Below are 57,671 nucleotides of genomic sequence, written 5' to 3'. Positions count from 1 at the left end.
CGGCCATTTGCGCACCGGAAAGATCCGGGGCGGCCGGGGTGCGCCAATCCTTGGCCTGCAATTCGAAGACCGTGCGCTGCATCGCCCCAGGCCGGGCCTTGACCGTGGCCACGAGTTTTTCCAGCCACGCGTTGGAATTTTTCAACGACTGGCCTTCCATCAATGGCATCGCCATCGGCGCGGTCCAGTCGTAGTGCTGGAGGAAGTCGTCGAGGTTCTGCGCAAACCAGGCTTCGCTGGCCGGGTTGAGCATCGGTTCGGCGAAGATGTTGCGCGCGGTGAGCACTTCCGGGCCGCGCAGGGTGCGGACCTTGGCGGTCAGTTCATGGGTGAAGTCGATCAGGTAGCGGCTCTTGAAACGGGTCCAGCGCTGCATCACCTCCGGGTCGGCGCGCAGTGCCTGGATGCTGCCCGGCAGGCCGTTGGCTGCGTAGGTTTTCAGGGCCTGGGGGCTGGCGTCTTCAAAGTCCGAAAGCACGGCGTCGTCGTGGAACAACACGCCATGGATAGCGCTGGTACGGGCGAGGTCTTCGTAGATCTCACCGATGATTTTGCGCACCTTGGGATCGAACGGCGACAGCCGCTGGTACTGCTTCGGATCGACGTCCACCTTGCCGGTGGCCGGGTCCCAACGGCTGACGCGGGGCAGCTTGGGGTCCAGGGCAAAGCTGAGCACCGGCATCCAGGCGTAGACCTTTACCAGGCCGCCACGGGTGTGCAACTGCCAGCTGACGCGGTTGAACAGGTCGGCGCGCATCGGCAGATGGCGGTTGGGGAAGTACAGCGAACGCGCCAGGCCATCGCCCTTGGGATCCGCGAACGCCTGCAGGAACACGGTGTCGACGCCCATGTCCAGCACGCGCTGGACCAATGCGTCGAGGTTGCGCACTTCTTGCGCCTTGTCCGGGTCGTAGACCTGGTCCAGGTCCACATGCAGTACGCGCATCGGCGCTTTGACCTGCGCCGAAACCATGCTGTTGGCGAAGTCTTCGCCGTACGGGTCGTTGTCCACCAGAAAGCGCGGGCTGCTCATCAAGTTGCCGAGGTTGTCGAGGCCGTCTTCCAGGGTCAGCGCCATCTGGTAACCCTGCTCGCCCACTACCGCCAGAGAGGTGCCGTCCGCCGCCCCGTATGGCCAGACCCACACACGCGGAGCCTTGCCGGTAACGGCGCGGATCTTATTGGAAATCGCCGCGACGTCGGCGCGCATCCGCGCCTGGAACTGCGCTTCGGGCTCATAACTGCGGGTGACCGGGTCATAGCGCCGAGTGGCCGCAGCCGGCTCCATGTTGCCCTGGGGGTTGGCCAGCACACCTTTGTGAAGGGCGTCGGTATGCGCGGCGATTTCCACCAGGCCCGATTGCGCCACTTCGCGCACTTGTTGCCAGGTCAAAAACTCCCCGCGGTCACGGGGCACGCCGGCAAAATCCACCGGTTGGTTCAACGGCGTGTCGACCCAACTGCCCACCGGCGCCAGCACGGCCGGCCACTGGTAGGCACGCAGGATCGGCATCACGCGGGTGTAGAAGCTCGAATAGCCGTCGTCGAAGCTGAGCATGACGGCTTTGGGCGGCAGCTGTGGCCCACCGGCGCGGGCGGCGAGGACCTGGTCGACGCTGACCGCCTGGTAGCCGTTCTCGCGCAGCCAGGACAACTGTTCGATCAGGCGTTCGGTACGCACCGCCACCACTCTCTGGTCGGGGTCACGGTCGTTGACATCGTGGTAGGCAATGCCCAGGAAATGGTTTTTCGGCCACGGCGCTTCGTTGACCGGTTTGAGTCGTTCGGCAGGTGGCGTAAAAGGCGCGGGGGACTGGGCACAGGCACTGCTCAGCAAAAACCCCAGGGCCAGCAGGCAACGGGAAACAAGGGTCATGATCGGACTCTTCTAGAAACGGTAAGTGAGGTCGACGAGCAGGCGCACATCGCTTTCGCGCTGACCGTCATAAGGTCGGTTGATCCAGCTCAGGTTGGCGCCGGTTTCCAGTACGTCGTTCCAGCGATAACGCTGGCCGTAACTGAGCAAACCAATGGCGCCGGTGGCGTAATCGCGCTGGCTGTAAGTGCCCGCACCGGCCTGGAACTGCTGACTCCACTGGGTTTCGTAGCGGTGATAGAGCACATGGTTGACGCTCACCGTGGGGAGCACGCTGAAGTCTGAACGCGGGTTGAAATACGCGGCTTCTTCCTTGCTGTTGCGGCTGGCGGCGACTTCCAGGCCAAGGTCCACTTGCACGCCCGGCGAGCGGTAGACGCCCTCACGGCCGCTGAGCAGCGCCTCGACACGGTCGTTGCCGTCGCTGAAGTGGGACGGGCTCAGCGCCAGTCTCCACTCACGGCTCTCGTTGGCGCGCCAGCGGATAAACCCGCTGCCGCCATTGGCCGTGACGTTGGCATTGAGCGCACGCAACGGTGTGCTGGCGGCCAGGTAGTCAAGACTGCCCCCGTACTGCCAGTGGTCGTTGATGTCTCGCGCAATCGCCAGGCGTGCGCCTTGCTTGGTGCCTTTGCCGTAGGAATGATTGGAGACTTCGGCCTCCAGGGTCATATCGCGGGTGCGCCGTTCCACGCCCAGGCGCTGCCAGCGGTGGTGGCCAGTGCCTTCTTCAAAGTCGGCGGTGGCGTAGCCGATACCGCCGAATATCCGCCAGTCTTCATCGATGGGCGGGCTGTAGAGCAGGGTTTCGATGCCCCAGTCGCGGCTACCCGACACCGCCCCGCCGCCATGACTTTTACCGGTCTCGGCTTCGATGCGCAGCTCGGCCATTTCATGCACCTTGCGCAGGCGCTGGAGGCGTTGGACCTGGCGGTTTTCCGGGGCGCGGTCGACCACGTCATCGGCGAGCACATCAAGCTGGCGCCACTCCTGCAGCTCCAGCGCGTTGTAGCCTTGGGAGACTTCCAGGTCGATATGGCGCGGGTTCTGGTTTTCTGCGTCCTTGAGGGCAATCTCCGCACGCCGCGGCCAGGCGCGGGCGCGGAACATGTCCGCCTGGGCCACGCGCATGCCGACATTGCCGGGCGAGGTGCGCACCAGGTTCTCCAGGCTTTTTTCACTGGTTGGCAGATCGGCGCCGTAGGTCGCGGCCTGGGCCGCCAGTTGCTGGGCGGCCAGCCACGCGTCGTTGGGGTTGCCGAGGGGCAGCCCCTTGAGTTCGACCCGAGGCTTTTGCGTGCTCGCCAGGTCGTTTGCGACAGCGCGGGCCTCGCCGGTCTGGTCGTTTTCCAGCAGGGAGTAGTACAGCGCGGTGCTGTCTACCACTTGGTTGCTGGGGTCGGCGTCCGGCGCGGCCACCGCTTGGCGAAACAGCGGCGCAGCCTTTTCCGGCAGGCGTTGATCGAGGTAGGCGGCGGCCACCCAGCGCAGGGCGTAGCCGGGCAGTTGCACGCCTTGAACTTGCAAGGCTTCGTAGTCGTGGATCACCTCGGCGGTACGTGCACGGGCCTTGAGCGCGCCCATCCGGTCTATACGCCAGCGCACCACATCGTCATGGGCACTGGCATCCGGGGTCCAGGTGGCGAGCAGTTGGTCGTAATCCTTGAGGGCGCGGTCGGCGATCACAAAGCGTTCGCTTTCACTGCGCGTCGGGAATTCAGCCAGGCGCACACGTTCGGCAGCCAAGTCACCTTCCAGGCGGCGCTGGGTCACCGGGTCCAGCAGGCCGGGGTGCAGCGCGCTCAGGCGCAAGGCCGGTTCCGGCATACGTGCACGTTGCAGGGCGATCAGGTATTCGCGCACCACCTCGGGCTGGTTGCCGGCGCGGATAAACGCCTGGTCGAACTCGAACAGTGAATCAAACGGCTGCCCGGCACGGGACAACGCGTAGCCCAGGGCCATGCGCCGCTCGACATCCTCGGGCTTGGCCACCACCAGGGTGCGGGCACGCTGTACGGCTTCGGCGGCTTTGCCGCCATCGGCCAGGGTCAGGGCCAGGCCCAGTTGCAGCTGCGGGTTGTTCGGTTCGCGCAGCAACGCCTGGCGATACACGGCCTCGGCGGGCGCCCAGCGTTGTTGATTGCGGTAGGTGCGAGCCACGGTGGTCAGCGCTTGAGTCGTCAGTTGGCGCTGGCGCCCCTGGCGCTCATAGACCTTGAGTACTTCATCATCCTGGCGTGCCCAGCTGGCAATCAGCAGGTGGTCGCTGACCTGGCCAGCGGTCTGGCGTTCGACAGGCAATTGGCGCAACAGGTTGAGCGCCGGCGTGTAGTTGCCGGTGCGGGCCTGGCGAATCAGGGAGTCGTAGGCGGGGTCGGCCACGGCCAGGGTTGGCAGCAGCAGGACGGCACCGATCAGTAGACGCAATCGATCAGGACCGTAGGCAGAGGGGTTACGCAACATGTCGTCAGCTTCCTTACTTGGAAAGCTGTAGCGATATCGCCTGTACAACACGCATCAGGCCGCCGGTATCTGGGGACCCGGACTAGCTTTCCTGGGGCGCAATATCCCCGAGCGGGGTAAGGATTTGGGCAAACCAGGACAATTGTTCAGAATTGTCCTACAAGCTAGTGGAGATCAAATGTGGGAGCGGGCTTGCTCGCGAATGCGGTGGGTCAGTCATGGATATGTTGACTGATACACCGCATTCGCGAGCAAACCCGCTCCCACATTTTTGCTTCGGTGTTGGCCTACAGGGGCTTATTGCGCGCCGCTGACCGCACCCAGCTTGCCCAGTACGCCGCCGATAAACTGCTCGACGGTCATTTTCTGGCCATTGAAGGTCACTTCATTGTTGGCGTAGTGCAGCTTGGCCAGGATGTCGTTGCCTTCCAGGGTTGCCAGTTGCGTGCCCACGGCCATCCCGCTGACCATCTCGCTGGCCATCTGGGATTGCTGCTCGATGGCTTTGGGGTCGGTCACGCCACCGATCTGCGCTTGCAGTGCAGCAATGTCAGAGATCATCGGCTTGGACAGGGTCAGGTTGGCATCCAGCAGCGTGATCATCTGCTTGGCCAGTTCAACCGGTGGCAGCTCCATGGTGGACGGTTTGGTCAGGTCTACCACCAGGTTGAAGCGGCTTTCGCCATTGGCGGTCTTGAGGGCCAGGTTTTCCAGGGCCACTTGCGGTTTGGCGGCCAGCAGCAGGTCGACATTGGCCTGGGCCAGCACTTGCTCGGCTTCGCTCAGTTGCAGTTCTGGAATCGGTTGCCCGGCAGCTTGGGCAGCCTGCACCGGTTGCATCTTGTCCTGATACAGCTTGGTCAGCACCATGGCCGCCGGCACGTCGATGTTCTTCATGCTCACGGCCATGGCCGCCGAGCCGACTGGTTTGCCCTGGTAACCGATCTCGGCGACTTTGTAATCAACACGGCCGCTAAGGTTGTTGTCCTTGGTCTCGCTGCTGTCTTTCTGCTCGAAGCCTTTGACGGTCAGCACCGCTTGTTGTGGACCAAAGGTGAACTGGGTGTTGCTCAGCTCGACGGTGTTCTGGCCGACATAAAAGCCGAAACTGCTCTTGGACAGGTTGCTGGCCACGGTCAGGCCGTTGAGTTGCGCCTGGAACGGTGCGCCATCAGGGCCGACCAGGTCCACCTTGAGGGCGTCCATGTAGCCATTGACCTTGATCTCTTCACCCTTGGCGGTGTTGAAGTAGTCCATCTTCAGGCCAGAGAAGTTGACGCTGGTGGTGGCGTCCTTGTACTCCAGGGGCAGCAGTTCCATGTTGCCGTTCACCGAACGGTTGAAGCTGATGTTGGCCACGCCGTTGATTGGCGAAACGTCCTTGGTGGCGGCGAACCATTTTTCGGTGGTCGGGTTCTTCTCAAGGGCCAGATGGCTGGTAGCCAGCACTGGCCACCACTTCAGGGTAATCAGGCGCGAGACAGGCAGCGGGCCGTGCTCGATACGGTCGACAAACAGCAGCTCGCTGTCTTTGAACTGTTCACCGAACGCCGCGCCTTCGGCCTTGAGGCGGAAGTGGCCGGTGCTGCTGAACCAGCCGCGATCCAGGGAGACCATCTCCAGGGTCATGCGGCCATCGACACCGGCCAGGGAGCGTTCCATCTCCTTGTTGGCGTCTTCGATCGTGGTTTTCAACACCCCTTCCAACTGGCTGCCGGTGTACCAGGCACCGCCGGCACTGACCACGCCGACGGCGGCAACAAAACCCAAGAGTACAACGGCTGATTTATTCATGAAGTGTCCTGATCCAATCCTGTGCGAAGTGGGCTGTCTTCCCTGACTCCCGAAGTGGGCGTCGGCTCAAGCCCGCCGAAAACGGGGCAAGGTTAGCACTGGCGGGGGGGCTCGTTGCAATCTCTTGTGGCTAACGGCGAGGCCAGAGGGCGGACAGGTAGCATTGTGGAGAGGGGGCTTGTCCCCCGCTGGGCTGCGAAGCAGCCCCCCTCGGTCTTCCTGATACACCAAGGGGGCAGGTTTTGGGGCTGCTTTGCAGCCCAGCGCGGGGCAAGCCCGCTCGCCACAGCAGGCCCGATTGCCACGGGGACGTGTTGCGCTTGGTCAGGAGTATTCCATCTCGATTTCGTCGAGTTGGTGGTCGAAGCTCTTCAGCCGGGCGGTCCAGGTGTACACCAGCACTTCAAATTCGCGGTGGATCACCGCATTGCCCGGGGTGTCAGCCTTGGGGTCGTAGAAGTCCAACTGGTAACGCTCGCGGGCCATGGCGGTGGCGACGTCGGACAGCTCCCGGGCGTTGTTCAGCCAGTGCCGCCCTTCGGCCACTTGCCGGTCGAGTAGCACGCATTGTTTTTTCAGGGCCTCGAGGCTTTTTTCGAGGGGGGTGCCGGTCAGTTCGCCCATGACTTCCTGGAACGTCCGCCCAGGCTGCCAGTAGCTGCCCCAGAAGTAGCGGTCGAACACGGTCTCGACCCGGCGCAAGGCGACCTTGGTGTCCCAGATCGCGACCCGCGTCTTGCCTTGTTCAAGGATTTTTTTCTGGGTGCGCTGGCCCTGGTACGACGCCCAGGCCACCACGCCAACGGACAATGCGGCGATCAGCGCGCAGGCGCTGTCGAGGAACACCATGGCCTTATCCAGTTGATGGGCCAGCATGACACCATAGAAGTAAGTCGCCGATAACAACACCAGTGCGAAGAGCACGCACCAGAAAGCGGGAGCATAAGGGTTTTTCATTATTGGAATCCCCATGAGCAACGCAGGCAGTGATCAGCGGGCCATCACGCAAGCCCGTCTGATCAAAGCATAGCAATCGCCTCAGGGTTTGCCGGGTTCTGCACCGTGCGTTCGTCCGCTTTCCCAGCCGCCGCCCAAGGCCAGGAACAGGTCGATCTGGCTCATTGCCACCTGCGTGTTGGCCTGCGCCAGTTGCGCACGCATGTCGGTGTAAGTGCGGGTGGCTTGCAGGTCGGCGAGGAACGACTCGCGGCCGGCCTGGAAGAAGCGGTGCGTCTGGTCGGCGGCCTGTTGCGCCGACTGCTCGGCCTCGGCCAGCGCATCGCGGCGCTGCAGTTGCGCGGTGTATTGCGCCAGCCCGGTCTGGGTCTCGCGGATGGCATTGAGTACCACCCCGTCAAAGTGCGCCAAAGCGCCCTGGGTCGCGGCTTCGGCTTCATGGATGCGCGCACGCGAGCCGTTGGACGGCACCGTCCAGCTCAACAGCGGGCCGAAGCCCCAGCGGTTGGTGGCCGGTTTGCCAAGGTTGTCGATAATACCCACGGTGCCGATGGAGGCGCCGATGCTGATATCCGGGTACAACTCGCCGGTGGCCACGCCAATTCCCGCCGTCGCCGCCGCCAGCCGGCGTTCGGCCTGGCGCACGTCGGGGCGGCGTTTGAGCAGGGTTGCACCGTCGCCCACCGGCAGCAACTGGGCGATATGCGGCAACTCGGCGCAATCGCGGGTGCCGGCCGGCAGTTGGTCCAGGGGCTTGGCCAGGAGCATCGACAGGCGGAACAAACCGGCCTGGCGCGCCGCCTCAAAGCGCGGCAGTTCGGCACGCAGCGACTTGAATTGGGTTTGCGAACGGGTGACCTGGGTTTCATCACCGCGCCCGGCGTCGCGCAGGCGTTGGGTCAGGCGTGTGCTTTGGGCTTGCAAATCCAGGGACTGGCGGGCGATGTGCAGCTCTTCGTTGGCCGCGCACACCTGGGTGTAGGAGCGCACCACGTCCGCCACCAGGGTGATGCGCGCGGTATCCACCGCGGCCTGGGTCGCGTCGGCGTTGGCCTGGGCGCCTTCGATACCGCGCTGCAGGGTGCCGAACAGGTCGAACTGATAAGAGGTGGTGATGCCGATATCGCCGACATTGGCCACCGGTACCTTGTCCGCCAGCAAAAAGGCTTCGCCGGACTCCTGCAAACGCTGGGCGCCGAGCTTGACCCCGCCGCTCCAACCGCCCGCCGATTGCGCTTCCTGCACCTGGAAACGCGCCCGTTGCAGGTTGGCCGCGGCCACGCGCAAGTCGGTATTGGAGGCCATGGCCTGGCGCACCAGTTCATCCAGGCGCGGGTCCTGGTACAGCTTCCACCAGTCGGCGGGTACCGGGGCCGAGACCACATTGTTGCCCTGCCCGGCCAGTTGGCCCTGCAGGTCGCCACGGTTGACGGCGGCTGCGTCGGGCAACTGGTAATCCGGGCCCACCACCTGGCAGGCCGACAGCAGCAGCCCCAGCCCGACGGTCGCCAGCAGTTGCTTCATGGCTGGTCTCCGGGTTTTGCCTGGTCATCGATGATCGACACGGTGGCCGTGCGCCCGGCAATCATGCGGAAATCCGCCGGCACATCGTCAAACGCAATGCGCACCGGGATCCGCTGGGCCAGGCGCACCCAACTGAAGGCCGGGTTGACGTTGGGCAGCAGGTTGGAGCCGCTGGTGCGGTCACGGTCTTCGATCCCGGCGACGATGCTCTGCACATGGCCGCGCAAGCGCGCGCTATCGCCGACCACGCGGATATCCACGCTCTGGCCGACATGAATGCCGTCCAGCTTGGTCTCTTCAAAATAGCCGTCGATGTGGAAGGAATTGCTGTCCACCACCGACAACACCGGGCGCCCGGCGGTCACGAACTCCTGGGCCCGAGGCGCACGGTCGTTGACGTAGCCATCCACCGGGCTGCGGATCACCGAGCGGTCGAGGTTGAGCTGAGCGCTGTCCACTGTCACCTGCGCTTGGGCCAGGGCCGACTGGGCGCGGGCCACGCGGGACTGGCTTTCTTCCAGTTGCTCGCTGGCCACCAGGTTGCCCAGGCCCCGGTTGCGCTTGGCTTCACGCTGGGCCTGGGCCAGGGTTTCCTGGCGGTCGGCCACGGCCGCCTGGGCTTGGCGCAGGGCCAGCTTGAAGCGGTCCTGGTCCACCGAAAACAGCACCTGGCCACGGCTCACCAACTGGTTGTCGCGCACGTCCACTCGCTGGATCAGCCCGGACACGTCCGGGGCGATCTGCACGATGTCGGCACGGATATGCCCGTCGCGGGTCCAGGGGGCGAACATGTAATACATGACCATGCGCCAGACCACGACGCAGGCGAAGGTCACTACGAGCAACGTCAGGACCACGCGGCCAATCGTCAAAAAAGGTTTTTTCATGTCATCAGGTATCGACTGAGTGAGTCCACAGCGCCCAGCAACAGCGCGTAGAGAGCCACATTGAATAATGCCCGGTGCCAGACCAGGCGATAGAAGTGGACGCGGTTCAACAGCCCGTGCACCACCAGGTAAAAGCCATACGTAATGCCCATCAGCACCAGCAGCGTGGGCAGGAACACCCCGCTGATATCCAGGTCACCGATCATAGAGGCGCTCCATCGGGCAGCGGCGCTTGCATCTCGGCACCGCCAATGAATTCAACCCCAGGCAACAGCGCCAGGCGCAGGCCGGCCAGGGCGTGCAACAGGTGCAGGCGGGTATCGCCCTCGCCTTGCAGGCCCTGGCCGTTGAGCGCGCGGCGCGTGCGATCGAGGGTCATCAACAGGCCGCTGGGCGCGGGCAAGCGCTCACCGGCTTTAAGGCAGGCCTTGAAGTAAGCGCCGACACCTTCGACCACCTGGTTGAGCAACACCCGTGGCACGCCGAGGATGCGCGGCGAGTAGGCCAGCAGGTCGAGCAGGTTCAGTGCCACCCGCAAATCACGCAGGGCAATGCCGGTGTCCTGGCCAGTGAGGGCCAGGCGCGGCAGGTGCTGCATCAGGCGGTCGAGCATTTGCACGGCCATGTGCCGGTGCTCGGCCAGGGTCGCAGGTTCGGTGAGGCCGACAATGTCGCGCCAGCTGAAGCGGGTCAGGCGCTTGGCCGCCAGTTCGGCGCCAAAGGGCCGGGCGATCAGCGTCCACACAAAAGCAAACAGCAGGCCCACGGGACCGGCCAGGTTGACGTTGGCGAAGTTGAGGAAGTCCGCATCATAGGCCCCCTGAATACTGATGAATGACGAAGTGTTCACCAGCGTCAGCAACATGCCCAGGTAAAAGCGCGGCTGCACGGTGAGGGTGCCGATGCAGATGAACGGCACGGCGAACGCCAGCACCAGCATCGGGAAATCGTGCAGGTTGGGCAGCACCAGAAACAGGTAGAGGCTGGCGAACAGCACCGACATTGCCGTCCAGAAAAAGAACCGATAAATCTGTGGCGCCGGGTCGTCCATCGAGGCGAAGAAGCTGCACGCCACCGCCGCCAGAATCACCGCACTGCCGCCGTCGGTCCAGCCCAGCAGAATCCACAGCACCGAGGCGACGATGATCGCGGTGACGGTGGAGAACGCCGAGTAAAACATCAGGCCACGGTCAAGAAATGGCGTGAGCCGGCCCAGCCGCCAGTGACGGTAGACGGCGCGCCAGGTGTCCTGGCTTTCGCACTCGATGGCGGCTTGCAGGCTGCGGCAGTCTTGCCACAGGTCGATCCACTCGCCAAGGCGGTAGAGCGCGTTGGAAAACAGCAGGGTGTGGCGATCGTCCAGCGCTTCGCCTTGGGGTTGCAGGGCGTCTAGCTGGTCACGCAAGGCGCGCCAGCTTTCCAGCGGTGCGCCTTGTTGGGTGTCTTGCAGCCATTGCTGGGTGGCTTGGAGTATCGGCGTGAGGCGATCGAGAAACGCCGGAGCGCGGTGTTCGATGGCGTACAGCGCATCATCCAGGGCATCCACCACCGGCAGCAGGTGGATCATGCGCCCGCGCAGTTCCTTGGTGTTACGCACGGTCTGCGGCCGTGCGCCTTCGTGGGGCAACTGGCCGATCATCAATTCGAGAGTGTTGAAGGTGGCGACCATACCGCCGCGCAGGTTGCTGACTTCTTCAGGCTGCACATTGCGCGTCAGAAAGCGCTGGCTGTAGACCTGGGCATCGGCAAACCACTTGACCACCGAGCCATCGAACACCGGCATCAGGCGGCGCGGCCAGAACATCGCGCCCACCACAGCGGCCACTGCGATGCCGAGGAAGATTTCTTCGGTCCGCGCCTCGGCCACATCCCACACCGCCAGGGGGTTATCCACTACCGGCAGGGCGATCAGCGGCAGGGTGTAGCCGGCCAGCATCAAGGCGTAGTTATTGGCAGTGCGCAGGTGCATGGAGAGGAACAGCAAAGTGCCCGTCCACAACGCAATCACCACCACCAGAATGTAGGGCGACTGTACAAACATCGGCACAAAAAACACCGCCGCCGCCGCGCCCATCAAGGTGCCGATGGCGCGGTACAACGCCTTGGAACTGGTGGGGCCGACAAACGGGCTGGAGACGATATACACCGTGGCCATCGCCCAATACGGACGCGGCATTTGCATGAGCATGGCGATGTACAACGCGATCATCGAGGCGGCGAAGGTACGCACGCCGTAGAACCAGTCGCGAGCGGGCGGAAAGCCGCTGAAAAATCCGTTCAAAGCGTCGCCGCCTCAAAGGCGCGCAACACACGCAGCGCGGCCTGCATATCGGTGGGCGCAATGTCGGCCAGCACTTCACGACGCAGGCGCACCAGTTGCGCCTCCACGGCTTGCACCAGCTCCCGACCGCGCTCGGTGAGGCTCAAGGCCTTGGCGCGGCGATCGTGGATATCTTCGGTGCGGCACACATAACCACTGCTGCACAGTTGGTCGAGCAGGCGCACCAGGGACGGGCTTTCCATCCCCGAGGCCTGGGCCACCTTGACTTGATGCACGCCGTCGCCGAGACGGCCGATCATCAGTAAAGGCACTGCGCAGGCTTCGGAAATACCGTAGCTCACCAGGGTGCTCTGGCAGATTTTGCGCCAGTGACGGGCGCCAGCCACCATGCTGCTGCTGAGGCTCATGTGAAGGTGTTCGAGGGAGTGGGACACGGGATAGTTCGCATACAGTTAGTTTGCTAACTATCAATATGATCGAGGAATGGAATCTCGTCAACTTTTGATACAAATTCCCTGATAGGCGGCGGGCTGTGGCCTGTAGGAGCGAGCTTGCTCGCGAAAAACACCAAGACACCGCGTTGATCCAGGGTACCCACGTCATCGTTGACGACCTTCGCGAGCAAGCTCGCTCCTACAGGCGACTGCGGCGCAACCGCACATTCAGTTCATCCACCACGTGCGCCCAATCCGCATCCTCGAGGATTTCCTCGCGCAAAAAAGCCTTCTGGCTGTCCGTCCAGAAAAACGCATCTTCCAATTTCAACTCCGCCTTGAGCGGTGAATGCACGGCGACAAAACGCTCAATGCTGAGGGCGTCATCGGGCAACCCAAGCTGTTTGAACAATGACGGCAGACTGTGAACAGGCGATTCCATGACAACTCCCAAACCAGGTAATTGCCCACAGTCTAGACCGATAAAACTCAGCGAATGGCTGCCACCGGTGCAACATCTTGCAATGTTCACGCTATCATCTTCACCTTTGCCCAGCGGCATTCGCGGACACTCGGAATAAGGACAATTCATGCGCATCGGTCTTCTGTCATCCCTGGCCCTGGCACTGTGTGCCGGCGTTTCCCTGCAGGCCCAGGCCAGTGGCGACGACTCCTGCTACCCCGACTGGCGCGTCTCCCAGGATTCGCTGACCGCCTGTAGCAACATGCCTTTTCTGAGCCCCGGCAATGACAGCCGGACCAACCTGCGCCTATTGCTCGCGGCGAAAAAGAACGCGCCCCTGACCCCCAATGCTCTGGGCGAAGATGACCTGGCCCAGGGCTTTGGCCCGGTCCCGTTCCCGGTGTATCGCCTGGTGCCCCGCCCTCCCGAGGGGCAGGCGCCTGAGGAACAAGGCGCGGAGCTTGCGCAACTGCTGGCCTCGCTGGGCATCCAGCGCGAGGCCACGGCAGCGGCAGGCGATCAGTTTTTGTGGGGCGAAGGCAGCCGCTGTCGCAGCAACAATGTGCAGAGCGCCACCGAATTTGTACGCCAAGTGATCAAGGCCGATGTGCCGGCGAATGAGCGGGTGCTGCTGGCCAATGCACGCTTGAAATTACTTGGCACCTGCGACTGGCAGGGCGAAGTGCTGCTCGAACCCCAGTTGATTGCATCCACCCAGGGCCGTGAACTGACCACCTACCTGCTCGCCGCTGCCGACTTTTACAGCGGGCGCTTTGTGTATGCCGAGCGTGGGTTTGCCGCCGTCACCGTGACCACGTTGCCGTGGCTGAAGGAAACGGCGGTGTACATGATCGCCCGCGCGTCGCTCAACCATGCCCAGGAAAACGCCTTCGATGAATACGGCCTGCCCCAGCGCCAGGCTGTGGATAAGTCGGCCCTGGATGAAGCCGAGCACAGTTTTCTCAGCTACCTGAAGACTTATCCACAGGGCGACTACGCGGCCTCCGCTCGCGGCCTGCTGCGTCGGGTCCATTGGCTGGCCGGCGATGCGGCCAAGCTGGCCGACGACTACGCCTGGCAACTGACCGAGGCCAGCGATGCCGAGCGCAATGGGTCTATCGATGAACTGGTGGAAGAAACCGACAACAAGCTGCTGACCAGCTACGCCGAGACCATCCGCAACCCGCTGTTGCTGGCGATCAACGACCTGATGTGGATGCGCGCCAACAACCCGCCCAAGCTGACCCGCGCCACCCTCGACGCCCAGAAGGCTGAATTTGCCAACGAGCCGGCGCTGTACGACTACCTGCAGGCGGCGTTTGCCCTGTATGTCGAGCACCAGCCGGACACGGCGCTGAAACATCTGCCGCCAACGCTGCCAGCGAGCCTGGATTACTTGGCATTCAGCCAGCAAACCCTGCGCGGCCTGGCCCTGGAAGCCAAGAACGACTGGAAAGGCGCAGAAACGCTGTGGCTGCAACTGCTGCCACTGGCCAAGCAACCGTTGCAGCGCGAGCAACTGGAATTGGCCCTGGCGATGAACTACGAACGCAGCGGCCAATTGGCCAAGGTGTTCGCCGCCGACTCGCCGATCCAGACTGCGCAAGTGCGCTATATCCTGCTACGCAGCGTCGCCGGCCCCGAGTTGCTGCGCCAGCAGATCAGCCAGGCCAGCGACCCGCTGGAGCGCAGTACCGCGCAATTTGTATTGCTTTACAAAGACCTGTTGCGCGGCCAGTTCGCGACGTTTGCCGAGGATTTGCAGCAACTGCCGGCCTCGCCTGCCGCAGATAAAATCGGCACTAGCCTGGGCTATGTGTACGACGGTGGCCAGGCGCTGACCTTGTTCCGCTGGAGCGGCGACAAGGCGCCGTCCGGCTACACCTGCCCGACCATCGCGCAAACCGCCAGCACCTTGCAAAACGACGCGAAAAACCCACACGCCCTCAACTGCCTGGGTGAGTTCATCCTGCGCAACGGCCTGGACGGCATGCCCCTGGAAGAGGCGCGCTCGGCCGGCAGCCTGGGCAGTACCGCATCGGGTTTCAGCGGTGAAACCTTCTCGCGGCTCGATGGCTATAAGCAGGTGATCGCCAACCCCAAGGCGCCTCGAGACGACAAGGCTTATGCGCTGTTCCGGGCGATCAACTGCTATGCACCTTCGGGCTATAACAGCTGCGGTGGCGAAGACGTCGACAAAGCGGTGCGCAAAGGCTGGTTCCGCCAGTTGAAAACCGGGTTTGCCGACACGCAGTGGGGCAAGTCGCTGCAGTACTACTGGTGAAACACCTGTGGCTAGGCTTGCTGCTGTTGGCGAGCCCGGCCTTCGCCACCGTCGACGCCCACGACTATGACGCTTTCTGGTTGTGGAGCGGCGTCGCCCCACAGCCGGTGCTCAAGCAGGCCAAGACCCTGTACATCCTCCAGGGCCAGATCAATTCGACCCGCCGCCAACCCAGCCTTGGCGTGCAGTTCATCGCCCAGGGCATAAGCGTGCCGCGCATCCGCCAGGGTGAGGTGTGGGTGGTCTACCGCGCCCACACCCTGCGTTGGCCAGAGCCGGTCTACACAAAATTGCTGGCACAAGTGCAGCGCTGGAAAGCCGCAGGCAATCCGGTGGTGGGCATCCAGATCGACTTCGATGCCCGCACCCAATACCTGCACGAATACGCCGACTTCCTCAAGGACCTGCGCCAGCGCCTGCCAAGGGATTTGCGCCTGAGCATCACCGGCCTGATGGACTGGAGCAGCAACGCCGACCCGGCCGCCATCGCCCAGCTCAACGGCGTAGTGGATGAAGTGGTGGTGCAGACCTACCAGGGGCGCCACAGCATCCCGGACTACGCGGCGTACCTGCCACGGATGAACCGGCTGGGGCTACCGTTCAAGATCGGCTTGATCCAGGGCGGGGATTGGCAGGAGCCGGCGTATTTGCAGGAGAGTGAGTGGTTTCGCGGGTATGTGGTGTTTTTGCAGAATCCCCACTGATCAACCTGTAGGAGCCGGCTTGCCGGCTCCTACAGGGTTGTGCCTTACCAGTCGTAGGTCAGGCTCGACACCACCGTGCGCCCTTCGCCGTAGTAGCAGTCCAGGTCGCTGGTGCACTGCGACACATAGGTTTTATTGGCGAGGTTCTGCACATTCATCGCCAGCTTCACGCCTTTGAGCTTGAGGGGCGAGGCGCCCAGGTCGTAGCTCAGGCTGGCATCGTAGACGGTGTAGGACGGCACCGTGAAGGCGCCGACAAAATAGTCACCCATGCTGCTGCGCGAGTAGCGGGCACCCAGGCCTGCGCCGAGGCCGGCCAGGGGGCTGTCGCCGATCACCGTGTAGTTGACCCACAACGCCGCCGTCAGGGGTGAGATGCCCGCCGGGTGGCGGCCTTCGCGACCTTCGTTGTCCTTGGTGTACTTGATGTCGTTGCGCGCCGCCGAAGCGACCACATCCCAAGCGTCACTCAACACCGCCTTGGCTTCGAACTCGACGCCGCGCGAACGCATGGCGCCGCTCTGGCTGCTGAAGTTGGTGAGCGGAATGGCCGTCAGGATGTTTTCCTGGTCCAGTTGGTAGACCGAGACCTGCACAAAACTTTCCTGGCCCGGCGGCTGGTACTTCACGCCGACTTCATACTGGTTGCCGGTGGACGGGTCGAAGGGCTTCTGGTTGGCATCGGTGCCGGACAGCGGCAGGAAGGATTCCGAGTAGCTGATAAACGGCGCCAGGCCGTTATCGAACAGGTATACCAGGCCCGCGCGCCCCGTGAATGCCTGGTCCTTGCTGCTGGTGCGGTCGCCGCTCAGCGGCACCTTGTTGACCACGTTGGCCCAGTCATAACGCCCGCCCAGCACCAGCGCCCACTTGTCCCACTTGATCTGGTCCTGCACATACAGGCCGGTCTGGGTGATGGTGTTGTCCCAGCGGTACGGCTGGCCAAAATTCAGCGGCTGGCCGTAGACCGGCGTGAACAGGTCGATGATCGGCGGATTGCGGTCGTAGAGGCCGAGGAACTTGGAATTGAAATGGTAGTAGTCCAGGCCCACGATCAGGGTGTGGGAAAACTCGCCAGTGTTGAACTCGGCCTGGGCGATGTTATCCACGCCGATGACTTTGTTGTTCTGCCGCCAATCCACACCGAAGCGCTGCAGGTAGCGTTGATCCATGGCGCCGGTGGCCGGGTTGGCGACAAACCGATAGCCGTGCAACGGCGCCACGTAGCGGTCGTCCACTTCGGCATAGCGCGCGTTTTGCTTGAGGGTCCAGGTGTCGTTCAAGCGATGGGACAACTCGTAGCCGAAGGCGACCTGTTCGCGGTTGTATTTGTTGACGCCTGGCTCACCGATAAACAGATCACGGTCGATCTTGCCGTTCGGGTTTTTCCAGATCGTCCCGGAGGCCGGCAGCCCCTGGGCTTCGGGCACGCCCTTGTCTTTCTGATATTGGGCGAAGAGGGTCAGGCTGGTGTCGTCATTGGGTCGCCAGGTCAGGCTGGGCGCGATGAATTGGCGCTTGTTTTCGAAGTAGTCGATCTCGCCCTGTTCGTCCTTGAGTCGTCCAGTAAGGCGATAGAAGAATTGGCCTTGGTCATCCAACGGGCCACTGAGGTCGAGGGCCGCGCTCTTGTGCTCGTAGGTGCCGGCTTCGAGCACCACCTGGCGCACCGGCGTCTCGCTGGGGCGCTTGCTGACCATATTGACGATGCCGCCCGGCTGGTTGTGCCCGTACAGCACCGATGCCGGGCCCTTGAGCACTTCGATGCGCTCCAGGGAATAGGGCTCGATCTGCAACGCACCGCCGGTACTGCCACCGCCGTACGGCAAGTGCAGGCCGTCGAGGTACAGGGGCGTTGGCGAGAAACCACGGGAGGTCGGCTCATCGAACAGCTTCACCCGGTCGGAAAAACCGCCGGCGCTCATGCCTGGGGTGTAGAGCAACGCCTGGGTCACGCTTTGCGCACCGCGCGCCTTGATTTCGGCGGCGGTGATGACGTTGATGGTCTGGGGGATTTCCACCAGTGCCGCATCGGTCTTGCTGCCCGTGGCGCTACGCGTGGCGACGATGCCGTCGACCGGGCCCCAGGCGTTCTCCTGGGCCTGCTGGGCGCTGATCCGCGTCGCGCCCAATTGCACCGAGCCGTCCCCCGAAATCGCCTGCACCGACCAGCCACCCGCGGATTGCATCGCCACCAGGCCGCTGCCCGCCAACAACTGCTCCAATCCAGGCCCGGTGGCATAGCGACCTTGCAAGCCAGGGCTGCGTTTGCCAGAAGTCAGTGCCGCATCCACCGAGAGCAAAATCCCCGAGGCGCTGGCGAAACGGTTCAACGCCTGGTCCAGGCTGCCGGCGGGGATGTTGTATTGGCGCAAGGCTTCGCCGGCGCTCTCCTGGGCCTGAACCATGGTCGGGACGACCGGAACAGTCGCCAGCACACTGATAAACAGGCCACGGCGCAGGGCGCGGGCCAGAGGTTGGATTGGGTGGTGCGGCATTGCAGGACTCCCCCGTGAGAACGCTTCTTGATTGGCTTTCAAGAGGTATCCCGCACGGGATTGGAAAACCGACAAAAGAAAATCAGATTTTTTTCAAAGACCCTGTAGGAGCCGGCTTGCCGGCGATGGCGGTGTGTCAGGCCCTGGGTTTGATGGTGACCCAGTAACGGGTCACCGCCTGTGCCTGCACCGGTAGCGAGCGCTCCAGCGCTGCGAGGATCGCGTCGGTGTCATTCAGGGGAAATACGCCCGTCAGCAACAGGCCCGACACCGATTCATCGCAACGCAAAACCCCTGGCCGATAGCGGCTCAGTTCAGCGACAAAGCGCCCTAGCGGCTGGCGCTCGGCGATCAGGCGATTCTGGGTCCAACTGCTGGCGTTGGCATCCAGCGCGGTCACCGCCGAGGTCTGGGTTGCGCTGAACCACAGGCTGTCCCCCGCGTTCATCAGCACTGGCACACCCTGCACCGGGCGCACCTGCAAGCGCCCTTCATACAGATCAACGCGGCTACCGTCGTCCAGTTCGCGCACGGCAAACCGGGTGCCCAGGGCCTGGATATCGCCGGCGGCGGTCTCGACGATCAACGGGCGGGATGGGTCGTGGCCGCTGGTCAAAAGGATCTCGCCACGAATCAGGCGGATGCGCCGCTCAGTGGCACTGAAGCGCAGGTCGATGGCGCTGTCGCTGTTGAGGTCCAGGTGGGTGCCGTCGCTCAAGGTCAGGTGACGAATCTCGCCGGTGGCGGTGCGATGCTCGGCAAAGGCCGCCTGCCAGGGCTGGCTGCCCTGGACCCAATAACCGCTGCCACCGGCCACCAGCAGCAACCCGAGCAGTTTCAACGCGGCCCGACGCTGGGGGTCTGGCGCGTCGCGCAACACCGCACGGGCGCTGTCGGCGGGCACGCCGCCCAAGGTCTGCTGTAACTGCTGCAAACGCTGCCAGGCGCGGCGATGCTCCGGGTCGGCAGCCTGCCAATGGGCAAAGGCCTGGCGCTGGGCCCCGTCGAATTCGCCGCCCCACTGCAGCATCAACCACTCGCTGGCCTGCTCGACCACAGCCGGGGCAATCGGCGCGTCATGGCGGGCTCTCATTCTTCGTAGGCCACCTGGTAGCAGGCGATGATCGCGCGGGTCATGTACTTCTGCACCGAGCTGATCGTCACCCCCAGGCGTTCGGCGATCTGCGCGTAGGTCAGGCCTTCGAACTGCGACAACAGGAACGCGCGGCGCACGTTCTCGGGCATGCGGTCGAGCATGGCGTCGATCTGCATCAGGGTTTCGAGGATCAGGGCGCGGGTCTCCAGTGACGGCGACTGCGGCTCGGGCAAGTGCGCGATGCTTTCCAGATAGGCGCGCTCGATGCGCAGGCGCCGCCATTGGTCGATCACCAGGTTGCGCGCGATCTGCGTCAGGTAGCTGCGGCTTTCCTTGGCCCCGGGAAAACGCCCGGACACCAACAGGCGCAGGAACGTGTCCTGGGCCACATCGGCGGCGTGCTCACGGTCGCCCAGGCGCTTGCGCAGCCAGCCTTGCAGCCAGCCATGATGGTCGCGGTACAGGAGATGAAGCTGTTGCTGGCCGTCAGTCGCGGTGTCCATGAATCGCTCGGATACATTATTGAGAGCAATTATCATTACAGCTTGTGTCGCGACTGGCAAAATCTTTGTTTTCAGAGCCCCCAGATTGTGCCCCGCAGGCTTATTGTGGTGAGCCGGTTTGGTGTGGCGAGCGGGCTTGCCCCGCGCTGGGCTGCGCAGCAGCCCTAAAACCTATCTGCGCGGTGTGTCTGGAAAACAGCGGTGTGTTGTTGGGGCTGCTGCGCAGCCCAGCGCGGGGCAAGCCCGCTCGCCACACCAAGCCCGCTCACCACCACAAGCCAGTTCAACACAACAAGCCCATTACCAAACCAACAGGATCTAGCTGGACAACGGGTACACCGACTCCCAGCCTCCGCCCAGTGCCTTGTACAGGCCGACCATGGCCAGGGACACGCCGGTGGAGCTTTCCACCCATTGTTCCTGGGTCGCCAGCAAGGCGCTCTGCACCGTGAGCACGTTGACGAAATCCACCACCCCTTCGACGTACTGGTGCTGCGCGGTGTCCAGGGCGATCTGGTTCTGGCGCACCGCTTCGGCGAGGCTGTCGCGGCGCAGTTGGCTGGCGTTGTAGCGGGTCAACTGGTCGTCGATCTCATGCCAGGCGCGCAGCACGGTCTGCTGGTAAGCCAGAGCCGCTTCCTGCTGCTGGGCCTCGCGCAGGTCGAGCATGCCTTGCAGGCGGCCACCGTTGAACAGCGGCAGGCTCAGCGACGGGCCGAAGGCAAAGGTGCGTGAACCCCAGGAGCCCAGATCCGACAATTGCATGGCCTGGGAACCGAGGCTGCCCGACAGGGTGATACGCGGGTAGAAGTCACCCTTGGCCACGCCAATGCTGGCGGTCGCCGCATGCAGGCGTGCTTCGGCCTGGCGGATGTCCGGGCGGCGCTGTGCCAGTTGCGACGGCAGGCCAATCGCAACCTGGCGCTGGGTCTGGGGCACTGCGCCGTCCTGCGACAGTTGCGCATGCAAGGCTTGCGGCGCCTGGCCCATCAACAGGCTCAGGGCGTTGATCAACTGGTCCTGGCGCTGCTGCAAATCCGGCAGTCGCGCTTCGATGGCGGCCACTTGCGCAGCGGCTTCAGCGACATCCAGGTGGGTCGCCACGCCATCGGCCAAACGCAGTTGCGAGAGTTTCAGGCTACGGCGCGCCACGTCGAGGTTTTGCTCGGTGACCGCACGGGTGCTTTGCACGCCGCGCAGTTGGATGTAGTCCTGGGCGGTCTCGGCCAGCACCGACAGGAGTACGCTGCGGCGGTCGTTTTCGGCCACTTGCAGGGTGGCGTCGGCAGCTTCGGTTTCGCGCCTTACCCGGCCCCAGAAATCCAGCTCCCAGGAAGCGGCAAAACCGGCGTCCCACAGGTTGAAGGCCGAACGGCCGTTGTTGCCGGACGGGTCGCTCAGGCCATTGGCGCTGTTGCGTTTGCGGCCGTAGTTGCCATCGGCGCTGACCTCTGGATAGCGCCCGGCGGTCGTCACCTGGCGCACCGCACGGCTCTGTTGCAGGCGGCTGCTGGCCAGTTTCAAGTCGAGGTTGTCGCTCAGTGCCCGGCGCACCAGGGCCGACAATTGCCGGTCGTGGAACACGTCCCACCACTGTTCCTCCAACGGGTCGCTGACCGCGCGGCTGGCGGCCTGGCGGCCCTGGGGCTCGGCCCATTGCGTCGCCGACTGGGTGTCGGGCCGTTTAAAGTCCGGGCCGACGGTGCAAGCGCACAGGCTGATCATGCTCAGAGTAAGCAGCGCGAGTTTTCTCATTGCTGCGCCACCTCACGTTGCTGCGCACTGGGCTGGGTGTTGACGCTGGCCTCCACCGACATACCGACCCGCAGGCGATGAATATGCGCCTGCCCTGGCTCCAGGAGGATTTTCACCGGAATACGCTGCACCACCTTGGTGAAGTTGCCGGTGGCGTTGTCTGGCTTGACCGAGGCGAAGGTCACGCCCGTGGCCGGCGCCAGGCTTTCCAGGTGGCCCTGGAGCACTTCACCGTCGAGGCTGTCGACCCGCACTTCAACCGTTTGGCCGGCATGCATGTGGGACAGTTGGTTTTCCTGGAAATTGGCCACCACATACGCGTCGGCCAGCGGCACCACGGCGAGGATCTTGCTGCCGGGTGTGACAAAGGCCCCGACCCGCACCGCACGCTCGCCGACCATGCCGTCCACCGGCGCGACGATGCGTGTGTACGACAGCTGATAACTGGCCATTTCCAGCGCGGCCTGGGCCCGCTTCAAACCGCCTTCAGCTGCATCGCGCTGGGCGCTGAGGATTTCCACCTGCTTGCGTTCGGCGGCCAGTACCGCTGTGGCGTTGGCTAGGCGCGCATTGGCCTGGTCGATGCGGGTCTTGGCTTGCTGGGCGTTCTGCACAGTGCCGGCGCCGACACCGGCAAGGTGGTTGTAGCGGCTCAATTCGTGTTCGGCAAAGGCCACTTCGGCGCGATCGGCGGCCACGGTGGCCTGGGCCTGGGCGATCACCGAGCTTTGCCGCTCAAGGGTGGCTACTGCGTTTTTCAGTTGGGCCTGGGCCATCAGGGTCTCGGCATCGGCGGCCTGGGCGGCGGCGCGCAAGTCGCGGTCATCGATCAGCGCCAGCAACTGCCCGGCCTTGACCTGTTGGTTGTCCTCTACCAGCACCTCTTTGATAAACCCGGCCACCCGTGGCGCCACCAGGGTGTAGTCGGCAGCGACGAAGGCGTCGTTGGTGGTCTGGCGCTTGCTGCCAAACACGCCCGGCGCCAGCAGGTACACCAGCACGCCCACGGCGCACACGGCGATAACAGTCACGGCAATCTGGTCTTTACGTTTCATGGGAATCCTTTGTTTCAGTCAACAATCAGGCGGGTGCGCGCGGCGGGAAAATCCGCGTCGGCATCCAGAAAATCAGCAGGATCAACGCCACCGCGACACCGGCCATGACGTAATAGAGATCCGAAGACGTCAGCACCACGGCCTGCTGGTGCAGCCGATGGGCCAGGCCCGTGGCATCGCCGTCGGCCAGGGGCGAGTTACCCAGGGCGTCCACCAGCATGGTCGAGTGGAAATGCAGGCGGTGGGTGGTCAGTACCTCGATCACGCCGGTGGCGACCACGGCGGCCAGGCCCTTGACCGTGTTGAACCAGGCCGAGGCGAACGGCCCGTCGGTGGGCACGATGCTGCCGGTAGACAGCATCAACAGCGGCAACACCGCCATCGGCTGCCCGAAAATCTGCAGCAGTTGCAGCACGTAGAACTCATCCCGGATCCACGCCGAGGTCAGTTGCGCGCCACCGATACACGAGAGGGTCAGCATGCCCAGGCCAATCCCCAGCACCCAGCGGCAATCCACCCAGCGCAGGTTGCACAGGGCCGCTACCAGCGGCAGGGCGATCAACTGCGGCAGGGCCATGACCAGCATTACCGGCGCGGTCTGCAGCGGCCGATAGCCCTGCACCTGCGCCAGGTAGCTGGACGGCAGGATGATCACCGCCTGCAGCACCACCAGCACCCCGGCCAGCACGATCAAGGCAAACGACAGGTTGCGCAGGCCGAGCATCTGCAACTTGAAGAACGGCATCGGGTGTGACCATTCATTGATCATGAACAGCACCAGCAACAGCACCCCGCCCACCAGCAGCGTGGTGATCAGCGGCGACTCGAACCAGTCCAGACGATTGCCCTGCAAGATGCCGATCACCAGCATGCAGATCGCCGGGAACCCCAGCAGCAGGCCGCGCCAGTTGAATTGCTTGAGGCGCTCCAGGCGTAACGGATCCTGGGGCAGGCCGTAGGCCACGGCGGCCATCGCCAGCAGGCACGGTGCGACGATCTGCCAGAACGCCCACTGCCAACCGACATACTCGGTCCACAGCGCCGCCAGCGGTGTGCCAAGGCTGGGGCCGAAGGTGGCGGTCAGGGCGTAGCCGGCCAGGCCGTAGAGTTTGACGTTGGCCGGCAAAAAGCGCAGGGCCACGGTCATCAGCATCGGCGGTAGAGCGCCACCGGCCAGGCCTTGCACGGTACGCAGCAGCAGCAGGCTTTCGTAGTTCGGTGCCAGAGGGCACAGCACCCCCAGCAGGGTGAACAGGCCGATGGCCCACAGGGTGAAGCGGCGCAGCGAAAACGTCACCGAACACCACGGCGCAAAGGCCATGGCCGAGACGGAGGTGGCCGTGTAGGCAGCAACCAGCCAGGTGCCTTCGTCAAACCCGATGTACAGCGCACCGCGGATATCGGCGAGGGCGACCTTGGTCACCATTTCGTTCAGGCCCGAAACCAGAACCGCCAGCAGCACGCCGACCAGGCCGATGATGATCCGCGGGCCAAACACAGGGGGGCTGACGGCGGCGGGTTTGGCTGCAGCCAAGGGAGCGGGGGCAGCGAGGGAAGTCATGAAGGTACAACTCGAAAATAGAATACCCGAGCAGTTTAATAAGGCTTAGACATGACGAAAACTGACTTATGGGAAGGTTATAACTGCATCAGACGCAATGATTGAATGTGGGAGCAGGCTTGCCTGCGATAGCGGTGTACCAGTGACAGATGCCTTAGCTGACACACCCCTATCGCAGGCAAGCCAGCTCCCACACAAGCTAGGCTAGCTCCACATATTTGGATCGAAGTTGTCAGGTGGGCTGGGCTTCACGCCAAGTCGCCGCACAGCTTTCGCGCATGGTTTCACGCAGCCATTTGTGCGCCGGGTCTTTGTCGAAACGCGGGTGCCAGGCCTGGGTCAGCACCAGGGTCGGCAGGGAGATCGGCAAGGTGAATGCGCGCAGCGGCAGTTTCAGGCGATTGGCGCTGTACAGCGCTTCCTTGGGCACCGGCAGGATCAGGTCGGAGTCGGGCAGCATGAACATCGCGCCGTGAAACCCTGGCGCGATCATCGCCACCCGGCGTTCCAGGCCCTGGGCATTGAGGGCGGTGTCGATCGGCCCACGGGCAATACCGCGCCGGGAAATGCTGATATGGGAGTAGCTGGCAAAGCGTGCGGCGGTGATTTCTTCGTCGAACAGCGGGTGGCCTTCGCGGGCCAGGCCGACGAAGGTGGTGGAGAACAGGTTCTGCACCTTCACTTCCGGGGTGATCGGCATGGTGTTGCCGACGCGCAAGTCCAGGCGCCCTTCGCGCAGGGCTTCGTCGTCGCTGTCGCCTTCGGGGACGAACCGCAGCTCGCAATGGGGTGCCATCCGCTCCATGGTGTCGAACAACCGCCCGCCATACACGCCGACAAAAAAGTCATTGGCGCGCACGCTGAAGCGCCGGCGCAGGGTGCTCAGGTCGACTTCATCCGCCGAACGAAACAACAACGCCGCCTGCTCCACCACATTGCGTACCTGGCCTTGCAACTCCAGGGCCTTGGGCGTAGGCACCAGGCCGCGCCCGGCGCGCACCAGGATCGGATCGCCCACCGCTTCGCGGATGCGCGTCAGGGTTCGGCTCATGGCGGCCGGGCTGAGGTTCATCCGCCGCGCGGCGCCCACCACGCTGCCCTCGTCGAGCAAAGCGTCGAGGGCCACCAACAGGTTCATATCCGGTAATTGCATGCCAAGCACTCATGATGGGTTTGGAGTACAGCGCACGCAATCGTAGCAGGCTTTACCGGTACTGCCCGGTGGCGAGGGGCTCCAGGCCCGCGCAAGGGTTTATCGCTGCATGCCCCAGCGCTTCACGGTGACGCGCTCCAGGGTGTCGAACACCAGGTTCTCTACGAGCAGGCCGATAAGGATCACCACCGCCAGCCCCGCGAAGACCTTGTCGGTGTACAGCTCGTTGCGGTTCTGGAAGATGTACCAGCCCAGGCCACCCTTGCCGCTGGTCGCGCCGAACACCAGTTCGGCGGCGATCAGCGTGCGCCAGGCAAAGGCCCAGCCAATCTTCAGCCCGGCGAGGATCGACGGCAACGCCGCCGGAATCAGGATAAACAGCACAAAGCGGATGCCCTTGAGGCCGTAGTTGCGGCCGGCCATGCGCAGGGTTTCCGACACGCCCATAAACCCCGAGTAAGTGTTGAGTGCCAGGGCCCACAGCACCGAGTGCACCAACACAAAAATCAGGCTGTTCTGCCCCAGGCCAAACCACAGCAACGCCAATGGCAGCAGGGCAATCGCCGGCAGCGGGTTGAACATCGAAGTCAGGGTGCTCAGCAGGTCACGGCCCATCTGGGTCGAAACCGCCAACGTGGTCAGGGCGAATGCCAGGACAATCCCGATCAGGTAGCCCTTGAGCAGCACCACCAGCGAGATACTGACCTTACCCAACAGCTCGCCACTGGCAATGCCGTCGTAGAAGGCGTGGAAGGTCTGCAGGAAACTGGGCAGCAGCAGGTCGTTGTTCTGATAGCGCGCCGCTGCTTCCCAGAGGAGCGCCAGCACGATCAGGATCAAGCCTTTGCGCAACCAGCCTTGTTGCCACAGGCGCTGGCGCAGGGGTAAGGCACGCTCCACGGGCACGCCGGGCAGCGGTTGCAGGGTGATTTCATATTCCTGGCGCATGGGCACAGTCCTTCAATAAGCGATGCGGATATCGGCAAAATCCAATTCGGTTTCTGCCTCGGGCGTTTCATCGAACAACAGGCGATGAATACGCCGCGCCGACGCCTGGAACTCCACACCGCCAAGGCTGTGCAGGTCATATTGATGGCTGTGGATTTCGGCGCGCACACGCCCTGGATGGGGCGACAGCAGCAGGATGCGGTTACCCACCACCAAGGCCTCTTCGATGGAGTGGGTGACGAACAGCAAGGTAAAACGCACCTCCTCCCACAGCAGCAGCAACTCCTCTTGCATCTTGCGCCGGGTCAGGGCGTCGAGGGCGGCGAACGGTTCGTCCATCAACAGGATTTTCGGCTGCATGGCCAATGCCCGGGCAATCGCCACGCGGGCCTTCATGCCACCGGACAGGGTGTGGGGATAGGCGTCGGCAAAGGCGCTCAAGCCGACCTTGTCGAGGTAGTACAACGCCCGTTCTTCGGCCTCGCGACGCTTGAGGGTCTTGGACGCCAGCAGCGGGAACATCACGTTCTGCTTGACGGTTTTCCACGGCGGCAACTGGTCGAACTCCTGGAACACCACGATGCGATCCGGGCCCGGCTGCTCGACCTTCTGCCCTACCAGGCGAATTTCGCCTTCGCAGGGTTTGATAAAACCGGCTACCGCCTTGAGCAGCGTGGACTTGCCGCAGCCCGAAGGCCCCAGCAGTACAAAACGGTCGGCCGGATCGATCTCGAAACTGACCTGGTGGGTGGCCCGCACTACCCGTTCGGGCGTGCGGTATTCAAGGCTGACGTGATCCACCGAGAGCAGCGCCTCAGTGGTGTTCAGGTTGCTGGCCGTGTGGCCTTGCAAGGGTGCGTTCATCTCAGCTCCCTTGCAGCGGCTTGGCATCCTGGAAGAAGTAATCCTTCCACGACTCGGGTTTGTTCTTGATCGCGCCCACGCGGTAGAGGAACTCGGCCAGCGGGTAGGTGTTTTTCGGGGTGACGCTGAATTCGAATTGCGGGTTGTCGATGATTTTCAGCAGCGCGGCACGGTCGATCTTGGCCTTGGTCACGCGGATGTAGGTGTCGGCAGCGGCGCCCTTGTCGTTCTGCGCAAACTGCGCGGCCTCGGTCAGTGCATCGATAAAGGCTTTGTAGGTTTTCGGGTTGTCGTTGCGAAACTTCTCGGTGGCGAACAGCACGGTCGGCGAGTTCGGCCCCAACAGGTCATAGGTGTTGAGCACCACATGCACGTTCGGGTTGGCCAGGGCCTGGTCCTGGAACGGCGGGTTGGAGAAGTGCCCGGTCAGCTCGGTACCGCCGGCGATCAGCGCAGCCGTGGCGTCCGGGTGCGGGACGGCGATGGTGTATTTATCCAGGCGATTGAATTCCTTGTCGCCCCATTGCTTGGCCGCCGCGTATTGCAGGAACCGCGACTGCACGGAAACCCCCACGGCCGGTACCGCGATGCGGTCTTTTTCGGTGAAGTCGGCGATGGTCTTGACCTTGGGATTGTTGCTGACCAGGTAGTAAGGGAAGTTGCCCAGGGAAGCCACGGCCTTGACGTTCTGCTTGCCATGGGTGCGGTCCCAGATGGTCAGCAGCGGGCCGACACCGGCGCCGGCAATGTCGATGGAGCCAGACAGCAGTGCGTCATTGACCGCCGCGCCACCGGACAATTGGGTCCAGTCGACCTTGATGTCGATACCTTCCTGCTTGCCGTATTTTTCGATCAGGTTCTGGTCGCGCACCACATTGAGCAGCAAGTAAACGATGCCGAACTGCTCGGCAATGCGAATCTCGCCTTCGGCCTGGGCGACAGTGGGAGCAACCAGACTGCCGGCCAACAGGCTGACGCCAAGGCCAACGGTGGCGGCCAATCGTGCAAAGGGGGTTTTCCTGGACATGGTCATGCTCCGAATCAGAAGGGGGCGTCGCCCTGGATGGTGGTGCGAAACAGTTTGCGACGCAGGTGGCTGGGGCAACCGGCGGCCAGGTGGATCAGCGAGCGGTTGTCCCAGAACACCAGGTCGTGGGGCTGCCAGCTGTGGCGGTAGATGTTGTGCGGGTGGATGCTGTGGGCGAAGAGTTGGGCCAGCAGATCGCGGCTTTCGTCCTCGGGCAGGCCGACGATACGGGTGGTGAAGCCTTCGCTGACGAACAGCGCCTGGCGCCCGTTTTCCGGGTGGGTACGCACCACCGGGTGCACCACTTCGGCGACCTGGGCCAGTTGTTCGGGGGTCAGGGTCGGGCGCCAGTTGCCTTCGAATTTGGTTTCGCTGTAGCGCGCGGTGTACGAATGCGCAGCGCTGCGACCTTCCACGGCCTTGCGCAGATGCTCGGGCAACTGGTCCCAGGCTTTGTGCATGTCGGCAAACAGCGTGTCGCCGCCTTCGGACGGCAGTTCCTGAGCGTGGAGCATCGAGCCCAGGCTCGGCAGTTCCTTGTATGACAGGTCCGAGTGCCAGAATTTGCCCGCGTCGCCCAGGCCGATGGACTGGCCGTTTTCAATGATGTTGGAAACGATGAGGATTTCCGGGTGGTTGGCCAGCAGGAACTGTTTGAGCACATGGATCTGCAACACGCCGAAGCGGCGACTGAAGGCGATCTGTTGCTCGGGGGTAATGCGCTGGTCGCGGAACACCACCACATGGTGGTCCAGGTGCGCGCGGTGGATGCGGGCGAAGTCCTGGTCGTTGACCGGGCGCGACAGATCCAGGCCAATGATCTCGGCGCCTACGCTGCCGGGGAATGGGCGGATGTCGAAGGTTTGGGCGATGGGTAAGGCGGCTGTGGCGGTGGACATGTGATCACTCCCTGGCAGTCAGGAGAGTGACTTTATAGATATAAGAATTTAAATTTAAATACCGTTAGAGAATAACGATATGGCCTTTTGAGGATAAAGGCCGGAAGCTGTGGGGAGGTTGAGGGCCCCTTCGCGAGCAAGCCCGCTCCCACATTCGACCGATTTCCAACATGGGAATGCAGTCGAATGTGGGAGCGGGCTTGCTCGCGAAAGGGCCCGCCCAGACACCGAAAATCAACGCTCCTGCAGCGACTCGGCCCGGGCCTTGATGATGGGCTTGAGCAGGTAGCTGAGGATGGTCTTCTTGCCGGTGATGATGTCGACCGAGGCGACCATGCCGGGGATGATGATCAGTGGCTTCTCATCGGTGCCCAGGTGGCTGCGGTCGGTGCGCAAGGTGATCATGTAGTAGGTGGTTTTCTTGTCTTCATCGGTGATGGTGTCGGCACCGATGCGCTCCAGCTTGGCCTTGAGGCCGCCGTAGATGGTGTAGTCATAGGCGGTGAACTTGACCACGGCTTCTTGCCCCGGGTGCAGGAAGGCGATGTCTTGCGGGCGGATCTTGGCTTCTACCAGCAAGGTGTCATCCAGCGGCACGATTTCAACCATGTCGCTGCCGGGCTGGATCACGCCGCCAATGGTATTGACCAACAGTTGCTTGACGATCCCGCGCACCGGCGAGGTGACCAGGGTCCGGCTCACGCGGTCTTCGAGAGCTTTGCCGGTGGCCTGGGCCTTGTTCAGGTCAGTGCGTGCCTCGTTGAGCTCGGTCAGCGCTTCACTGCGGTATTTACCACGCGTTTCGTCGATCTTGCGTTGTACTTCCTTGATCGCCGAGTCGGCACGGGGGATGGCCAAGGTGGTAGCGTCCAGTTGCCCACGGGTTTCCATTTCTGCGCGCTTGAGGCGCAGCACTTCCACCGGCGACACCGCGCCCTGGGCGACCAGGGGTTCGGACATGTTGATTTCCTGGCGCTGCAACGACAGTTGGTTACGGTACTGGCCTTGCTTGGAGGTGTATTCGCGCATCTCCTGCTGGCGCTGGGTCAGTTGTTCCTGCAAACCGCCGATTTCATCCTTGAACTGCTGGCGCCGGCTTTCATACAGCGACTGCTCGTTGATGGCCTGGGTGGGCGCAGCGGCACGCACGTCTTCAGGGATGTTCAATGGCCGGTCTTCGACCTGGGCGTTCAAGCGTTCGATGCGCAGCAACAGCGACAGGCGCTGGGCCTCGGTTTCACCGGCGTTGGAGACAAAGCGTGTGTCGTCCAGGCGGATCAGTGGCGCGCCAGCCTCGACGATCTGCCCTTCCTTGACGTACAGCTCGGCGACGATGCCGCCCTCAAGGTTCTGGATCTTCTGCAACTTGGAGGATGGAATAGCCTTGCCATCACCGCGTGTCACTTCGTCGACCTTGGCAAAACCGGCCCACAGCAGCATGCACAGGAAAAACCCGATGATCCCCCAGATGGTCAACCGCACCACACGCGGGGCATCTTCGATCAGGGCCTTCTTGACCTCTGGCAGTGGCTGGCCATCCAGCGAATCGGAACCAATGAAATAGCGACGGACCGCGTCCTTGAATTTACGCAACACTGATCTGCCCCTTCTTCAACGCTTCCATCACTACGGCTTTCGGGCCATCGGCAAGGATTTGCCCACGGTCGATGACCAACAAACGGTCCACCAGGGACAACAGCGACGCACGGTGCGTCACCAGCACCACGGTCTTGTTTTCCACAACGGCTTGCAGGCGCTGTTTCAAGCGTTCTTCACCGGTGTTGTCCATGGCGCTGGTTGGTTCGTCCAGCAGCAGGATAGGCGGGTTGAGCAACAGGGCGCGGGCCAGGGCGACGTTTTGTCGCTGGCCGCCAGAGAGGTTCTGGCCGCGCTCGCCCACTTGCAGCTCGTAGCCTTGTGGATGCAAGCGGGCAAATTCGTGGACGCCCGCCAGCTCAGCGGCTTGCAGTACCACTTCGTCTTCAACGTAACGGGCGCCGGAGACCAGGTTGTCGCGCAGGGTGCCGGCCAGCAGTTGGATGTCCTGGGGCACATAACCGACGTTGTGGCGCAGTTCGCTGACGTCGATCTGGCGAATGTCCACGCCGTCCACCAGCAAGGCGCCGGAGTCGGGTTGGTAGAGGCCCACGATCAGTTTGGCCAGGGAGCTTTTACCCGAGCCGCTGCGCCCGATGATGCCGATCTTCTCGCCGGGCTTGATCACCAGGTTGATGTTCTTGAGTGCCATGTTCTGCTGGTTGGGGTACGTGAAATTCAGGCCCCGGCACTCGATGGCGCCCTGCAGGGTACGGCGGCTCAAAGGGCGTTCTTCGAAGTTGCGCTCTTGGGGCAGCTCCATCATCTGGTCGGTGGAGACCATGGTGACCTTGGCTTGCTGGTAGCGGGTCATCAGGCCCGACAGCGACGCCAGCGGGCTGAGGGCGCGGCCACTGAGCATGTAGCAGGCAATCAGGCCGCCCATGCTGAGGTGGCCGTCGATGATCTGGTAGACCCCGAAGACAATCATGATCACACCCGCCAATTGCTGGATCAGCAGGGTGATGTTCATCGACAGCCCAGAGAGCATTTTCACCCGCAATTCAAGGCGGCTGAGGGTGCCAATGGTTTGCTCCCACTGGTATTGGCGCTCGCTTTCAGCGTTGTTGACCTTGACCGCATCCAGCCCAGCCAGGGTTTCGATCAGGCTCGACTGGCGCTCGGAGGCCAGGGCCATGGTGCGTTCCATGGTGGCGACCAGCGGCTTTTGCAGCAGGTAGCCGATGCCCAGGGCAATCGGGAAGGCCAGCATGGGGATCCACACCAGATGCCCGCCGAGGATCGCGATCACCATGAATATCAGCAGGGTAAACGGCAAGTCGATCAGGCTGGTGAGCGTCAGGGAGGCGAGGAAATCACGCAGGCTCTGAAACTCGTGGATGTTCTGGGCGAAGCTGCCGACCCGTGCCGGGCGGTACTTCATCGACATACCGACGATCCGCTCGAACAACGTGGCCGAGATGATCAGGTCGGTTTTCTTGCCGGCCAGGTCCAGGCACAGGCTGCGCAGGCTCTTGAGGACCAGGTCGAAGACGTAGGCGATGAAAATACCGGTCGCCAGCACCCACAGGGTGGCGGTGGCCTGGTTGGGCACGACGCGGTCGTAGACGTTCATCACGAACAGCGGCGCTGCCATGGCAATCAGGTTGATCAGGAAACTGGCGGCGATGGCATCGGCGTAGAGCCAGCGCGAACGCTTGAGGGTGTCACGAAACCAGGAGCGGGCCCGGGGGATCAGGGTGCCGTGGCTGACATCGAATTTGTGTTGGGGCTGGGCAAAGAACACTTTACCGGTGTAGTCATCGGCCAACGCCTGGCGCTTGACGATGGTTTCACCGCCATCGCTTTCGCTGAGCAGCACCTGCGCCTCGTCCTCACCCTGCCAGCCGAGCAGCACGGCGCTACGGCCATCCTTGAGCAACAGCAGCGCCGGCATGGCAATCGGGGGGATCGAATCGAGCTTGCGTTGCAGCAGCCGCCCTTGCAAACCGGCGCGGGCTGCAGCCCGGGCCAGCAAGTCGGCGGTCAGTTGCTGTGCCGGCAATGGCAGACCGGTGGTCAGCATCGCCGCACTGGCGGGCTTCTGGTGCAGGGCGCAGAGAGCCAACAACCCGTCGAGTAACGGGTCGTCGTGCAATGTGCGTGGATCATGACTGAGATGGACTCGACTGACTTCTGATTCCACGCGGGCTCTCTCAACTAACAGATGGGACTATAAGGAATAGCTCAATTCATCCCAGGCAGTTGGACTTTCGGCTTCACGTCGTTCTGGACGACGGAGGCCATCGGTGCGACCACTCCTTGGCTCTTGAGCAACTCGCCCATGGTCGCCTTGATTCGGTACTGAGTAAATAACTGAACGTTTTTTATCTCTTCCAAACGACGCGAAGCCGTGAACAGCTCGTTTTCACTGTCGAGCAAGTCAAGCAGAGTTCGTTCGCCCAGGCTGAATTGTTTCTGGTAGGCGCCGCGCACCTTGCTGCTGTGGTCGACGTATTGCTGGGCAATCGGCACCTGGGCATTGGCGTTGTTCATGGCGTTCCAGGCCAGGCCCAGTTCTTCGTTCAACTGGCGCAAGGCGTTGTTGCGGATATCCAGGGCCTGGTTGGACTGGTAGGACTTGGACTCCAGCTCAGCCTTGTTGCTGCCACCGGCGTACAGGTTGAAGCGCATGCGCAGCATGGCTTCCCAGCCGTTGTTGTGGCTGGCGTCGCCGTCGATGTTGTTGTCGGCGTTACGGCCCAACTCGGCGTCGAAACGTGGGTAGAAGGAAGACTTGGCGGCTTCGTATTGTTTTTCGGCAGCGGCGATGTCGGATTCGGCCGAACGCAGGATCGGGCTGTTATCGAGCATCTGGCGACGCGCTTCATTCAGGTCTGCAGGCAGCAGCGCCATGAAGCTGGGCGGACGCTCCAACTGATCGGCTTCTTGACCGACGGCACTGAGGTAGTTGGTCTGGGCGTCGGCCAGGTTGGTCTGCTCGGTGATCACGTTGTTACGAGCTTGGGCCAAACGGGCTTCAGCCTGGTCCAGGTCAGCCCCGCTGCCGACACCGCGCTGGGTGCGCAGTTTGATCTGGTCGTAGATGCGCTCGTGGTTACGCAGGTTGTCCTCGGCCAGACGCACGAACTCACGACGGGTCAGGACGTCCAGGTAAACCTGGGCTACCGTCAATGCAGTGCGCTCGGAAGTGCCAAGCAACGAAAAAGCGCGGGAGTTAACGGTGGCTTGTTGACGCCCAACTTCACTGGAGGTGGCAAAACCGTCAAAAACCATTTGCTGCAGGCGCAGGCTCGATTCACCGCGATTGAGGGTGTCCCAATGGCCGCCACGGGCGCGGGTAGATGAACTGTCGGTGCCTTCACGGCCATAACCCGCGTTCAGGTCGACACGGGGCAGGTAACCACCCTTGGCCGCACGCAACTGATAGTCAGCCGCGATACGAGCGTTGACACCTGCCTGAATCTCAGGGTGCACATCCAGCGCTTGCTGCATGGCCTGGGGCAGGGTTTGGGCTTGTACGAAACTGGCGGCGAGAACGAACGGTATTGCCTTAAGCAGGTGCAAACGCATTTTAAGAATCCCCAGGACTTCTTGTCTCAAGTCACAGCACTTGGTTGTGCTGCGTTAGAAAATGGCTACCGTAATGACCGTACGTCGGAAAGTTCAAAAGCGGAACTGGTTCACACATGTAGGACGGTTCGCCGCATGAATATCAATGTGACATTAGCGAGGCGATTGTTTAGGATGGCGCCAAGAAGGTCAATAGTTTGGCATAAAGTAAATCGCCAAAAAATATAGCCAATTATTTGACGTCACTCGTTTTATAAACTACGCACCTCCCAGGCTGATGAATCCCATCGGATCTCAGCCTTAGGAACACCCACAGAATGGATCGCCGGAGAAATCTTCAATGAGCAGTGTTGTTGCAATCGTCAAAAGCATTGTTGGCCAAGTTTTCGTCATTTCTCCGGAAGGCGCCCGTCGGGTGCTGGTTGAAGGTGATCGCCTGTTTGCCGGCGATCAGATAGACACCGGCATGTCGGGCTCCGTGAGCCTGGAGCTGGCCGATGGCCGTACGCTGGACCTGGGGCGTGATACCCAGTGGAGCGCCAACGCTCCCGACTCCAGCACCGACCTGGCCCAAGCCACTGCACAGGCCGCACCTTCGGTTGCCGAACTGCAGCAGGCCATTGCCGCCGGCGCTGACCCGACCACCGACCTGGAAGCCACCGCCGCAGGCGCGACAGCTTCCGGCACGGGCGCTGCCGGTGGCGGCCACAGCTTTGTGATGCTTGATGAGACCGCAGGCTCGGTCGATCCGACCATTGGGTTTCCGACTGCTGGCCTGGGTTTCGCAACCAATGCGTTGACCAACGAACTCGGCGGGCAGCCGACTGACCCACTCACGGCCGCACCGTTGCCGTCGACCCTGACCCTGGGCGCCACACCGACCATCACCGAAGCCGGCGGCGTGCTGACCTACACCGCCACAGTGACCCAGCCGTCCACCAGCAACCTGACGATCACCCTGTCCAACGGCGCGGTGATCACCATCCCGGCCGGCCAAGTGACCGGCTCCGTCAATGTGCCTTTGGCGCCCAACGACAGCCCGTACATCGATCCAGGCCAGATCAGCGTCACCGTCACCGGCACCACCGGCGGTAACAACCTGATCTTGACCGTCGACCCGACGCCGGCAGTCACCCAGATCACCGACACCATCGACACCACCACTGTGACCCTGACAGCAGGCGAAACAGTGACCGAAGGCGGCCAGATCACTTACACCGCGACCCTGACCAACCCGGCACAGACCCCTGTCACCATAACCTTGAGCAACGGCTCGGTGATCACCATTGAGGCAGGCAAGTCCACCGGTACGGTGGTGGTCGATACACCGGCCAACGACGTCTACAACAATGGCAGCACGGTCAGCACCACCATTACCGGGGCAACCGGTGGCAACTTCGAAAAGCTGGAGCCAGACACCACCCCAGCTGTCACCACGATCACCGACTCGGTGGATGACACTGGCCTGACCCTCACCGCCACCAATACTGTGACCGAAGGCGGCCAGATCACCTACACCGCGACGCTGACCAACCCGGCGCAAACCCCGGTTACCGTGACGTTGTCCAACGGTTCGGTGATCACCATCAAGGCCGGCGAATCCGTCGGCACCGTGGTGGTCGATACCCCGGCGAACGACGTCTACGTCAACGGCAGCACCGTCACTACGACTATCACCGGGACCACCGGTGGCAACTTTGAAAACCTGGTGCCCAACACGACGCCAGCCGTCACGACCATCACCGATTCGGTCGACACCACCACCGTGACACTGACAGCGCCAGGCGATGTCAACGAAGGCGGCCAGATCACCTACACCGCCACGCTTTCCAATAAAGCAGACACCGACGTTACGCTGAAGCTGGATAACGGTTCGACCATCATCATCAAGGCGGGTGAAACCGTTGGCTCCGTCACCGTCGATGCTCCGGGCGATGATGTGTTTGTCGACAAAAGCACGCAAACTGTGAAGATCGTCGAGACTGATGGCGGTAACTTCGAAAAACTGGAAGTGGCCGGTGACGGCGCTACCACCACCGTGAACGACACCATCGACAAGGTCGATGTGGTCCTGACGGCGACCACCACCGTGGGCGAAGGCGGCCAGATCGTTTACACCGCGTCGCTGGTGGACAAGGCGGGTAATCCGGTCACCAACACCACCAATCCGTTGACCGTGACCCTGGACAATGGCCAGACCATTACCATTGGCGTCGGCCAATCCGCGGGCACTGCCAGCACTGTTGCGCCTAATGACGTGTATGAGGGCAACCAGACCGTCACCACCGCGATCACCAATGTGACCGGCGGCGCGCATTTCGAGAACCTGGTACCTGGCACCACGCCAGTCAACACCACCGTGACCGACACACCCGGCACCACCGACACCACCACCGTCACCCTGACCGCACCGGGCGAGGCCGACGAGGGTGGCAACATCACCTACACCGCGACCCTGAGCAACAAGGCCGGCAGCGACCTGACCCTTACCTTGAGCAATGGTGACGTCATCACTATCGCCAAGGGCGAGACCACGGGCCAAGTGACCTCCAAGGCACCGACCGACGACGTATTCAAAGATGCGGGTCCGATCAACGTCACGATCAATCCGGACTTTGTGGGTGGTGGTTTCGAGAAGCTTGATATCGCTCCGGGTGGGGCGACGACGCAGATCAACGACACCATCGACAAGGTTGATGTGGTGCTGACTGCGACCAAAACCGTGGGTGAAGGTGGTGAGATCGTTTACACCGCTACCTTGGTGGATAAGAACGGCGCACCGGTGACTAATATCACCAGCCCAGTGACTGTGACTCTGGATAACAACCAGGTCATCACCATTGGCGTGAACCAGTCGAGCGGGACTGTCTCGGTTGTGGCTCCGGATGATGTTTACAAAGGTGATCAGACCGTTACTACCGGCATCAAGGAAGTAACGGGTGGTGAGCACTTTGAAAATCTGGTTCCGGGCACTGACAAGGTCACCACGACTGTCACCGACACACCGGGCACCGATAACACCACTACCGTGACGTTGACGGCTCCGACTGAAGTAAGTGAAGGCGGCAAGATTACTTACACCGCTACGCTTTCTAATAAAGCGGATACCGACGTCACCCTGACGCTCGATAACAAACAAACCATCACCATCAAGGCTGGCGAAACTGTTGGTACCGTGATTGTTGATGCTCCAGGCGATGACGTGTTCATCGACAAGAGCACCCAAACCGTCCAGATCACCGGCACCACGGGTGGCAACTTCGAGAAGCTCGTAGTCGCAGGCGACGGCGCTACCACCACGATCAACGACACCATCGATAAAGTCGATGTGGTCCTGACTGCCACCAAAACTGTCGGCGAAGGCGGCGAGATCGTTTACACCGCAACCCTGGTCGACAAGGACGGTAAGCCAGTTACCAACACCACCGGCCCGCTGACCATCACCCTCGATAACAAACAGGTCATCACCATTGGTGTGAACGAGTCGAGCGGTACTGTTTCGGCTGTAGCGCCGGACGATGTGTACAAAGGCGACCAGACTGTTACGACCGGCATCGAAAAAGTCACCGGTGGCGAGCACTTTGAAAATCTGGTCCCAGGTACCGATAAAGTCACGACCGTCGTAACTGACACACCGGGCACCGACAACACCACCACCGTCACCTTGACCGCGCCAGACGCCGTCAACGAAGGCGGGAAAATCACTTACACCGCCACCTTGAGCAACAAGGCTGACACCGACGTCACCCTGACGCTCGATAACAAACAAACCATCACCATCAAAGCCGGCGAAACCGTTGGTACTGTGATTGTTGATGCCCCTGGCGATGACGTGTTCATCGATAAGAGCACCCAGACCGTCCAGATCACCGGCACTGAAGGCGGTAACTTCGAGAAGCTGGTGGTTGCAGGCGACGGTGCGACTACGCAGATCAACGACACCATCGACAAAGTTGATGTGGTGCTGACTGCCACCAAAACTGTCGGCGAAGGCGGCGAGATCGTTTACACCGCGACTTTGGTTGATAAAGACGGCAAGCCAGTCACCAACACCACCGGCCCGCTGACCATCACCCTCGATAACAAACAGGTCATCACCATTGGTGTGAACGAGTCGAGCGGTACTGTTTCGGCTGTAGCGCCGGATGATGTGTACAAAGGCGACCAAACTGTTACGACCGGCATCGAAAAAGTCACCGGTGGCGAGCACTTCGAGAACCTGGTCCCTGGTACTGACAAAGTCACGACCGTCGTAACCGACACACCGGGTACTGATAACACCACCACTGTGACCCTGACGGCTCCGACTGAAGTGAGTGAAGGTGGAAAAATCACCTACACCGCCACCTTGAGCAACAAGGCTGACACTGACGTCACCCTGACCCTCGATAACAAGCAAACCATCACCATCAAAGCCGGCGAAACCGTTGGTACTGTGATTGTTGATGCCCCTGGCGATGACGTGTTCATCGATAAGAGCACCCAGACCGTCCAGATCACCGGCACTGAAGGCGGTAACTTCGAGAAGCTGGTGGTTGCAGGCGACGGTGCGACTACGCAGATCAACGACACCATCGACAAAGTTGATGTGGTGCTGACTGCCACCAAAACTGTCGGCGAAGGCGGCGAGATCGTTTACACCGCGACTTTGGTTGATAAAGACGGCAAGCCAGTCACCAACACCACCGGCCCGCTGACCATCACCCTCGATAACAAACAGGTCATCACCATTGGTGTGAACGAGTCGAGCGGTACTGTTTCGGCTGTAGCGCCGGATGATGTGTACAAAGGCGACCAAACTGTTACGACCGGCATCGAAAAAGTCACCGGTGGCGAGCACTTCGAGAACCTGGTCCCTGGTACTGACAAAGTCACGACCGTCGTAACCGACACACCGGGTACTGATAACACCACCACTGTGACCCTGACGGCTCCGACTGAAGTGAGTGAAGGTGGAAAAATCACCTACACCGCCACCTTGAGCAACAAGGCTGACACTGACGTCACCCTGACCCTCGATAACAAGCAAACCATCACCATCAAGGCCGGCGAAACCGTTGGTACTGTGATTGTTGATGCTCCAGGCGATGACGTGTTCATCGACAAGAGCACCCAAACCGTCCAGATCACCGGCACTGAAGGCGGTAACTTCGAGAAGCTTGTGGTTGCTGGCGACGGCGCTACCACCACGATCAACGACACCATCGATAAAGTCGATGTGGTCCTGACCGCGACTAAAACTGTCGGCGAAGGCGGCGAGATCGTTTACACCGCCACCCTGGTCGACAAGGACGGCAAGCCAGTTACCAATACCACTGGTCCGCTGACCATCACCCTCGATAACAAACAGGTCATCACCATTGGTGTGAACGAGTCGAGCGGTACTGTTTCGGCTGTAGCGCCGGACGATGTGTACAAAGGCGACCAGACTGTTACGACCGGCATCGAAAAAGTCACCGGTGGCGAGCACTTTGAAAACCTGGTTCCAGGTACCGATAAAGTCACGACCGTGGTGACAGATACCCCAGGTACTGATAACACCACCACTGTGACCCTGACGGCTCCGACTGAAGTGAGTGAAGGTGGAAAAATCACCTACACCGCCACCTTGAGCAACAAGGCCGACACTGACGTCACCCTGACGCTCGATAACAAACAAACCATCACCATCAAAGCCGGCGAAACCGTTGGTACTGTGATTGTTGATGCTCCAGGCGATGACGTGTTCATCGACAAGAGCACCCAGACCGTCCAGATCACCGGCACCGCGGGTGGCAACTTCGAGAAACTCGTAGTCGCTGGCGACGGCGCAACGACGCAGATCAACGACACCATCGACAAGGTTGATGTGGTCCTGACCGCCACCAAAACCGTGGGTGAAGGCGGCCAGATCGTCTACACCGCCACCTTGGTCGACAAGGCTGGAAACGTGGTGACTAACATCACCAACCCAGTGACCGTGACTCTGGATAACAACCAGGTCATCACCATTGGCGTGAATCAGTCGAGCGGTACTGTTTCGGTTGTAGCGCCGGACGATGTGTACAAAGGCGACCAAACCGTTACTACCGGCATCAAGGAAGTAACTGGCGGCGGGCACTTCGAAAACCTGGTTCCGGGCACTGACAAGGTCACCACGACTGTCACCGACACACCGGGCACCGACAACACCACCACCGTCACCTTGACCGCGCCAAGCGCCGTCAACGAAGGCGGGAAAATCACCTACACCGCCACCTTGAGCAACAAGGCTGACACCGACGTCACCCTGACCCTCGACAACAAGCAAACCATCACCATCAAGGCCGGCGAAACCGTTGGTACCGTGATTGTTGATGCTCCAGGCGATGACGTGTTCATCGATAAGAGCACCCAAACCGTCAAGATCACCGGTACTGAAGGCGGTAACTTCGAGAAGCTGGTGGTTGCAGGCGACGGTGCAACAACGCAGATCAACGACACCATCGACGATGTGAAGGTTGTGCTGACCGCCACCACCAACGTCGCCGAAGGCTGCCAGATCGTCTACACCGCCAGCCTCGTGGATAAGAACGGCGTTGCCGTGACCAACGTGGGTTCGGACCTGGTGATCAAGTTGGACAACGACTTGAACATCACCATCGGCAATGGCAAGACCAGCGGTACTGCCAACTTCACCGCGCCGAATGACTTCTACCTGGGCGCCAAGGACATTTCCGCCAAGATCACCAATGTGGTCAGCGGTGGCGACAAGTATGAAAACCTGATCCCGGTCGGCACGCCAGTAATCACCAAAGTGACGGACGTGACGAGCAACACCGTGATCAGTATTGCGGGCGATACCTCGGTGACCGAAGGCCAGACCGCTCACTACACGTTGAACCTGACCCAGCCGGCGCAAACCGAAGTCACGGTGACCCTGTCGTACAAAGGCGTGGCCCAGGACGGTTCAGACTTCAACGGCGTGTACACCGTGAAGATTCCGGCCGGCCAAAGCAGCGCGACGTTCGATATCAAGACCATCGACGACAAGCTGACCGAGCCTACGGAGAAGTTCGAGATCAGTATCTCGGGCACTTCCGGCGGTAACTTCGAGAACCTGGCTATCAGCACCACCAACGGCAAAATCGAAACGTCGATCATCGATAACGATGCGCCACCGGTTATCGACCTGGATGCCAACAATTCCAGTGGCGCCACCGGCAACGACTACAGGACTACGTTCACCGAAGGCGGCAGTGGCGTGTCGATTGCTGATACCGACATCAAGATCACCGACCCGGACAGCACCCAGCTGACTGGCGCCACGGTAGTCCTGACCAATACTCAGCCGAGCGACACGCTGGACTACAGCAAGGTCACCGGTATGAACGTGACCTCGGTCACGGACCCTGTCACCGGCAAGATCACCCTGACCCTGACCGGTACGGCGTCGCTGGCTGACTACATGCAGCAGATCAAGAACATCACGTTCGGCAACAGCAGCCACGACCCGAGCACCACGCCACGGACCATCACCGTGACGGTGACCGACGGCGGCAACTACTCGAACGTGGCAACCACCACGGTCAACGTAGTGGCGGTCAACGACGCACCGGTTGCCACCGGCGGTGCCGTCACCGGCACTGAAGACACGTCGCTGAAGCTGACCTGGGCCAACTTCGGGGTCAGCGATGTGGATTCGCCGCAGGCCAGCCTCGGGGTGAAAATCACCGAGCTGCCAGTAGCCGGCAAGCTGCAGTTCCTGGCAGCGGATGGCACTACCTGGACCAACGTGACAGCCGGCCAGACCTTCACCAAGGCGCAGATCGACGGCGGCCAGTTGCGCTTCACGCCAAATGCCAACGAATCCGGAGCCGACGGCTACGGCGGCACAGGTGTGGGCAACAAGCAGTCTGATTATGCACAGTTCAAGTTCCAGCCAACCGATGGCAAGGACCTGGGCACCAGCGCCACTGTAAAAGTCGACATCACTCCGGTTGCAGACGCGCCGACCTTGAGCGTTGCCGATAACAACATCGCCTCGGTCGGCCTGACCAAGCAGAGCTGGAACAGCATTGCGAACCTGGGCACCAACGGCAATGGCGCCTCCGCGACCGTGTTGAAAAATGCCATCGACAACGCCGGCACGCCAACCAGCACGACGGTTTCGACCACCGTCCTACCTACTGCAGATGTGCCTGGCGGTGCAGGCTCGAAGACCTCCGGCCTGATCTACCTGGAAGCCGGCAAGTCGTACACCTTCAGCGGCTACGGCGATGACAGCATCCTGGTCAATATCGGCGGCAAAGATGTGGCCAGCGGTACCTGGGGCTCGAACTCCGGCCAGTTCAACGGTACGTTCACCCCAACCAGCAACGGCTACTACAGCATTGATATCTATCATGCCAACCAATCAGGTCCGGGCAGCTTTGATCTCAAGCTGTCGGTCAACGGTGGCACCGCGACCAACCTGAGCAACACCACGATGCCGATCTACACCGGCATCAACGACCTGATCAGCGCCGGCGCGCAAGTGTCGGATCTGCACGGCACAAACGGCCAGGGTTACTACGACGCGTACAAGCTCAACGAAGGGCTGGAAAACGGCACGGTCAAACTGACCAAAGTCACCACCGGCCTGACCGATACCGACGGTTCGGAAACCCTGAGCGTGAAGATTGGCAGCATCCCGGTGGGCGCAGTGCTCAGCGACGGTGCCGGGCATACCTTCACTGCGACCCAGGGCCATACCGAGGTGGACGTCACCGGTTGGAACCTCAACAACCTGAGCCTCAAGCCACTGCCTTACACCAGCGGCCAGTACAACCTGACCGTGACGTCGACCTCCACCGAAAGCCTCGGCGGCTCGGCCACAACCGTGGCCAATCTGCCGGTCAAGGTATACCCGGCAGTCTATAGCGGGAGCACGGCGACTTCGGGCGATGACAACGTCACCGGTACCAGTGGCAACGACATCATCGTGGCGGACGTTTCGGGCCTGAACGTAGTTCAGGGCAAGAACTACAACATTGCGTTCATGATCGATACGTCGGGCAGTATGGGTTCGGACTCGGTAGCGGCGGCGAAAGCCTCGCTGACCACCGTGTTCAACTCACTGAAAAACAGTATCGGCTCCAGCACCTCCGGGGTCGTGAACATCTTCCTCGCGGATTTCAGTGACCAGGTCAATCGCACGGTTACAGTCAACCTGAAAGACCCAGGTGCACTGGATGCGCTGCAGAAAGTCCTGGATAAGATGGTGTCGACCGGCGGCACCAACTACGAAGACGTGTTCAAGGCTGCATCCAACTTCTTCCAAAGTGCCCAGGCGACTGGCAACAAGGATGCAATCAACACCACGTACTTCATCACCGATGGTGAGCCGACGTTCTACCAGCGTTCCGAGCAGACCAACCCGACCTTGTACGGCAACGTCAAGCTCGATGACGTCGTTAACATGAACAACTACACCATAGGTACCGCCACTCGGATCAATATCGATTCGAATAACTACCTCGATATCAACTCTGCCGGTAAGGTGACCCTCTTTTCCTACGGCTGGGCCTACAACAAGGGCATCATCCACGCCCAAGGGGATGGCACCTATGAGATATCGGTTCTTGACGGTTATGGTAACTACACCGATACAGCCACCGCTACCAACTCCCAGAACGCGTTCGCACTGCTCAAAGGCCTGTCCACAGGCGGCGTAGAAGCCATCGGTCTTAAAAGCGGGGTCGGCCTGGAGCAGTTGGCACCGTACGACAGCGACAACAAGCCACAAAGCAACATCGATCCGAAGGACCTGGCCAACGCCATCCTCGGTCACAGCGAGGCTACCCTGCCGGGTGCCGACCGTGTCGATGGCGGTGACGGCAACGACATCCTGTTCGGCGACCTGGTGAGCTTCACAGGTGTTACCGGCGAAGGCTACAACGCCATCCAGACCTACGTGGCAGGGAAAAACGGCGTGGCGGTGTCTGCAGTCACCGGCCAGGATGTGCATAAGTACATCACCGAGCACTACAACGAGTTCAACACCTCGGGTGCCAAGGACGGCAATGACACCCTGCTGGGTGGCTCGGGTGATGACATCCTGTTCGGCCAGGGCGGCAACGACTACCTGGACGGTGGCAAGGGCAACGACATCCTGTTGGGCGGTACCGGCAACGACACGCTGATCGGCGGCCAGGGCAATGACATCCTGATCGGCGGCACCGGTGCCGATACCTTCGTCTGGAGATCCGGTGACGTCGGCAACGATGTGATCAAGGACTTCAAGGCACTGGAAGGCGACCGCATTGACCTGCGTGACCTGCTCAAGGGTGAAACCGACAGCACCATCGACAACTTCCTGAAGTTGACCACGGTGGATAACGTGACAACGCTGCAGATCAGCTCCGAAGGCAAGCTCAACGCCGCCGGCGGCCTGGCCAATGCGGATGTGACGATCAAGCTGGAAGGTAACAACTGGTCCGGCCAGACGATCAATTCGTTGATCAGTGGTGCTGACCCGACCATCAAGGTCGATCACACCTAAGCTGAACCACTGAACCGGCCGCCTCTTGAGGCGGCCGATTCATTTGCGGCCACCGTTCACTGGCATGGGGTCGCGATTGCACGGCATACTCACGCCCAATCGCGCGCCGTTGGCCTATGCTCTGACAGGCTGTCGTCAGTTCTTCTCATGAGGGATGTTCAATGTTCTACGTGCAACGTGATGCACAGGGTGAGCTGATTCGCGCCGAAGCGGTTGCCTTCGCCGAATCGACGGGCACCCTGCCCGCGGATCATCATGAGATCCAGGCCTGGTTTGCCAATGAAGAAGCGGAGCTGAGCCTCAAGCAGCTCAAGCACAGTGACTCGGAGATGATCCGGGTGCTGGAAGACTTGATTCAGGTGCTGATCCAGAAAGGCGTAATCAACCTGACGGACCTGCCGGTCGCCGCGCAAGCCAAGCTCAAGGACCGCAGCAACGCCCGGGAATCACTGGGTGGCCTGAGCCACCTGATCAATGATGATGAGACCGGCCTGATCTGAGGCCGGCCACGGCCTCAGCGCCAGGGCGCCGGCTCACCAAACAGCTGGCCCTGCACGCCAAAAATCCCCATTTCACGAATTACCTGCAACTCACCCTCGGTTTCGACCCGCTCGGCAATCAGCGGCAAGTCGATGCTGTGGGCTGCGCGCTGGATGGCTTCGATGAACAGGCGCTTGTCGCTTTCCTGGTCGATGTCGCGGATGTAGCTGCCATCGATCTTCAAGTAGGCCAGGCCCAGGCGCGCCAGGTTGCCGATCATGCTGAAGCGCCCGCCAAAGCGTTGCAGGCTGAGGGAAAAGTTCAGCTCCCGCAGGCGGTGGGTCAACTGCTCCAGCACCGCCTGTTCGGGCAGTTGCTCTTCACCGATTTCCAGGGTCAGGCGCGGGCCCAGGTTGGCATGTTGGCGTAGCAGGTCGAAGATTCGGTTCAGGGCTTGCGGGTCTGCCAGGGTCGCCGCAGACAGGTTCAGGGCCAGCGAGTGCTCATGGCTGGCCATTTGTTTGAGTACCAGCTCCAACATCACCCGGTCCAGGCGCGCCGACCAGCCAAACCGCTCAAGCCAAGGCAGGAAACGGCCGGCCGGGATCGTGTGGCCATGACCGTCGACCAAGCGCGAGAGCACTTTGTAATGCAGGACCAGTTGCGGATCCTGGCTGGCCACCACCGGTTGGAAGTACAACTCGAAGCGGTGTTGGGTCAGCGCCCGGTCCAGCAGTGTGTGCCAGGCATGATGGTCGTCGCCGACGCTGGCAGCTGCGCTGTGGTCCAGGCACACCCAACTGACATCGCCCTGGGTTTCGGCCTGGGCCAGCGCCTGGTCGGCCAGGGTCAACAGGGCTTGTGGCGAATCACCATGATTGAACGGCGCCAGGCCGATACAGGCAACCGGCGAAACGTCACTGGCGCCGGTGGCTTGCAGGCTTTGCAGGGTGCTTTCCAGGTTCTGCGCCAGCTGCAACGCCTCTTCACGCATCAGCCCCGGCGCCAGCACGGCAAACTCGCCACCGCGGATACGGGTGACCAGGTTGTGGGTTTCCGGATACGGCTCGCACTGGCGCAGCAACTGTTCACCGACCGCCTGCAGCAGTTGGTCGGTGCGTTGGCCGCCGAGGCGCTGGTTGAGGCCGGCCAGGTCCTTGACCCGCAACACCAGCAGGTAGCCTGAGCTGGTTTCTTCGGGGTTGCTGACCCGCGCATTGAGTTGCATCTCGAAGTAACGGCGGTTGGCCAGGCCGGTGAGGTTGTCTTGATAGGACTCCACCCGCAGTTTTTCGCTACGCTCGGCCTGTTCCTGGAACAGGGCCTTGAGCTTTTCCACCATCTGGTTCATCGCCTGCACCACGCGGCGCAGTTCCGGGGTGCGCGGCAGATCCGGCAGGCTCAGGAATTCGCGGCGGGCAATGGCGTGGGACTGTTTGACCATGTAGTCCAAAGGTTTGAGTTGCCGGCGCAGCAACAGCGCGCCCAGCACCGCACTCACCGCGCCGCACAGCAATAACCAGCCGAGGCTGCCCAGGGCGCTCTGCCACAGCTTGGCCAGGGCGAACATCGGATGGCTGACCACCTCGACCCGCGCCGCCTGCTCCCAGCCACGGCTGACCAGGGCGTCACCACCGGCCGGTTCCAGGCCGATCAGCTTGACGAACCAGTTGGGCACGCCGTTGTTGTCGGGGATGCCACTGCGTTCGACGATGACCTGGTCGTTGGTCACATCGATCACCCGGATGCTGGCGTAATAACCACTATCGAAAATCGAGCTGACCAGCAGCTCGACCATCGCCGGGTCGTCGATATTGGGTGTCAGGGACAGCGCCAGGGCGGTCGCCGCGTCCTGCGCGTGGGAGCGCAGTTGGTTCACGTACTGGGTACGCGAGCTTTCCAGGCTGACCATGAAGCTGCCGCTGAAGGCGACCACCAGGAACAGACAGATAGCGATCAACAGCTGTTTGAACAGTGACATCTGAACAGTTACTCCTAGTTGGCCGGCTCGGCTGGGAAGCCTTCCGCACGCATTTTTTTCAACACATCCTGCCAGCGCGACAGGCGTTTGGTGTCGCCGACCTTTTTGTTGCCCTTGGCGCCCGGCAGGTACAAGCCCTCGGCGTTGAAGGAGTAGACCGGCAGCAAGTCGGTCCGTTGGCTGGCAGGCTGGATTTCATCGATCAGGCTGTCGAGTACCAGGGGCATGGCCTCTGGCGTCGAATAATAGGTCAAGACCATATGGGCGCGATTCTGCCGCAATGCCTTGACGTAGGTAATGCGCAATTTGTCGCTGGAGACGCCCAGGTGACGCAGGCTGAAATACTTGGCGATGGCATAGTCTTCACAATCACCGGCGCCTTTCCACAGGGCTTCGATGGGCGTTTCCCAATAATCGACCTGGTTCCACAAGTCGATATCTTCGACATAGCGCACGCGCTTGTTGAAGAACAGGTTGACCACCTTGAGCTGCTCTGCCTCGCTGCCTTGTTTTTGCGTGGCCAGCAGTTGCTGCCAGTCATCAATACGCTGCTGACCCGCACCCAACGGCCCGTAGAGCGCGGTGGCGCGCCGGCTGATCTGGGAGAAATCCCAATCGGCATGCAGCCCGCCAGGCAATAAGCCAGCCAGCAGCAGCGCTGAAAACAGCCAGCACAGAAACCGCGAGGGAGTAAAACGTGCCGCCAATGGTTTCAGTCCGTAGAAAGAGACGCAGAATCAATCGATGGTGAAGGGTCGGTCGGCAAAAAACAATGGCACTGTGCAATCACTCAGTCCCCATTACGCTAAAGCAACCGCGCCTTGTAAGACGCCGGCAAGCCATAATGTGCGATGAAAAACCGCGCTGTTGAGTCGCTTACAAAGGGAAACCTTGCCTGTTTGACAAGCTTGCATGCAATCTCTAGTGTTCTTTGGATCCAATTAGCCAAAACCCATTCCAACAAGAAAGGAGGATAGCGTAGTCGTGACGCACAAGCCGAACCCTTTGAGCAGCATCAAGATCAGTGGGCCCATTCCTGCTCACCTCGCTCGCTCCGTTATTGAAGAAACACTGCGCAACGCCATACTGGATGGCCGTCTGCCCTGCGGCACCGCCATGCGCCAGCAAGAGCTGGCCAGCCTGTTCGGGGTCAGCCGGATGCCGGTGCGCGAAGCCCTGCGCCAACTGGAGGCACAGTCGCTGTTGCATGTTGTGACCCATAAAGGTGCCGTGGTCGCCCCGCTGATTGAAGATAACTCGGCGGAGACTTACGCCCTGCGTATTCTCCTGGAATCGGAGGCGCTGCGCTTATCGATCCCGTTGCTCAGGCAAAGCGATATCGAGCAGGCCGACGCCTTGATCGACGCCCTTGAGCGCGAAACCGACTACAGCGAAATCGGCCGGCTTAATCGCCTGTTCCATATGGCGCTGTACGGCAAGGCCCCCAACCAGCGGCTGTTGAACCTGGTGGAGCATGGGCTGAACGAGGAGGAACGCTTCCTGCGGTTCAACCTTGAAGCCATGGGCCTGGGCGAAACCTCCCAGGAAGACCACCGTGAACTGCTGAACCTGGTTGCCCAGAAAAAGGTCGAGCAGAGCGTGCTTACCCTGCGTAATCACCTGATGCGCGGGATGGAAGTGATCACTCATTACCTGAACAGCCTTGAACAGGGCGATAAAGAGCAGCGCTGATTGCTCCCGACTTTGGCCGCCCAGTGCGCGACCTGGATCGCCAGGCGCCGCACACGTCCAAAGCCGGCCTCTGCTGCTGTCGCTCTTTGGACCGTTGCGGTAACAAACTCGACATTGACCGCCATGACACTTCCGGCATTGCAAATGCAATAGCGGAGTAAGTGCCAGTCATTCAGCTCAACAATTTAAACTTGCAAACAACAAGGAAAGTTCCCACATCGAATATAAAGTTCGACTACGAAACACCCCTTCCCGCAAAAAAACCTTATATAACTTAGTAAGTATTTGAACACTTAACCAAGTGATTACTCTTTAATTGGACTTGGCGCTGCAGTCGAATGCACTGCCATGGGTTTGGGCATGGCTGTGGACGGCGTTCAACCCAATAAGACTAAGTAGCTTTGTCACTATTTGTTGCTTGCCGGGCATCCAAGCCAGCCGGGACATCTCCGTGACGGCGCGACTAAAACCAACCCCAACACACTTGGTTCTAAACAACCCTTTTAATCTGAGTCGGCATAACGACTTATAGGCATTAACCATGTTTCAACTTCAAGAACTACTCAATCATAAAAAGCTGCAACTACAAGAACATCCCATTTTCCTGGAAATCAATTCTTTCGCACAGCTGCAACATTTCATGCAAAACCATGTTTTCGCCGTCTGGGATTTCATGACGCTGACCAAACGCCTGCAACAGGAACTGACCTGCATGCGCCTGCCCTGGCTGCCCCCAACAGACCCGCAGGCCGCGCGACTGATCAACGAAATTGTGCTGGATGAGGAATCCGACCGCCAGCTGGGCGACGGGTACGCCAGTCACTTCGAACTGTATCTGGAGGCCATGCGCGAGGTAGGCGCCAGTACCGCCACCATTGAACGCTTCATCGCGTTGCAGCGCGCGGGTGCAAGCGTCGATAGCGCCCTGGCACAGATCACGATTGATCCTGCAGTAGAGCGTTTCGTCCGGCACACCCTGGACGTTGCCTTGAACGCCCCGGCCCATTGTGTAGCCGCTACCTTCCTGCATGGCCGCGAAAGTGTCATCCCGACGATGTTCAAACGCCTTCTGGAAGGCTGCAATGTCGCCCATCGGCAAGCCCCCAGCTTGTGCTACTACCTCCAGCGGCATATCGAGCTGGACGCCCAGGATCATCAGCCGGCTGCAGAGCAACTGCTACGGCGCCTGGTCCAGGCAGACCCGCTGCACGAACAACAGGCCTGGCATGCCGCTCTGAGCGCCGTGGAGCATCGCATTGCCTTGTGGGACGGCCTGCGCCAACACGCAGCAAGCCAGGAGGTGAGCCTGTGAACGCACACTACCGCTCGTTTGCCAGCGACTGGGAGCATCAGGCGACCGTCCGTACTCGCCCGCGACGCGTGCTGGAAGAAGACGACAAGTTGATCTATCCGCTGTGTCGCCAACCGTTGGTGCTCAGTGCGGGGTTTGTTGAGCACTGCCCACAGTGGCGCGACTTTGTCCTGGTGCAGACGTTCTACAAATTCATCAATGACGTGGTGATCTTTGAAACAGAGATTGTCGATAAAACCGCACGCAACATCGCCAAGAACCGCTTTTCAATCCCCTTCCCTGCGGCCTGCCGCTACGACGCCATGACGGTGGTGGTCGATGAGGACTACCACGCGCTCGTCGCCCTGGACTTCATGCAGCAAACCCTGGAGCAAACCGGTATCGCGCCACTGGAGCTGCCCGCAGCCATCGAATTGAGCCGCGCCATACCCATCGCACAGACACAGACGCCGACACATCTACACGATGCCGTAGAACTGATTTGCGTGGCGATTGCCGAGAATACGGTGACCCATGACGTGGCGGCGTTTGCCAAGGATGACAGCGTCAAACAATCGGTCAGGGGGTTGATGGCCGACCACCTGGCTGACGAGGGTCGCCATGCCATCTTCTGGGCCAGCCTGGTCAGGCACTACTGGCAAACGGCGAGCGATGAAGACCGCTACGGTATCGCCCAGGTCCTGCCGGTGTTCCTGCAACACTATTTGACCAATGAGCTGCAAAGGGACTTCGATCAGCTCTTGATCGAGCATCTGGATATCAGCGCCGATGCCCGTCAAGTCCTGCAGGCGCAGGTAAGTGCCCTGACCTTTCCCATCACGCGTCAGCACCCGCTGATCAGCAACATCATGGGTTTGCTGCGCCGCAGCGGGCTGCTGCAAACACCTTGTGTCGCCCAAGCGCTAAGCGCCTATCTGCCCGTACCCGGGAGCCCATCATGAGACGCCTCGGGATTCGGTTGCTCGGCACCAGTGCGGCCTTGGATGAGCTGAGGCAGGCGCTGGCACCCTATGGCCATGAACTCGCCGCACAGGCGCCGGCTATTGACCTGCTGATTGAAGACGGCAGCCAGCCAGTCGTGCAGGACTTAGCCAGCGTGGCCGTGATGAGCCTGCGACTGTCCATCGGCGCCATGAGTGAGTGGGGGCTGCCGGTCCTGCAAATACGTTGCTATGACCGCCTCCAGCAATTACTGGCCGTGCTGGACATTGCTCCGCCCTCCTGCGGCAACGGCCAACAGTTGCGACGCCAGGCAATCGCACGCCTGATCGAGTGGGTCGCGCTGCAGGTCAGCGGCTTCTCGCGCAACCCTGGGCACTTCATACAGCGCGCAAGCGCTTCCCCGGTTCCAGAGCAAAGCCTCCAGGGCCTGGAACGGCTGGCCTACCTGCATCGTTTCAACCGAACCGATGATCCGGGGCTGATGCAAAAAGCCCGGACACCACTGATCAAGCAACTGGAGCATGGCTTACGGGCCTTTGCCGACAGGCCAGCCCTGGAGATCGCCGGCCTCACCCTGAGTTATCGCCAATTGTTGCGACACAGCCTGGCCATCCAGCAGGTTTTGCAGCCGCTGCTCGGGCCTGGGCAGGCGCCCGTGGTCGGCATTTGCCTGGACAAGTCGGTTGGGTTGTACGCCAGCATTCTAGCGACCCTCGGTTGCGGCGCGGTGTATCTGCCGCTGGAACCGGGCCACCCGCTGCCGCGTCAACAAGCCATGCTGGAGAATGCCGGGGCCGTCGTGCTACTCGATGATGGCCAGCATCCCTTGCGCAGGCATTTCATGGCTGTGGATGTCAGCCGCATCGACAGCCAGCACATGGACGACAGAGCGCCCTTGGCACTTACCTCCCCCACGGCTGATAGCGCCAGCATGGTGCTTTACACCTCGGGCACCAGCGGCCAACCCAAGGGGGTCTTGCTCAGCCAGCAGAATCTGGCCCATTTCTCTGGGTGGTACAGCCAGTATGTTGAGCTCACTGAGCACAGCCGCGTCCTGCAGTTTTCGTCCCTGAGCTTTGACTCGTCACTGGTGGACCTGTTTGCGGCCCTGTGCCAAGGCGCGACCCTGATCGTGCCCAGTGAAGAACAGCGTCGCGACCCTCACCAATTGGTTGAGTTGATCCAGCAACAACGCGTGTCACACGCCTTCCTGCCGCCAGCCCTGTTGAGCGTGCTGCCACTGGATCGCCCGCTGGGCCTGGAGCACCTGCTGACCGGCGGTGACATCTGCGAGCCCCATGTCATCGCGCAGATGGCCGGGCAATGCGTCCTGCATAACCTGTATGGCCCTACAGAGGCGACGGTGCTGGTCAGTCGCCGTCGAATGCAGGCTGATGACAGCAATCTGAACCTCGGCACGCCCATCGCCAACAGCCAGGTGCTGATCCTCGACGAGCAGCGTCGGCCAGTCGAAGACCAGGTGGTGGGCGAACTGTACATTGTCGGCCCCGGGGTGAGCCTTGGTTACGTGAACCAGCCACAACAGACCGCCGAGTGCTTTGTGCGCCTTGTGCTGCCTGGCGGCCAGACCTTGCGCGCCTACCGCACGGGCGACATGGCGAAATGGACGGCAGAGGGCATCGAACTGGTCGGGCGCCGGGACCTGCAGGTGAAGATCCGTGGTTTTCGGGTCGAGCCCCAGGAGATTGAGCAGTGCTTGCGTGCCAGCCAGCTTTTTCGCCAGGTTGCGGTGGTGATTGACCGTGATCGACGAATTCTCGCGTTCGTGGCGCACGCAGATCCCAGTGACTCAGGTACGGCCCTGGGCGCGTTAAAACAACATGCCGGGCAACGGCTGCCGGACTATATGCAGCCAACCGTGTGTACAGAGTTGCCGAGCCTGCCTTATGGCAGCAATGGCAAGGTCGATCGCCAGGCCTTGCTGGCGCTGGCGGTTCAAACTGTCTCGCAGCCTCCTCAGCGCCGCCCCCAAACACCGGTGGAAGGTCAATTGCTGGACCTGTGGAGTGAGCTGCTGGGATTACCGGCCGACGAGATATCGACTGACGATAGTTTTTTTCATCTCGGCGGCCACTCCATCCTGCTATCAACCATGCTCCTGCGCATTCGTGAGTTGTACGGGCGCAGCCTGCCTCTCAATCGGTTTATCGAGGCGCCCACGGTGCAGACGCTCGCGGCGCTGATGGGTGACAGTGCACCAGGTGCCGCTCCCACCGAACGGGCGATCAGCGATGCGCTGCGCACGCTGGATCTGGCGCTGTTACCAGCAGAGCGTGCCGGTGATCGTCAGAAGGCTATCGTGACCGGCGCCAATAGTTTCCTGGGTATACATATCGTCGAGGCCTTGCTGATGGCCGGAGCGACCGAAGTCGCCTGCCTGGTGCGGGAACACCCAGGGCAATCGGCAACTGCACGCTTTGCCGAAGCCTTGCGTGAGTACCGCCTGGAACACCTGGACCTGAGCCGGGTGCGTGTATACACCACCGACCTGCGCCAACCGCGCATGGGGCTAGAGGCGCAGGTCTATGAGTACCTCGCCCGCCATTACGGGGTGCTGGTACACAGCGCTGCCCACGTCAATCACGTCATGGACTACGCGTCACTGGCCAAGGACAACGTGGAACCGGTGCTTGAATGCCTGCGCCTGTGCGAAACCCACTGTAAGAAAGTGCTCAACTTCGTGTCCACGTTATCTGCGTCAAGCAGCGTCGGGGCCGATGGGCAGGTGCTTGAAGCGCCTGCGGCAAGTACGCCACCGCTCTACATCAAGAACGGCTACAACCTGTCCAAATGGGTCGCTGAACGTCTGTTGGGGCGTGCCGCCGTACAAGGTGCCTGGGTCAATATCTACCGCCCCGGGAACATCAGTTTCAATAGCCGCAATGGCGTCTGCCAACCCCACAAGAACCGCCTGTTGCTGATGCTCAAGGGATCGCTGCAGTTGGGCCGGGTGCCGCGCCTGGGATTGAACTTCGACCTGATGCCGGTGGATTTCCTGGCACGTTTCATCGCCTTCCACAGCGGCAATTATGTTGCCCAGCGCAGCGTCTTCAACCTGCACAACCCGCAACCCTTGAAGTGGGAAACCTATGTCGAGTCGTTTCGCCAGGCAGGGCATGCGTTCGAGTTGGTGAGCGTAGCGGATTGGCAACACCATCTGCGCGAAGTGGATCGCGAGAATGCCCTTTTCGGTGTACTGGGGTTCTACCTCAATGGGCTGGGAGAAGACACGGGCGACATCTCCATGATCCGCCATGAGAACGCACGCCATGGTGTTGAACAGATGGGCGCGCAGTACCCCGAAAAAGAACCTGCGCTGTTACGCAGAGGGTGCCAGTACCTCAATGCCATTGGCTTTCTGTGAGCCTCGCCATCAGGAAAAACTTATGAGACAGCTGCAACCCGATACGTTGATTAAAAACCCCCAGGGCAAGCCTCTGGTGTCATCTGTGGTGATTGCCTGCAATGCTTCCAAGCTGTGGAAGGTCGTGGGGCGCTTTGAGGGGTTTGACGCGTTCATTCCTGCCCTGGCACGCATCACGATGACGGGCAGCGGCGTGGGATCGCTACGCAAGAAACACTTCCACGATGGCAATATCGCCGTGGAACAGCTCAATTGCCGCGATGAGCTGGCGATGCATATGACCTGGACGACAATCTATAACACCTTGGGCGTGGCCCGACTGTGGGCGGCAATGAGTGTTGAGTCGCTTGGGGAGAACCTGGCGCGGGCGACCTGGACCATTATCGCCGAGCCTGTCACTGCCGGTGATAACGAGGGCTTCGAACAGTTCATCCAGGATTTCGCCGACCGCGCACTGGATAACGTTTGCCATTTGCTTGGTTAAAAAAAATGGCGCAGTGCACTGCTGCACTACGCCATGTTTATCGTGAGGTGATCAGATCTTGAAACTGTCGACCAACTGCTTCAAGCGATTGGCTTGTTGTGACAGCGCGTCGCAGTCCTTCAAGGTCTCGTTGAGGTTGGCCACGCCTTGCTGGTTAAGCAGGTTGATCTGGTTGATATCGACATTGAGCGTCTCCACCACGGCGGTCTGTTCCTCAGTGGCTGCCGCCACCGACTGGTTCATGCCATCGATCTCGACGATCCGCTGAGTCACACTGATCAAGCGTTCACCCGCCTGGTTGGCGACCTCGACGCTTTCTTCACTGGAGACCTGGCTGGCGTTCATCGTGGTGACCGCTTCGCGAGAGCCGATCTGCAATGAGGTGATCATCTTGTGGATCTCCTCCGCCGACTCCTGGGTACGGTGAGCCAGGTTGCGTACTTCGTCGGCCACCACGGCAAACCCACGGCCGGCTTCACCGGCACGGGCAGCTTCAATGGCAGCGTTGAGCGCCAGCAGGTTGGTTTGCTGCGAGATGCCTTTGATGACATCGAGAATATGCCCGATGTTATCGGTGCTGGCATTCAGGGTTTCAATCTGCGTACAGGACAAGCTGATCTTCTGCGACAACTCGGACATCGCCAGGATGGTTTTCTCTACGACCTGGCGACCGTCATCGGCTTGCTCGCTGGCGCCGCTGGCATGTTGCGAGGCGTCAGCGGCGTTACGGGCGATTTCCTGAGTGGCGGCACCCAGTTCGTTAATCGCAGCGGCGACGCTGTTGGTGCGGGCGCTCTGCTCGTCGGAGCCGATAATCGAGGCGTTGGACGATGCCATCACGCGCTGGGACAGATCGTGCACATGTCTTGTCGCGGAAGACACTTCGCTGATCGAGGCGTGGATACGCTCGACAAACTGGTTGAAGGCGCCACCCAGCTCGCCGAACTCGTTCTTGCTTTCTACGACCAGGCGACGAGTCAGGTCGCCCTCGCCCTGGGCAATGTCTTGCATCGCACGGCCCATGGTTGTCAGTGGGCGCATCAGTACCTGAATCAACAGGCTCAGCAATACCGCAATCGCGGTGACGGCAATGAACATCGCGATCAAGGCGGAGGTGCGGAATTTGCTCAACGGGGCGTAGGCTTTGTCTTTGTCGATCGACAGGCCTATGTACCAATCTGCGCCCGGCAAGCCGCTGATCGGGGTGAAGGACAGGATACGGTCCTGACCATTGAGGATCACATCCTGGTTAACCTTCTCAATACGGACGCTGCTGCCTGGGTAGATGTCCTTGAGGTTTTTCATCACCTGTTCCTGGTCAGGGCTGACGATCACCTGCCCGTCGCCACTAACCAGGAATGCATGACCAATACCGCCGAAGTCGACCGAGTTGATGATCTTCACCAGGGTTTGCAGGCTCAAATCCCCCCCTACGACACCAAGCAGCTCACCATTCTTCTTGACCGGCATCGCGATGGTGACGATCAAGCCACCGACAGCGGCCATATAAGGCGGCGTCAGCATGGGTTTATCAGCCATGACCGCTTGCTTGTACCAGGGGCGCTGACGTGGATCGTAGCCATCTGGCATTTTCGCGTCAGGGCGCTGGGTGAAGACGCCGTTGGTTGAACCGACATACGTGAACTGGAAGTTCGAGGTGAGTGCCGGTTGATCAACCAAGCCAGGAAGGTCGGCATTGCTACCTTGGTGAGCAACGTTCTGCGCAAGATTTTCCAGGACCAGCACCCGACCACCGAGCCAGTTCTGCACGCTGCTGGCGGTCAGGTCACCCGACTGCTGGATGGATGATTCCAGGTTTTGCCTGATGGTATTGCGCTGCAGGTAGTCGTTGTACAACGTGAACAGCGCGAAGGCCAGAACCACGACGCCTGACGCTGCCAACAGAATTTTATGACTGAACTTGAGATTCATTTCATCGACTTCTTTTTGCCAAAAGGGGGTGAGCGTGCCGAATGCAACATTCCATGTACGGTATAGGCGAACTCTACGACCGCTCTATTTCGGTGCACGCATGGCTCATCAGGCTTTCGGCCAAGACTGGATAAATCTTAGGAATTTGTGGGATAGATCTTCTTTTTAAGTAGGAAACCGACAGGCGGTCTGGATAGGGCGCTCAGCCCTAAAACGACAAAACCCCCGCCTGCGTTAGCAGACGGGGGCTTCGGAATTTGATCTTGACGATGACCTACTCTCACATGGGGAAACCCCACACTACCATCGGCGATGCATCGTTTCACTGCTGAGTTCGGGATGGGATCAGGTGGTTCCAATGCTCTATGGTCGTCAAGAAATTCTGTGTACCGGACCGTTGCTTTCGCATCGTGCCGATGAAATTCATGAGCTTCTACATAAAACAAAACCCCAACTGCTTTCGCAACTGGGGTTTCGGAATTTAATCTTGACGATGACCTACTCTCACATGGGGAAACCCCACACTACCATCGGCGATGCATCGTTTCACTGCTGAGTTCGGGATGGGATCAGGTGGTTCCAATGCTCTATGGTCGTCAAGAAATTCGGGTACTGAGTCGTGGCCAGTTGGCCTCGCTTCAGCAAATTGGGTATGTAATAGAATTCGGTGTTTTGCAAGATCGAACTTTCGGTTCGTTTCGTCTTCACACACCGCAATCTGGCCTTTCGACGCAAATTGCTTGGGTGTTATATGGTCAAGCCTCACGGGCAATTAGTATTGGTTAGCTCAACGCCTCACAGCGCTT

General features: G+C 61.0%; 36 protein-coding genes and 2 rRNA genes (1 of these 38 running past the window's edge). 9 read left to right on the top strand and 29 right to left on the bottom strand.

The window, feature by feature from the left end:
• From pgaB to FIV38_RS06140, 10 genes are all read right to left on the bottom strand, one after another.
• Nucleotides 1–1,876 carry the 5' portion of a poly-beta-1,6-N-acetyl-D-glucosamine N-deacetylase PgaB gene (pgaB, locus tag FIV38_RS06185; protein ID WP_029298824.1) on the bottom strand. Its footprint begins 125 nt before the window's first position, so only the first 1,876 of its 2,001 coding nucleotides appear in the window; the start codon lies at nt 1,874–1,876; its stop codon lies off the left edge, out of view.
• Between the two features lie 12 nt (nt 1,877–1,888).
• Nucleotides 1,889–4,339, bottom strand: coding sequence for a poly-beta-1,6 N-acetyl-D-glucosamine export porin PgaA (gene pgaA / locus FIV38_RS06180; RefSeq protein ID WP_092232618.1), 2,451 nt, complete (start codon nt 4,337–4,339; stop codon nt 1,889–1,891).
• A gap of 297 nt (nt 4,340–4,636) precedes the next feature.
• Nucleotides 4,637–6,133: a YdgA family protein gene (locus tag FIV38_RS06175; protein WP_092232615.1), complete on the bottom strand. Its 1,497-nt coding sequence runs from the start codon at nt 6,131–6,133 to the stop codon at nt 4,637–4,639.
• Between the two features lie 324 nt (nt 6,134–6,457).
• Entirely contained in the window at nt 6,458–7,090 is a 633-nt protein-coding gene (locus FIV38_RS06170) for a hypothetical protein (RefSeq protein ID WP_029298821.1), read from the bottom strand.
• Nucleotides 7,091–7,171: 81 nt separating this feature from the next.
• Nucleotides 7,172–8,614 (bottom strand): efflux transporter outer membrane subunit, encoded by a 1,443-nt coding sequence (locus FIV38_RS06165; RefSeq protein ID WP_092232612.1) that lies wholly within the window; start codon nt 8,612–8,614, stop codon nt 7,172–7,174.
• Nucleotides 8,611–9,501, bottom strand: coding sequence for an efflux RND transporter periplasmic adaptor subunit (locus FIV38_RS06160; protein ID WP_092232609.1), 891 nt, complete (start codon nt 9,499–9,501; stop codon nt 8,611–8,613). The genes FIV38_RS06165 and FIV38_RS06160 overlap by 4 nt, the downstream gene beginning before the upstream one ends.
• Nucleotides 9,498–9,707, bottom strand: coding sequence for a DUF1656 domain-containing protein (locus tag FIV38_RS06155; RefSeq protein ID WP_029298814.1), 210 nt, complete (start codon nt 9,705–9,707; stop codon nt 9,498–9,500). The genes FIV38_RS06160 and FIV38_RS06155 overlap by 4 nt, the downstream gene beginning before the upstream one ends.
• Entirely contained in the window at nt 9,704–11,782 is a 2,079-nt protein-coding gene (locus FIV38_RS06150) for an FUSC family protein (RefSeq protein ID WP_092232606.1), read from the bottom strand. Before FIV38_RS06150 ends, FIV38_RS06155 begins: the two co-directional genes overlap by 4 nt.
• Nucleotides 11,779–12,189, bottom strand: coding sequence for a MarR family winged helix-turn-helix transcriptional regulator (locus FIV38_RS06145; protein WP_029298811.1), 411 nt, complete (start codon nt 12,187–12,189; stop codon nt 11,779–11,781). Before FIV38_RS06145 ends, FIV38_RS06150 begins: the two co-directional genes overlap by 4 nt.
• A 226-nt stretch (nt 12,190–12,415) precedes the next feature.
• Complete coding sequence (locus FIV38_RS06140; protein ID WP_029298808.1) at nt 12,416–12,658, bottom strand: DUF2789 domain-containing protein; 243 nt, start codon at nt 12,656–12,658, stop codon at nt 12,416–12,418.
• Between the two features lie 148 nt (nt 12,659–12,806).
• Here FIV38_RS06140 and FIV38_RS06135 point away from each other — a divergent pair, with 148 nt between their 5' ends.
• Both FIV38_RS06135 and FIV38_RS06130 read left to right on the top strand, forming a co-directional pair.
• Nucleotides 12,807–14,963, top strand: coding sequence for a PA5441 family protein (locus FIV38_RS06135; RefSeq protein WP_092232602.1), 2,157 nt, complete (start codon nt 12,807–12,809; stop codon nt 14,961–14,963).
• Nucleotides 14,960–15,667 (top strand): DUF3142 domain-containing protein, encoded by a 708-nt coding sequence (locus FIV38_RS06130; RefSeq protein WP_092232599.1) that lies wholly within the window; start codon nt 14,960–14,962, stop codon nt 15,665–15,667. Before FIV38_RS06135 ends, FIV38_RS06130 begins: the two co-directional genes overlap by 4 nt.
• A 44-nt stretch (nt 15,668–15,711) precedes the next feature.
• On the opposite strand, the gene FIV38_RS06125 is transcribed toward FIV38_RS06130, so the two are convergent.
• From FIV38_RS06125 to FIV38_RS06060, 14 genes are all read right to left on the bottom strand, one after another.
• Nucleotides 15,712–18,165: a TonB-dependent siderophore receptor gene (locus FIV38_RS06125; protein ID WP_092232596.1), complete on the bottom strand. Its 2,454-nt coding sequence runs from the start codon at nt 18,163–18,165 to the stop codon at nt 15,712–15,714.
• A gap of 136 nt (nt 18,166–18,301) precedes the next feature.
• Nucleotides 18,302–19,258 (bottom strand): FecR domain-containing protein, encoded by a 957-nt coding sequence (locus FIV38_RS06120; protein ID WP_092232593.1) that lies wholly within the window; start codon nt 19,256–19,258, stop codon nt 18,302–18,304.
• A complete protein-coding gene (locus FIV38_RS06115) occupies nt 19,255–19,764 on the bottom strand; it encodes a sigma-70 family RNA polymerase sigma factor (RefSeq protein WP_029298794.1) in 510 nt (169 codons plus the stop codon). Before FIV38_RS06115 ends, FIV38_RS06120 begins: the two co-directional genes overlap by 4 nt.
• Before the next feature lie 318 nt (nt 19,765–20,082).
• Entirely contained in the window at nt 20,083–21,519 is a 1,437-nt protein-coding gene (locus FIV38_RS06110; RefSeq protein WP_092232591.1) for an efflux transporter outer membrane subunit, read from the bottom strand.
• Nucleotides 21,516–22,574, bottom strand: a complete 1,059-nt coding sequence (locus FIV38_RS06105; RefSeq protein ID WP_092232588.1) for an HlyD family secretion protein — start codon at nt 22,572–22,574, stop codon at nt 21,516–21,518. Before FIV38_RS06105 ends, FIV38_RS06110 begins: the two co-directional genes overlap by 4 nt.
• Before the next feature lie 25 nt (nt 22,575–22,599).
• Nucleotides 22,600–24,135, bottom strand: a complete 1,536-nt coding sequence (locus FIV38_RS06100; RefSeq protein WP_092232585.1) for an MFS transporter — start codon at nt 24,133–24,135, stop codon at nt 22,600–22,602.
• A gap of 232 nt (nt 24,136–24,367) precedes the next feature.
• The gene (locus FIV38_RS06095) at nt 24,368–25,288 is read right to left on the bottom strand and encodes a LysR family transcriptional regulator (protein ID WP_092232583.1); all 921 of its coding nucleotides are present in this window, start codon (nt 25,286–25,288) and stop codon (nt 24,368–24,370) included.
• Nucleotides 25,289–25,387: 99 nt separating this feature from the next.
• Entirely contained in the window at nt 25,388–26,236 is an 849-nt protein-coding gene (locus tag FIV38_RS06090) for an ABC transporter permease (protein WP_092232580.1), read from the bottom strand.
• Nucleotides 26,237–26,248: 12 nt separating this feature from the next.
• Nucleotides 26,249–27,100: an ABC transporter ATP-binding protein gene (locus tag FIV38_RS06085; RefSeq protein ID WP_029298781.1), complete on the bottom strand. Its 852-nt coding sequence runs from the start codon at nt 27,098–27,100 to the stop codon at nt 26,249–26,251.
• Between the two features lies 1 nt (nt 27,101).
• The gene (locus tag FIV38_RS06080) at nt 27,102–28,127 is read right to left on the bottom strand and encodes an ABC transporter substrate-binding protein (RefSeq protein ID WP_029298779.1); all 1,026 of its coding nucleotides are present in this window, start codon (nt 28,125–28,127) and stop codon (nt 27,102–27,104) included.
• 14 nt (nt 28,128–28,141) lie between these two features.
• Nucleotides 28,142–29,026 (bottom strand): TauD/TfdA dioxygenase family protein, encoded by an 885-nt coding sequence (locus FIV38_RS06075; protein WP_092232576.1) that lies wholly within the window; start codon nt 29,024–29,026, stop codon nt 28,142–28,144.
• A 234-nt stretch (nt 29,027–29,260) separates the two neighbouring features.
• Nucleotides 29,261–30,622 (bottom strand): HlyD family type I secretion periplasmic adaptor subunit, encoded by a 1,362-nt coding sequence (locus FIV38_RS06070; RefSeq protein WP_029298775.1) that lies wholly within the window; start codon nt 30,620–30,622, stop codon nt 29,261–29,263.
• Complete coding sequence (locus FIV38_RS06065; protein ID WP_092232573.1) at nt 30,612–32,768, bottom strand: type I secretion system permease/ATPase; 2,157 nt, start codon at nt 32,766–32,768, stop codon at nt 30,612–30,614. Before FIV38_RS06065 ends, FIV38_RS06070 begins: the two co-directional genes overlap by 11 nt.
• A gap of 41 nt (nt 32,769–32,809) precedes the next feature.
• Nucleotides 32,810–34,156, bottom strand: coding sequence for a TolC family outer membrane protein (locus tag FIV38_RS06060; RefSeq protein ID WP_029298771.1), 1,347 nt, complete (start codon nt 34,154–34,156; stop codon nt 32,810–32,812).
• A gap of 340 nt (nt 34,157–34,496) precedes the next feature.
• Between FIV38_RS06060 and FIV38_RS30670 the strand changes: the two genes are divergently transcribed.
• Nucleotides 34,497–44,657 (top strand): retention module-containing protein, encoded by a 10,161-nt coding sequence (locus FIV38_RS30670; protein ID WP_146492543.1) that lies wholly within the window; start codon nt 34,497–34,499, stop codon nt 44,655–44,657.
• 161 nt (nt 44,658–44,818) lie between these two features.
• Nucleotides 44,819–45,157 (top strand): hypothetical protein, encoded by a 339-nt coding sequence (locus FIV38_RS06050; RefSeq protein WP_029300706.1) that lies wholly within the window; start codon nt 44,819–44,821, stop codon nt 45,155–45,157.
• Between the two features lie 14 nt (nt 45,158–45,171).
• On the opposite strand, the gene lapD is transcribed toward FIV38_RS06050, so the two are convergent.
• Together lapD and lapG are read right to left on the bottom strand one after the other, a co-directional pair.
• Nucleotides 45,172–47,118, bottom strand: a complete 1,947-nt coding sequence (gene lapD, locus FIV38_RS06045) for a cyclic di-GMP receptor LapD (protein WP_092232567.1) — start codon at nt 47,116–47,118, stop codon at nt 45,172–45,174.
• 14 nt (nt 47,119–47,132) lie between these two features.
• Complete coding sequence (gene lapG / locus FIV38_RS06040; RefSeq protein WP_029300701.1) at nt 47,133–47,825, bottom strand: cysteine protease LapG; 693 nt, start codon at nt 47,823–47,825, stop codon at nt 47,133–47,135.
• A gap of 277 nt (nt 47,826–48,102) precedes the next feature.
• Here lapG and FIV38_RS06035 point away from each other — a divergent pair, with 277 nt between their 5' ends.
• The 5 genes from FIV38_RS06035 (at nt 48,103) to FIV38_RS06015 (ending at nt 54,933) form a co-directional block, all read left to right on the top strand.
• Nucleotides 48,103–48,810, top strand: coding sequence for a GntR family transcriptional regulator (locus FIV38_RS06035; protein WP_029300699.1), 708 nt, complete (start codon nt 48,103–48,105; stop codon nt 48,808–48,810).
• A gap of 541 nt (nt 48,811–49,351) precedes the next feature.
• Complete coding sequence (locus tag FIV38_RS06030; protein WP_092232562.1) at nt 49,352–50,122, top strand: DUF3050 domain-containing protein; 771 nt, start codon at nt 49,352–49,354, stop codon at nt 50,120–50,122.
• The gene (locus tag FIV38_RS06025; RefSeq protein ID WP_092232559.1) at nt 50,119–51,063 is read left to right on the top strand and encodes a diiron oxygenase; all 945 of its coding nucleotides are present in this window, start codon (nt 50,119–50,121) and stop codon (nt 51,061–51,063) included. The genes FIV38_RS06030 and FIV38_RS06025 overlap by 4 nt, the downstream gene beginning before the upstream one ends.
• Nucleotides 51,060–54,449: an amino acid adenylation domain-containing protein gene (locus FIV38_RS06020; RefSeq protein WP_092232556.1), complete on the top strand. Its 3,390-nt coding sequence runs from the start codon at nt 51,060–51,062 to the stop codon at nt 54,447–54,449. The genes FIV38_RS06025 and FIV38_RS06020 overlap by 4 nt, the downstream gene beginning before the upstream one ends.
• 22 nt (nt 54,450–54,471) lie before the next feature.
• Complete coding sequence (locus FIV38_RS06015; protein ID WP_092232553.1) at nt 54,472–54,933, top strand: SRPBCC family protein; 462 nt, start codon at nt 54,472–54,474, stop codon at nt 54,931–54,933.
• Between the two features lie 51 nt (nt 54,934–54,984).
• Here the strand turns inward: FIV38_RS06015 and FIV38_RS06010 are convergent, their stop codons facing one another.
• From FIV38_RS06010 to rrf (FIV38_RS06000), 3 genes are all read right to left on the bottom strand, one after another.
• A complete protein-coding gene (locus tag FIV38_RS06010; RefSeq protein ID WP_092232550.1) occupies nt 54,985–56,865 on the bottom strand; it encodes a methyl-accepting chemotaxis protein in 1,881 nt (626 codons plus the stop codon).
• A gap of 261 nt (nt 56,866–57,126) precedes the next feature.
• Nucleotides 57,127–57,242 (bottom strand): 5S ribosomal RNA (gene rrf / locus FIV38_RS06005).
• 108 nt (nt 57,243–57,350) lie between these two features.
• Nucleotides 57,351–57,466, bottom strand: a 5S ribosomal RNA gene (gene rrf / locus FIV38_RS06000).
• Nucleotides 57,467–57,671: the final 205 nt, after the last annotated feature.

Source organism: Pseudomonas proteolytica, assembly GCF_007858275.1.
Lineage (GTDB): Bacteria > Pseudomonadota > Gammaproteobacteria > Pseudomonadales > Pseudomonadaceae > Aquipseudomonas > Aquipseudomonas proteolytica.
The sequence above is the reverse complement of the archived record's forward strand: the minus strand, read 5'-3'. Positions and strand labels throughout refer to the sequence as shown.

Bases quoted from the DNA above. Each gene is read 5' to 3' on its own strand.
- FIV38_RS06075 (WP_092232576.1), bottom strand. From the start codon at position 29,026: ATGTCCACCGCCACAGCCGCCTTACCCATCGCCCAAACCTTCGACATC.
- FIV38_RS06165 (WP_092232612.1), bottom strand. From the start codon at position 8,614: ATGAAGCAACTGCTGGCGACCGTCGGGCTGGGGCTGCTGCTGTCGGCC.
- FIV38_RS06135 (WP_092232602.1), top strand. From the start codon at position 12,807: ATGCGCATCGGTCTTCTGTCATCCCTGGCCCTGGCACTGTGTGCCGGC.
- FIV38_RS06085 (WP_029298781.1), bottom strand. From the start codon at position 27,100: ATGAACGCACCCTTGCAAGGCCACACGGCCAGCAACCTGAACACCACT.
- FIV38_RS06020 (WP_092232556.1), top strand. From the start codon at position 51,060: ATGAGACGCCTCGGGATTCGGTTGCTCGGCACCAGTGCGGCCTTGGAT.
- pgaA (WP_092232618.1), bottom strand. From the start codon at position 4,339: ATGTTGCGTAACCCCTCTGCCTACGGTCCTGATCGATTGCGTCTACTG.
- lapD (WP_092232567.1), bottom strand. From the start codon at position 47,118: ATGTCACTGTTCAAACAGCTGTTGATCGCTATCTGTCTGTTCCTGGTG.
- FIV38_RS06155 (WP_029298814.1), bottom strand. From the start codon at position 9,707: ATGATCGGTGACCTGGATATCAGCGGGGTGTTCCTGCCCACGCTGCTG.
- FIV38_RS06160 (WP_092232609.1), bottom strand. From the start codon at position 9,501: ATGAAAAAACCTTTTTTGACGATTGGCCGCGTGGTCCTGACGTTGCTC.
- FIV38_RS06100 (WP_092232585.1), bottom strand. From the start codon at position 24,135: ATGACTTCCCTCGCTGCCCCCGCTCCCTTGGCTGCAGCCAAACCCGCC.
- FIV38_RS06050 (WP_029300706.1), top strand. From the start codon at position 44,819: ATGTTCTACGTGCAACGTGATGCACAGGGTGAGCTGATTCGCGCCGAA.
- FIV38_RS06110 (WP_092232591.1), bottom strand. From the start codon at position 21,519: ATGAGAAAACTCGCGCTGCTTACTCTGAGCATGATCAGCCTGTGCGCT.
- FIV38_RS06105 (WP_092232588.1), bottom strand. From the start codon at position 22,574: ATGAAACGTAAAGACCAGATTGCCGTGACTGTTATCGCCGTGTGCGCC.
- FIV38_RS06175 (WP_092232615.1), bottom strand. From the start codon at position 6,133: ATGAATAAATCAGCCGTTGTACTCTTGGGTTTTGTTGCCGCCGTCGGC.
- FIV38_RS06095 (WP_092232583.1), bottom strand. From the start codon at position 25,288: ATGCAATTACCGGATATGAACCTGTTGGTGGCCCTCGACGCTTTGCTC.
- FIV38_RS06010 (WP_092232550.1), bottom strand. From the start codon at position 56,865: ATGAATCTCAAGTTCAGTCATAAAATTCTGTTGGCAGCGTCAGGCGTC.
- FIV38_RS30670 (WP_146492543.1), top strand. From the start codon at position 34,497: ATGAGCAGTGTTGTTGCAATCGTCAAAAGCATTGTTGGCCAAGTTTTC.
- FIV38_RS06170 (WP_029298821.1), bottom strand. From the start codon at position 7,090: ATGAAAAACCCTTATGCTCCCGCTTTCTGGTGCGTGCTCTTCGCACTG.
- FIV38_RS06030 (WP_092232562.1), top strand. From the start codon at position 49,352: ATGTTTCAACTTCAAGAACTACTCAATCATAAAAAGCTGCAACTACAA.
- FIV38_RS06060 (WP_029298771.1), bottom strand. From the start codon at position 34,156: ATGCGTTTGCACCTGCTTAAGGCAATACCGTTCGTTCTCGCCGCCAGT.
- FIV38_RS06145 (WP_029298811.1), bottom strand. From the start codon at position 12,189: ATGAGCCTCAGCAGCAGCATGGTGGCTGGCGCCCGTCACTGGCGCAAA.
- FIV38_RS06120 (WP_092232593.1), bottom strand. From the start codon at position 19,258: ATGAGAGCCCGCCATGACGCGCCGATTGCCCCGGCTGTGGTCGAGCAG.
- FIV38_RS06125 (WP_092232596.1), bottom strand. From the start codon at position 18,165: ATGCCGCACCACCCAATCCAACCTCTGGCCCGCGCCCTGCGCCGTGGC.
- FIV38_RS06140 (WP_029298808.1), bottom strand. From the start codon at position 12,658: ATGGAATCGCCTGTTCACAGTCTGCCGTCATTGTTCAAACAGCTTGGG.
- FIV38_RS06015 (WP_092232553.1), top strand. From the start codon at position 54,472: ATGAGACAGCTGCAACCCGATACGTTGATTAAAAACCCCCAGGGCAAG.
- FIV38_RS06115 (WP_029298794.1), bottom strand. From the start codon at position 19,764: ATGGACACCGCGACTGACGGCCAGCAACAGCTTCATCTCCTGTACCGC.
- FIV38_RS06080 (WP_029298779.1), bottom strand. From the start codon at position 28,127: ATGTCCAGGAAAACCCCCTTTGCACGATTGGCCGCCACCGTTGGCCTT.
- FIV38_RS06090 (WP_092232580.1), bottom strand. From the start codon at position 26,236: ATGCGCCAGGAATATGAAATCACCCTGCAACCGCTGCCCGGCGTGCCC.